Annotated in this window: 55 protein-coding genes and 2 tRNA genes (2 of these 57 cut by a window edge); 14 read left to right on the top strand and 43 right to left on the bottom strand. The window is 61.2% G+C overall.

Going from position 1 to position 56,431, the window contains the following annotated elements; translation table 11 throughout:
• Positions 1-501, bottom strand: the 5' portion of a protein-coding gene (locus I6J28_RS05260; RefSeq protein ID WP_204611208.1) for a YeeE/YedE thiosulfate transporter family protein. 894 nt of this gene lie to the left of the window's left edge; the window shows 501 of its 1,395 coding nt (coding positions 1-501); the start codon lies at positions 499-501; its stop codon lies off the left edge, out of view.
• 275 nt (positions 502-776) lie between these two features.
• On the opposite strand from I6J28_RS05260, the gene I6J28_RS05255 reads away from it, so the two are divergent.
• Together I6J28_RS05255 and I6J28_RS05250 are read left to right on the top strand one after the other, a co-directional pair.
• Positions 777-2,609: a BCCT family transporter gene (locus I6J28_RS05255; RefSeq protein WP_204611411.1), complete on the top strand. Its 1,833-nt coding sequence runs from the start codon at positions 777-779 to the stop codon at positions 2,607-2,609.
• Entirely contained in the window at positions 2,609-2,989 is a 381-nt protein-coding gene (locus I6J28_RS05250; RefSeq protein ID WP_204611207.1) for a hypothetical protein, read from the top strand. The genes I6J28_RS05255 and I6J28_RS05250 overlap by 1 nt, the downstream gene beginning before the upstream one ends.
• 6 nt (positions 2,990-2,995) lie before the next feature.
• On the opposite strand, the gene I6J28_RS05245 is transcribed toward I6J28_RS05250, so the two are convergent.
• The 6 genes from I6J28_RS05245 to I6J28_RS05220 all read right to left on the bottom strand — a co-directional run bounded on the left by I6J28_RS05245 (position 2,996) and on the right by I6J28_RS05220 (position 8,833).
• Positions 2,996-3,649: a response regulator gene (locus I6J28_RS05245; protein WP_005326390.1), complete on the bottom strand. Its 654-nt coding sequence runs from the start codon at positions 3,647-3,649 to the stop codon at positions 2,996-2,998.
• A complete protein-coding gene (locus I6J28_RS05240; protein ID WP_204611205.1) occupies positions 3,646-4,857 on the bottom strand; it encodes a sensor histidine kinase in 1,212 nt (403 codons plus the stop codon). Before I6J28_RS05240 ends, I6J28_RS05245 begins: the two co-directional genes overlap by 4 nt.
• Before the next feature lie 66 nt (positions 4,858-4,923).
• Positions 4,924-5,589, bottom strand: coding sequence for a response regulator (locus tag I6J28_RS05235; RefSeq protein WP_204611204.1), 666 nt, complete (start codon positions 5,587-5,589; stop codon positions 4,924-4,926).
• Positions 5,586-6,197, bottom strand: a complete 612-nt coding sequence (locus I6J28_RS05230) for a hypothetical protein (protein WP_204611203.1) — start codon at positions 6,195-6,197, stop codon at positions 5,586-5,588. Before I6J28_RS05230 ends, I6J28_RS05235 begins: the two co-directional genes overlap by 4 nt.
• Positions 6,194-7,414, bottom strand: a complete 1,221-nt coding sequence (locus I6J28_RS05225; RefSeq protein ID WP_204611202.1) for a sensor histidine kinase — start codon at positions 7,412-7,414, stop codon at positions 6,194-6,196. Before I6J28_RS05225 ends, I6J28_RS05230 begins: the two co-directional genes overlap by 4 nt.
• A 42-nt stretch (positions 7,415-7,456) precedes the next feature.
• Positions 7,457-8,833: a M20 metallopeptidase family protein gene (locus I6J28_RS05220; protein WP_204611201.1), complete on the bottom strand. Its 1,377-nt coding sequence runs from the start codon at positions 8,831-8,833 to the stop codon at positions 7,457-7,459.
• 157 nt (positions 8,834-8,990) lie between these two features.
• On the opposite strand from I6J28_RS05220, the gene I6J28_RS05215 reads away from it, so the two are divergent.
• On the top strand, positions 8,991-9,980 hold the full coding sequence (locus I6J28_RS05215) for an HNH endonuclease signature motif containing protein (RefSeq protein WP_204611200.1): 990 nt from the start codon (positions 8,991-8,993) through the stop codon (positions 9,978-9,980).
• Positions 9,981-10,083: 103 nt separating this feature from the next.
• Here the strand turns inward: I6J28_RS05215 and lepA are convergent, their stop codons facing one another.
• Entirely contained in the window at positions 10,084-11,934 is a 1,851-nt protein-coding gene (lepA, locus tag I6J28_RS05210; protein WP_005324118.1) for a translation elongation factor 4, read from the bottom strand.
• Between the two features lie 18 nt (positions 11,935-11,952).
• Between lepA and I6J28_RS05205 the strand changes: the two genes are divergently transcribed.
• Together I6J28_RS05205 and rpsT are read left to right on the top strand one after the other, a co-directional pair.
• Positions 11,953-12,489 carry a type II toxin-antitoxin system PemK/MazF family toxin gene (locus I6J28_RS05205; protein ID WP_204611198.1) on the top strand — a complete coding sequence of 179 codons (537 nt, stop codon included), beginning with the start codon at positions 11,953-11,955 and terminating at the stop codon, positions 12,487-12,489.
• A 271-nt stretch (positions 12,490-12,760) separates the two neighbouring features.
• On the top strand, positions 12,761-13,024 hold the full coding sequence (gene rpsT / locus I6J28_RS05200; protein ID WP_049378501.1) for a 30S ribosomal protein S20: 264 nt from the start codon (positions 12,761-12,763) through the stop codon (positions 13,022-13,024).
• Between the two features lie 117 nt (positions 13,025-13,141).
• Here rpsT and I6J28_RS05195 read toward each other — a convergent pair whose 3' ends face one another.
• Entirely contained in the window at positions 13,142-13,720 is a 579-nt protein-coding gene (locus tag I6J28_RS05195; RefSeq protein ID WP_204611196.1) for a TetR/AcrR family transcriptional regulator, read from the bottom strand.
• Positions 13,721-14,053: 333 nt separating this feature from the next.
• Between I6J28_RS05195 and I6J28_RS05190 the strand changes: the two genes are divergently transcribed.
• Together I6J28_RS05190 and I6J28_RS05185 are read left to right on the top strand one after the other, a co-directional pair.
• Complete coding sequence (locus I6J28_RS05190; protein ID WP_204611195.1) at positions 14,054-14,896, top strand: DNA adenine methylase; 843 nt, start codon at positions 14,054-14,056, stop codon at positions 14,894-14,896.
• Positions 14,889-16,220, top strand: coding sequence for a type II restriction enzyme (locus tag I6J28_RS05185; RefSeq protein ID WP_204611194.1), 1,332 nt, complete (start codon positions 14,889-14,891; stop codon positions 16,218-16,220). The genes I6J28_RS05190 and I6J28_RS05185 overlap by 8 nt, the downstream gene beginning before the upstream one ends.
• Here I6J28_RS05185 and I6J28_RS05180 read toward each other — a convergent pair.
• The 17 genes from I6J28_RS05180 to I6J28_RS05100 form a co-directional block, all read right to left on the bottom strand.
• The gene (locus I6J28_RS05180; RefSeq protein ID WP_204611193.1) at positions 16,217-16,864 is read right to left on the bottom strand and encodes a LysE family translocator; all 648 of its coding nucleotides are present in this window, start codon (positions 16,862-16,864) and stop codon (positions 16,217-16,219) included. The genes I6J28_RS05185 and I6J28_RS05180 overlap by 4 nt on opposite strands.
• Positions 16,861-17,250 (bottom strand): ankyrin repeat domain-containing protein, encoded by a 390-nt coding sequence (locus I6J28_RS05175; protein ID WP_204611192.1) that lies wholly within the window; start codon positions 17,248-17,250, stop codon positions 16,861-16,863. The genes I6J28_RS05180 and I6J28_RS05175 overlap by 4 nt, the downstream gene beginning before the upstream one ends.
• Positions 17,251-17,260: 10 nt before the next feature.
• Positions 17,261-18,238, bottom strand: coding sequence for a DNA polymerase III subunit delta (gene holA / locus I6J28_RS05170; protein ID WP_204611191.1), 978 nt, complete (start codon positions 18,236-18,238; stop codon positions 17,261-17,263).
• Position 18,239: 1 nt separating this feature from the next.
• Positions 18,240-19,652: a ComEC/Rec2 family competence protein gene (locus tag I6J28_RS05165; RefSeq protein WP_204611189.1), complete on the bottom strand. Its 1,413-nt coding sequence runs from the start codon at positions 19,650-19,652 to the stop codon at positions 18,240-18,242.
• 18 nt (positions 19,653-19,670) lie between these two features.
• Complete coding sequence (locus tag I6J28_RS05160; RefSeq protein ID WP_204611187.1) at positions 19,671-20,369, bottom strand: ComEA family DNA-binding protein; 699 nt, start codon at positions 20,367-20,369, stop codon at positions 19,671-19,673.
• 99 nt (positions 20,370-20,468) lie between these two features.
• Positions 20,469-21,344, bottom strand: coding sequence for a DegV family protein (locus I6J28_RS05155; protein WP_204611185.1), 876 nt, complete (start codon positions 21,342-21,344; stop codon positions 20,469-20,471).
• A complete protein-coding gene (locus I6J28_RS05150; RefSeq protein WP_204611184.1) occupies positions 21,344-22,042 on the bottom strand; it encodes a histidine phosphatase family protein in 699 nt (232 codons plus the stop codon). Before I6J28_RS05150 ends, I6J28_RS05155 begins: the two co-directional genes overlap by 1 nt.
• Before the next feature lie 6 nt (positions 22,043-22,048).
• The gene (gene rsfS / locus I6J28_RS05145) at positions 22,049-22,492 is read right to left on the bottom strand and encodes a ribosome silencing factor (RefSeq protein ID WP_179387589.1); all 444 of its coding nucleotides are present in this window, start codon (positions 22,490-22,492) and stop codon (positions 22,049-22,051) included.
• Between the two features lie 146 nt (positions 22,493-22,638).
• Positions 22,639-23,256 carry a nicotinate-nucleotide adenylyltransferase gene (nadD, locus tag I6J28_RS05140; protein WP_204611183.1) on the bottom strand — a complete coding sequence of 206 codons (618 nt, stop codon included), beginning with the start codon at positions 23,254-23,256 and terminating at the stop codon, positions 22,639-22,641.
• Positions 23,257-23,279: 23 nt separating this feature from the next.
• Entirely contained in the window at positions 23,280-24,548 is a 1,269-nt protein-coding gene (locus tag I6J28_RS05135; RefSeq protein WP_204611182.1) for a glutamate-5-semialdehyde dehydrogenase, read from the bottom strand.
• 97 nt (positions 24,549-24,645) lie between these two features.
• Positions 24,646-25,551: a D-isomer specific 2-hydroxyacid dehydrogenase family protein gene (locus I6J28_RS05130; protein WP_204611181.1), complete on the bottom strand. Its 906-nt coding sequence runs from the start codon at positions 25,549-25,551 to the stop codon at positions 24,646-24,648.
• Positions 25,551-26,480 (bottom strand): D-isomer specific 2-hydroxyacid dehydrogenase family protein, encoded by a 930-nt coding sequence (locus I6J28_RS05125; protein WP_204611180.1) that lies wholly within the window; start codon positions 26,478-26,480, stop codon positions 25,551-25,553. The genes I6J28_RS05130 and I6J28_RS05125 overlap by 1 nt, the downstream gene beginning before the upstream one ends.
• A gap of 33 nt (positions 26,481-26,513) precedes the next feature.
• Positions 26,514-27,746: a glutamate 5-kinase gene (gene proB / locus I6J28_RS05120; RefSeq protein ID WP_204611179.1), complete on the bottom strand. Its 1,233-nt coding sequence runs from the start codon at positions 27,744-27,746 to the stop codon at positions 26,514-26,516.
• Positions 27,747-27,806: 60 nt separating this feature from the next.
• A complete protein-coding gene (obgE, locus tag I6J28_RS05115) occupies positions 27,807-29,339 on the bottom strand; it encodes a GTPase ObgE (RefSeq protein WP_204611177.1) in 1,533 nt (510 codons plus the stop codon).
• Positions 29,340-29,582: 243 nt separating this feature from the next.
• Complete coding sequence (gene rpmA, locus I6J28_RS05110; RefSeq protein ID WP_005324079.1) at positions 29,583-29,861, bottom strand: 50S ribosomal protein L27; 279 nt, start codon at positions 29,859-29,861, stop codon at positions 29,583-29,585.
• A gap of 41 nt (positions 29,862-29,902) precedes the next feature.
• Entirely contained in the window at positions 29,903-30,208 is a 306-nt protein-coding gene (gene rplU / locus I6J28_RS05105; protein ID WP_049377209.1) for a 50S ribosomal protein L21, read from the bottom strand.
• 226 nt (positions 30,209-30,434) lie between these two features.
• Positions 30,435-34,316, bottom strand: a complete 3,882-nt coding sequence (locus tag I6J28_RS05100) for a translation initiation factor IF-2 N-terminal domain-containing protein (RefSeq protein WP_204611175.1) — start codon at positions 34,314-34,316, stop codon at positions 30,435-30,437.
• Between the two features lie 203 nt (positions 34,317-34,519).
• Here I6J28_RS05100 and I6J28_RS05095 point away from each other — a divergent pair, with 203 nt between their 5' ends.
• Positions 34,520-35,287 carry a hypothetical protein gene (locus tag I6J28_RS05095; RefSeq protein WP_204611174.1) on the top strand — a complete coding sequence of 256 codons (768 nt, stop codon included), beginning with the start codon at positions 34,520-34,522 and terminating at the stop codon, positions 35,285-35,287.
• On the opposite strand, the gene arsB is transcribed toward I6J28_RS05095, so the two are convergent.
• The gene (arsB, locus tag I6J28_RS05090; RefSeq protein WP_204611173.1) at positions 35,284-36,348 is read right to left on the bottom strand and encodes an ACR3 family arsenite efflux transporter; all 1,065 of its coding nucleotides are present in this window, start codon (positions 36,346-36,348) and stop codon (positions 35,284-35,286) included. The genes I6J28_RS05095 and arsB overlap by 4 nt on opposite strands.
• Before the next feature lie 108 nt (positions 36,349-36,456).
• Here arsB and I6J28_RS05085 point away from each other — a divergent pair, with 108 nt between their 5' ends.
• Positions 36,457-36,807, top strand: coding sequence for an ArsR/SmtB family transcription factor (locus I6J28_RS05085; protein WP_200435307.1), 351 nt, complete (start codon positions 36,457-36,459; stop codon positions 36,805-36,807).
• A 269-nt stretch (positions 36,808-37,076) separates the two neighbouring features.
• Here the strand turns inward: I6J28_RS05085 and ndk are convergent, their stop codons facing one another.
• The 6 genes from ndk to I6J28_RS05055 all read right to left on the bottom strand — a co-directional run bounded on the left by ndk (position 37,077) and on the right by I6J28_RS05055 (position 43,721).
• Positions 37,077-37,487: a nucleoside-diphosphate kinase gene (gene ndk / locus I6J28_RS05080; protein ID WP_204611172.1), complete on the bottom strand. Its 411-nt coding sequence runs from the start codon at positions 37,485-37,487 to the stop codon at positions 37,077-37,079.
• A 79-nt stretch (positions 37,488-37,566) separates the two neighbouring features.
• Positions 37,567-37,878, bottom strand: a complete 312-nt coding sequence (locus I6J28_RS05075; protein ID WP_204611171.1) for a hypothetical protein — start codon at positions 37,876-37,878, stop codon at positions 37,567-37,569.
• Between the two features lie 47 nt (positions 37,879-37,925).
• Positions 37,926-38,438 carry a DUF4233 domain-containing protein gene (locus I6J28_RS05070; protein ID WP_204611170.1) on the bottom strand — a complete coding sequence of 171 codons (513 nt, stop codon included), beginning with the start codon at positions 38,436-38,438 and terminating at the stop codon, positions 37,926-37,928.
• Complete coding sequence (folC, locus tag I6J28_RS05065; RefSeq protein ID WP_204611168.1) at positions 38,435-39,970, bottom strand: bifunctional tetrahydrofolate synthase/dihydrofolate synthase; 1,536 nt, start codon at positions 39,968-39,970, stop codon at positions 38,435-38,437. The genes I6J28_RS05070 and folC overlap by 4 nt, the downstream gene beginning before the upstream one ends.
• The gene (locus tag I6J28_RS05060) at positions 39,970-42,690 is read right to left on the bottom strand and encodes a valine--tRNA ligase (protein WP_204611166.1); all 2,721 of its coding nucleotides are present in this window, start codon (positions 42,688-42,690) and stop codon (positions 39,970-39,972) included. The genes folC and I6J28_RS05060 overlap by 1 nt, the downstream gene beginning before the upstream one ends.
• Before the next feature lie 80 nt (positions 42,691-42,770).
• Positions 42,771-43,721 carry a malate dehydrogenase gene (locus I6J28_RS05055; protein ID WP_204611164.1) on the bottom strand — a complete coding sequence of 317 codons (951 nt, stop codon included), beginning with the start codon at positions 43,719-43,721 and terminating at the stop codon, positions 42,771-42,773.
• 333 nt (positions 43,722-44,054) lie between these two features.
• Between I6J28_RS05055 and I6J28_RS05050 the strand changes: the two genes are divergently transcribed.
• Entirely contained in the window at positions 44,055-44,819 is a 765-nt protein-coding gene (locus I6J28_RS05050) for a TetR/AcrR family transcriptional regulator (RefSeq protein ID WP_204611162.1), read from the top strand.
• Positions 44,820-44,829: 10 nt separating this feature from the next.
• On the opposite strand, the gene clpX is transcribed toward I6J28_RS05050, so the two are convergent.
• Entirely contained in the window at positions 44,830-46,125 is a 1,296-nt protein-coding gene (clpX, locus tag I6J28_RS05045; protein WP_204611160.1) for an ATP-dependent Clp protease ATP-binding subunit ClpX, read from the bottom strand.
• Between the two features lie 227 nt (positions 46,126-46,352).
• On the opposite strand from clpX, the gene fabG reads away from it, so the two are divergent.
• Positions 46,353-47,120 carry a 3-oxoacyl-ACP reductase FabG gene (gene fabG, locus I6J28_RS05040; protein ID WP_204611158.1) on the top strand — a complete coding sequence of 256 codons (768 nt, stop codon included), beginning with the start codon at positions 46,353-46,355 and terminating at the stop codon, positions 47,118-47,120.
• A gap of 98 nt (positions 47,121-47,218) precedes the next feature.
• Here the strand turns inward: fabG and I6J28_RS05035 are convergent, their stop codons facing one another.
• The 9 genes from I6J28_RS05035 to I6J28_RS04995 form a co-directional block, all read right to left on the bottom strand.
• A complete protein-coding gene (locus I6J28_RS05035) occupies positions 47,219-47,473 on the bottom strand; it encodes a hypothetical protein (RefSeq protein ID WP_204611156.1) in 255 nt (84 codons plus the stop codon).
• 163 nt (positions 47,474-47,636) lie between these two features.
• Positions 47,637-47,927: a hypothetical protein gene (locus I6J28_RS05030; protein WP_005324056.1), complete on the bottom strand. Its 291-nt coding sequence runs from the start codon at positions 47,925-47,927 to the stop codon at positions 47,637-47,639.
• A 3-nt stretch (positions 47,928-47,930) separates the two neighbouring features.
• The gene (locus I6J28_RS05025; protein WP_204611154.1) at positions 47,931-49,229 is read right to left on the bottom strand and encodes an inorganic phosphate transporter; all 1,299 of its coding nucleotides are present in this window, start codon (positions 49,227-49,229) and stop codon (positions 47,931-47,933) included.
• Positions 49,230-49,548: 319 nt separating this feature from the next.
• Entirely contained in the window at positions 49,549-51,051 is a 1,503-nt protein-coding gene (locus tag I6J28_RS05020; protein ID WP_204611152.1) for a peptide MFS transporter, read from the bottom strand.
• A gap of 237 nt (positions 51,052-51,288) precedes the next feature.
• Positions 51,289-51,912 (bottom strand): ATP-dependent Clp protease proteolytic subunit, encoded by a 624-nt coding sequence (locus I6J28_RS05015; protein ID WP_005324052.1) that lies wholly within the window; start codon positions 51,910-51,912, stop codon positions 51,289-51,291.
• Positions 51,913-51,932: 20 nt separating this feature from the next.
• On the bottom strand, positions 51,933-52,544 hold the full coding sequence (locus I6J28_RS05010) for an ATP-dependent Clp protease proteolytic subunit (protein ID WP_204611150.1): 612 nt from the start codon (positions 52,542-52,544) through the stop codon (positions 51,933-51,935).
• 189 nt (positions 52,545-52,733) lie between these two features.
• Positions 52,734-54,089, bottom strand: a complete 1,356-nt coding sequence (gene tig, locus I6J28_RS05005) for a trigger factor (protein ID WP_204611148.1) — start codon at positions 54,087-54,089, stop codon at positions 52,734-52,736.
• Between the two features lie 90 nt (positions 54,090-54,179).
• Positions 54,180-54,253, bottom strand: a tRNA-Pro gene (locus I6J28_RS05000).
• A gap of 134 nt (positions 54,254-54,387) precedes the next feature.
• On the bottom strand, positions 54,388-55,212 hold the full coding sequence (locus tag I6J28_RS04995) for a DUF1542 domain-containing protein (RefSeq protein ID WP_204611145.1): 825 nt from the start codon (positions 55,210-55,212) through the stop codon (positions 54,388-54,390).
• Positions 55,213-55,333: 121 nt separating this feature from the next.
• Here I6J28_RS04995 and I6J28_RS04990 point away from each other — a divergent pair.
• The 3 genes from I6J28_RS04990 to I6J28_RS04980 form a co-directional block, all read left to right on the top strand.
• A tRNA-Gly gene (locus I6J28_RS04990) sits at positions 55,334-55,408 on the top strand.
• Between the two features lie 118 nt (positions 55,409-55,526).
• A complete protein-coding gene (locus I6J28_RS04985) occupies positions 55,527-56,219 on the top strand; it encodes a nitroreductase (protein ID WP_204611143.1) in 693 nt (230 codons plus the stop codon).
• A gap of 68 nt (positions 56,220-56,287) precedes the next feature.
• Positions 56,288-56,431: the start of a hypothetical protein gene (locus I6J28_RS04980; protein WP_204611142.1), read on the top strand. The gene runs 489 nt beyond the window's last position; 144 of the gene's 633 nt are visible here — the first part of the coding sequence; its start codon is at positions 56,288-56,290; the stop codon falls past the right edge of the window.

Below are 56,431 nucleotides of genomic sequence, written 5' to 3'. Positions count from 1 at the left end.
GTGGCGCCACAGCAGGAAGGTCACGACCCACAGGACTGCAACCAAGATCCACGGCGAGATATGCAGCGCGCCGTGGATGGTGGTGACCGGGAGGCTCCACTGCTTGAACCAGTCATTGGCGCCGGACAGCGGGCCGGACTTCATGGCCGCGGCCGAAAGCCCGTAAAACAGCAGCGCAATCCACGAGCCGACCAGGCCCTCTGCCGAGCGGTACCACGTGCCGGACGCGCAACCGCCGGACAAGATGATGCCGAGGCCAAAGATGAAGCCGCCCACGATGACGGCTACCGGCTTGAAATCGCTAATCTCCGGCGAAAGCACGCCCATGCCTGTCAACAGAGTCAGGCCAAAGGCATGCACCGAAATCAAAATGAGCAGGGCGGTAAAGCCGCGCCACGTTTTATTGAGGAAAATATCGCGCAGCATGCCGGTTACGCAGAAGCGCCCGCGCTGCAGCACGGCACCGAAGACGATGCCGGTGAGAAGTCCGGTAATAATCACTATTTCTCCTTGCATCGAGTTAAGGGCTTCAGCCTACGACACCTAAGACAGAATTGTCTATGTCCACTGCACAACCCTGTTTCATAGTGTGTCATTTATGCACTACATTTGCGGTTTTTGCAGCGGTGCAGGACAATAAGAGAACCGTCTAGTAAGGCAGGGACAAACCTCTGCCGTGTAAGGAACTCGTGAACTCCTCTCGATCCGCCCGCGCGTATAAACGTTCCCTTGAACCAAGTGACAAGGGCAGCGCCGTGGGCTTGTACCCCCATAACATGCACCCAGGGCTTGTGCCCGGCATCAGCGTCGAAGACCAGCGCAATAAGTTTGGCCTGGATAAGCCGCTGTTTTTCATCACCGCCATCCTCATCGTTGCCTTCATTATCTGGGGCGTCCTCATGCCCGATAGCGTGGCCAGCGCCTCCTCCTCCGCCTTTGGCTGGGCCATTACCAACGCCGGCTGGCTGCTCAATATCACCATGATGCTGGCCATTGTCACCATGGCCTATATCGGCTGCTCCCGGTTGGGTCGCATCAAGCTCGGCACCGATGACGAGGAGCCCGAGTTCAGCTACTTCAGCTGGGTAGCCATGATGTTCGGCGCCGGCATCGGCGTGGGCATCTTCTTCTATGGCCCGTCCGAGCCGCTCTCGCACTACCTCACCCCGCCGCCGCACACGGTGGAGGGCAATACCGTCGAGGCCCTGCACCAAGCCATGGCCCAGGCCCACTACCACTGGGGTATATCCCCGTGGGCGGCCTACGCGCTGGTCGGCGCGGCGATTGCCTATTCCTCCTACCGCCGCGGGCGCGTGCCCTTGGTCTCTTCCATCTTCAAGCCGCTTTTCGGCTCCCGCGATACGGATGGGCCGGTGGGCAAGCTTATCGACGTCCTCGCGCTCATCGCCACCCTCTTCGGCACCGCCGCCACCCTGGGCCTATCCGCCATCCAGATCGGCGAAGGCGTCACCATCATCCGCGGTGCGGGCTCCATGACTAATACCGCGCTTATCGTCATTATTGCGGTTCTAGGCTGCGCGTTTATCCTTTCTGCGGTCTCCGGCGTGGCGCGCGGCGTGCGCTACCTATCCAATATCAATATCTCGCTGACGCTGGGGCTGGTGGTCTTCGTCTTCCTTGTCGGCCCAACTCTGCTCCTGCTCAACCTCATCCCGGCCGGCATTGTCACCTACATCGATCAGCTCTTGCCGATGATGGCCAAGGGATTGTCCTGGGGCGATGAGACCATCGAGTTCCAGTCCTACTGGACCGCCTTCTACTGGGCCTGGTGGATTGCCTGGACGCCGTTCGTCGGCCTCTTTGTCGCCCGCATCTCCCGCGGTCGCACCATCCGGGAATTTACCGCCGTCACGGTATTCGCACCTACCACCATCCTCATCCTCGCCTTTACCATCTTTGGCGGCACCGCGATTTCCTTTAACCGCGAAGGCATCGCCGGCTTCGACGGCGAATCCTCTAATGAGCAGGTGCTCTTCGCCATGTTCCAGGACCTGCCTTTGGGCTCCATCACGCCCTATATCCTGCTGGTGGTCTTGGCGGTCTTCTTCGTCACCTCGGCGGATTCGGCCTCCGTGGTGATGGGAACGATGTCCTCCAAGGGTGATCCCACCCCGAATAAACTCGTGGTCATCTTCTGGGGCGTGTGCATGATGGGCATTGCCATCGTCATGCTGCTGACCGGCGGCGAAGACGTGCTAACCGGCCTGCAGAACCTCACCATCCTCGCCGCTCTTCCCTTCTGTGTGGTCCTTTTGGTCATGATGGTGGCCTTCATTCGCGACCTGCGCTCGGACCCGATGTTTATCCGCCGCACCTACGCCCGCACGGCGATGGATAACGCGGTCATGCGCGGCATCGAAGAGCATGGCGATGACTTCGAGTTCACCGTTCAGCACGCCGAAGGCGACCGCGGCGCCGGCCACGACTTCGATTCCTCCGCCGAGCGCTATACCGAGTGGTACCAGCGCACCGATGAGGAAGGAGAAAACGTCGAATACGACTTCGATACCGGCGTCTGGTCCGACGGCTACGACCCCAAACACGATAAGAACCACCCTGACTTTGAGGGTGAAAAGAAGGAGAAATAATGGGCATCCCAGACGACGTTGTCCTCGATGGCTATACCCTCATCGAGCAACACGCAATCGACCACGAGTTCCTGCTGCGCGGCTCTCCGCTCGGCACCGAAACTCCCTTCCTCTTCGCCCTGACCATTGCGGGCGTCCTGCTGGTTGCGGCAAGCTTCTTCCTGCGCGGTGGCGCGCGGGTGACAGCCGGCCTGGTGGGTGCGATCCTGGCGCTTTCCAAGCTGTGGTGGATGCCCTTCGCGCTATGGCAGCAGTTCGATGACGGCCAAGTATTCGGCTACACGCTCAAGTACTTCCCGCAGTACTGGCCGGTGGCGTCCCTTATCGTCGGCGTCATCGCGCTGGTGGGACTGGCCTCCGCCATTTTCCGCCGGCCCTAGCCACGCCTAACCGCCGAGCACCGCAATCGCGATGTGCACCCGGTTGGTGCCATCGATTTTGGCCAGGATGTGTTTCATGTGCGTCTTGACCGTGGTCAGGGAAATGAATAGCTGCTCGGCAATCTCGGCGTTGCTTAGCCCCTGGGCCACCAGCTGGGCGATTTCATTCTCGCGCTCGCTCAGCTCGGCCAGCCCGCTGGGTTGAATCATCTCTTGTTCCGGCTGCGGCGGCGTGGCCGCCAGCCCCACCAGGTTTTCTAGCACCTTCGGGCTGAGCTGTTGCTGGCCTTGGGCCGCCGCTCTTACCGACGCCACCAGCGCCTCCGGCGCCGTCGTCTTCAACAAAAAGCCCACCGCCCCAGCGCGCAGGGCGTGCAGGATGAACTCATCGGTATCAAAGGCAGTGAGCATCACCACCGGGATATCGCGCGCGCCGGCGAGCGAGTGCAGCTGCGCCGTCGCCTCGATGCCGTCCATGACCGGCATGCGAATATCCATCAGCACCACGTCCGGCTCCTCGGCCAGGATGAGCTCAACGCCCTCCTTGCCGTTTCCGGCCTCGCCGATAACGCTGATGCCCGGCGCGCCTTCCAAGATCATGCGCAGGCCGTGGCGCAGCAGCGGCTCATCATCGACAAGCACCACCCGAATTTCACTCACTTTTCTTCCTTCCTCGGCAGGCGCAGAGTCCACGAGAACCTATCTTCCTCATCGTTTACCTGTAGCGATCCGCCCACCACACTAGCGCGCTCGCGCATGCCGACGATCCCGTACCCACCACTGTTCCCACTCCCCTTCTTCCCGGCTAGGGCGACGGGGTTGGACATGGTGATTAAGAGGGCGTCGGCAAGCGCGGCGATGGTGATGGTCACCGGTTCGCCCGGTGCGTGCTTGCGGGCGTTGGTTAGGCCCTCCTGGACCGCGCGGTTGAGCGCGTGGCCGGCCATGGTGCTCAGCTCTTCCAGCGATTGCGGCCCCGCGCCCGCCTGGTAGCACACTTCTACGTCCATGCCCGCCTGGCGGGAACGCTCCACCAGCGATTCCACGCCCTCGCGCGGATCAATACGTCCCTCGCTGCGCAGCGAGTGCAGCGCCTCACGCAGATCCCCCACGGCGGCCTCGGCTTCATCGCGAATCGTGCGCGCGGATTGCCGCGTCTCTTCCGGATCTAGGTCTTTGCGGTAGGCCAACCCACCGGCATAGACCGCGATCATGCTCAGCCGATGCGAGAGCGTATCGTGCATATCCCGCGCGATCCGGTCGCGCTCTTCCTGCCGCGCAAAATTCTCCCGCGTGGCCATTTCCTCGTGCGTGAGCTCCGCCTGCGCCTTCAGCGCAATCGTGCGCTCTTTTTGGTTCGAGCGAACCAACCCGACGACTAGTACCACTACTGCTGGGAGAATGATGGCAATGAAAAATCCCAGCTTCCCGGGAGCACTAAGCCCTTCGCTTCGAGACAAATCGACGGTGACCAACTCCGAGGCCACCATGGCCGCACATACCGTCGCCATCCACAACCGGCTGCGGCGCGAGGCCGCCGAAAACGCCGCCATCATTACCGAAGGCCGGAACTCGGCAATCGAAACCGTCGCCGAAATAATGGTTGCAGCTACCAACGCACTGCGCGGGCCGGGCTGTGCACTGCGCGGGTCACGCTCCCGCGCAGCATGCCGGAGAGCAAAAGGCAATAAGATCCACGTGCCGATCATCGCCGCGGAAAAAATAAACAGCCGTCCGGACGAGCCATCGGTCTCGCTGAACCGGACGGAAAAGACGAGAAAATCTCCTATCACTGCCACCGCGGCGATGACAAGCTTTTGCCACAGCGGGCGCTTAAGCATCTCGTCGGATTTTCGGAATAACTTCATAACGCGCACCAGTCTAAGCCGACCCGCCGCCAGCGCGGTATCCCCCGCAGGGAGGATTCTCCGTCCTCAGCCACGCGCCTCTAAGACCATAATGGCGATGTGCACGCGGCTCGTGCCGCCGATCTTTTTCAAAATGTGCTGCATATGAGACTTCACCGTGGCCATGGACACCACCAGTTGGTCGGCGATGTCTTGATTATTCAAGCCCTGGGCCACCAGCTCGGCGATTTCCCGCTCGCGGGAGCTAAGCCTACCTAGGTGGTTGCGGGCGGTGCGGGTGTGGTGCGAATGGGCGTCGGAAAGCGCGGGGCTTTGCATGCCCACCAGCTTGTCGACGACCTGCGGGCTCAACAACGGCTGCCCCGCCGCAGCCGCGCGCACGGCCGCCATGAGCGATTCCGGCGGTGTCGACTTCAGCAGGAACCCGGCCGCCCCGGCGCGCAGGGCCCGCAGGATGAAGGAATCGGTATCGAAGGCCGTAAGCATGATGATCGGCACTGCGTGGACGGACAGAATCTTCTCCACGGCCGCGATGCCATCCATGACCGGCATGCGAATATCCATCAGCACCACATCGGGCTGCACGTCGAGCACGGTAGCCACCGCGTCTCGGCCATTGCTCGCCTCGGCCACGACCTCGATATCGGGCGCGTTAGATAGCAGCAGGCGCAGGCCGCTGCGGACTAGAGCCTCGTCATCAACGAGCACTACGCGCAGGGCATCGGCCATCATGTATCCTTTCCCACTGGTTGATTCCACCGCGCCCGCCAGAACTTCGACGCAACGGGCGTATACGCCACTGTAAGTGCCACGAAAATCACCAATGCTACCGGCACTATATTGGCGTGGCCCGCCACTACGCCGTTGAGGAATGAGGGCACGAGAAAATCATTTAACTTTTCGAAAAATTTGGGGAAAAATTCGATGACTAGTGTGGCCGCAATGAATGTCAGCGCAGTCTGCAGGAGCAACGTCCACAGACTTATCCGGTGCAGCCGCTTATCGATGTCCGGCTTCCCCACCGCCGCAAACATCACCCTCGCGCCTTGCCCGCGAAACTCCGGCACGATGTAACCGCAACGCTCCACCAGCTCAATGCGGTCTGCGTCTTCGGGCGCATTATCGTCGCTTTGCCCGCGCAGGAATTCCACGCTATAGGCCGAGTCATCAGTATCGGTGTAGCTGAGCTTGCGCGAAGTTCCGTCAACGGTGGAGGTAAAAAGACTGCGCTTAAAGTCTAAGTACTTTCCCGTCCACCCCTCACTGGCCGTGGTTTCTTCTAGGTCAATGCGCATGAGCCCGTAATCGGGATGGCGCAGTTGCCAGCTCATTTCGTTCATTGCGTGGCCTCCTGGCGCGCTAGCGGTAAACGGATACTCCATCCAAATTCCTCGCTTTCTTCGCCGACGTGGACATTCATGCGCCCGCCGGATAGCTCCACGCGCTCGCGCAGGCCCACCAGCCCATAGCCGCCGGCGCTACTGCCCGCGTGATCGTCGGCCTTAGCCGCCGGGAGCGGGTTGCGCATCTCGATGCCCACCTCACCGGCCACCTCGTGCACCGTAATGCTCACCGGCTGGCCAGCGGCGTGCTTACGCGCATTGGTCAGGCCTTCCTGTACTGCGCGGTGCACGGCGTGCTGCGCCATCGTGGATAGCCCAGTAAAAACATCCGGGCTGGCACCGTCCGCGTAGGTCACGGTCACCTCGGCTCCGGCCTCACGCGCGGCCGCGACTAGCTCTTCTAAGGTGGTGCGCGGATCCTCGGAAAGGTCTTCGCGCAAGGCGCTTAAGACGGTGCGCAAATCTTCTACCGCGTTCTGGGCTTCCGTGCGGATGGTGCGCGCTGCGTCTGTGAACTCGTCGGGCACGCCCTCGCGCGGATAGCTCAGCGCACCCGCATGGATGGCCACCAGGCTCAAGCGGTGCGAGAGCGAATCGTGCATGTCCCGCGCGATATTCTCGCGCTCCTCTTGCCGCGCGCGTTCTACCCTGGCGCGCATCTCTTCGCGATTCATCCGGGCTTGTTGCTCCACCCGCCACCGCTTTTCGCGCAGATTGCCACGCTTTTGGCCTACCAATAACCCCGCGACCATCACAACAACAACGAAGATGGCACCAACCCATCCGATATCGTCCCAGGCCATATAGGGGTTAAAGCTAGTTTCAACCGCAAACGCCACCACGAAGCACGCCACTGCGGCCACCGAACGCAAGGTCGATCGGCGCGAGACCATGGAAATAAAAGCCACAACTCCACTAGCCGCACCAAAATAGGAGCTCGACCCCAGGAGCACGATGCAACCGGCGATGAAGCTACGGGTGGAGCCGGCATAGTCGACGTCGGAAAGCTCGCGCGGCTGGTGCTCTAAGGCAAAGGGCAGGGCAATAATAGTCACCACGCCCACCGCAAAGCCGGTGCAGATATAGGGCCCGTACTCCTCAAACGACGGCGAGTATTCCTCAATATCGAAGCTCATCAACGCCACGCCGATGAGCCAATTCGCCACTGCACAAGCGGCAACAATTCCCGCCGTGCTCCACTTCGTTCTGATCATGGCCTAAAGCTTAAGCCCATGTCCATAATCCCTAGGGATGAATTATTTTTGCACCCCGGCCGCATCGCGCATGGCCTTCGTCTGCGCGGACGGATGCTCGTTCTCGGTAGCGAGGCGCTCAAACGCCACGGCCGCCAGCGCGGCGGCCTGCATGCCGAGTACGGAATCATCAAAGCGCATCATTGGCGAGTGATTCCACTCGCGCTGATTTTCGGGCTTTTCCGGATTGGCCGTGCCCATCCACATAAAAGTGCCCGGCACCTGGGAGAGGACGTAGCCGAAGTCCTCGGAGGCCATCATCGGGGCGTCGAAAGGCTGGACATTCTCCGCGCCAAACATCTGGCCCCACAAGGTGGCGGCGAACTGGTTCTCGCGCGCATTCGTCTTGGTGGTCGGGTACAAAATCTCAAAATCCACCTGTGCGGTGCAGCGGTGCGAGGCAGCGACGGAGCTGGAGACCTCCGTAATCATCTGGCGCACGGCGTCGATCTTCTCATCGCGCAGCACGCGGACTGTCGCGCCCAAGGCCGCGCGCTCCGGGATGGCGTTATACGCGCCGTCGCCCGCCCACAGGTTGGTCACGGTAATCACGATGGGCTCCAGCGCATCAAAACGGCGGGTCAGCGCCGTCTGCAGCGACATCTGAATCTCCGCCAGCGCCGCTACCGGGTCGATGGCATCGTGCGGGCGGGAGCCGTGCCCGCCCTTGCCCAGCACCGTGATGGTCAAGTTGGAGGAGCTTGCCATCATCGGGCCTGGCACATAGTGAAAGGTGCCGCGGTCTTGGGGGCCGACGTGCAGGCCGTAGGCGGCAATGGGGCGTCGGCCAGCGGCGTCGAGCACGCCCTCCTCAATCATCGGCAGCGCGCCGCCCGGGCCTTCCTCGCCGGGCTGGAACATGAAGGTGACATCGCCGTGCAGCTCCTCGCGGTGCTCGCACAGAATCCGCGCCGCGCCCACGAGGCCGGCCGTGTGCAAGTCATGGCCGCAGGCGTGCATATAGCCATTCGTCGACGCGAACGGGCTGCCGGTCTGCTCGCGCACCTCCAAGGCGTCCATGTCCGCGCGCAAAAGCACCGACACCGGCCGCTCGCCGCGCTGGCCGCCGCGCAGCACGGCCACCACCGAGCTCAAATCCTGGCCCACGTGAATCTCCAGCGGCAGGCCCTCCAGCGCTTCTAGGACCTTCTTCTGCGTGCGCGGCAGGTCCAGGCCGATTTCCGGGTTGCGGTGCAGGTCGCGGCGGAAGTTCTGCAGCTCCTCGACCATGCCCTCGCCCATTTCCTGGAAAACCTCGGTGGCTACCCGCTCACCAATGCGCGCCCGCGTCACCGGCAGGGGCGGCAGCTGCTGGGCCTGGCGCGGGGCAGCCAGGCGGCCAGGGTTGGTGGGGCGAATACGCTTGGTCGGGTCAGTCATGGGGAGCTCCTTTTCTCGCTTTCGCATTCGAGGGTACCGCAGGTTATCCACAGGCCGCCCGGCGGGTTCGGGGTTGGTGTGACGGGTGGGGCGAGTTATCCACAGGCGGGCGCGCGTGAGCTACCGCGGGCTTGCGGGGTGTCTTAGGCTCACCGGCATGACCCGCTTGCAGGACTACGCCCGCCAACTTACCTCGCCGATGGAGCTTCTCGGCGAGGTCTCTGGCGCGCGCGAGGCCGACCTGCGCCGGCTGGGGCTTCCCCGGCAGGAGGCCCGGAGCCTGCTTGCGCTTGCCGACGTCTACTTTGGCCCCACCCCCTTCACCCGCCGGCAGCGCTCGTGCCGGGCAACCAAGCATTGCTTGGCGACGTTGAAGATCATCGAAAAGTACGTCTCGCGCACGAAATCCAAGCGGGATGCGTGGGCGCTGCGCGCTGAACTATGCGCGACCGACCAGGACGTGGAGCGGCTCGCGCGCACGCGGTTGAAGGAGCTTTATCCGCCGCGGCAGCCGGAGAAAGGCGTGCGGATGACGCGGCGCAAGGGTGGCCCGTCGACGCTATCGATTACCGGCGATTCCGATTTCATTGCTGACCTGCACGCCAGCATCAACGAGGAGATGCCGCTTGATTCCGTGGAGCATATCTTCTTCCGCGGCGGGGCTGCGGCGCGGCCTGCCGCGACGACGAATATCATCATCCAGCTCGATGAATTGGATGAAATCTTAAGCGGCGGAGGTGAGGAAATCACGCTGCGGTTAACCAATGGTGCCGAAATAAGCGGCGCGAAGCTGGTGGAAAAGCGCTTGGCCGAATGCGGGCTCGTCACCCTCGTCCATCCTTATGAGGGAGCGGTGAACCTGTATCGCACCTCGCGGCATGCCTCGGATAAGCAGCGGCTGATGGCGGGCGCGGAAAATCCCACCTGCCCGTGGGCCGAGTGCAACTATCCGGCGGATAAGTGTCAGATCCACCACCTGCAGGCGTGGAAGCACGGCGGGGAGACCAATATGGCGAATCTCAGCGTGGCGTGCCCGTATCACAACGGCGTCAACGACGACGATCCGCACGCGCCGCCGGTGCGCGGCAGGCTTGAGCGGCGGCAGGGCCGAATAGTCTGGGTCCCGCCCTGGGCCGGATCGACCTAGTTACACGCCTTGAACACTCAGGTCGTCCGCTCAGGCCGTCCGCTCAACCTGGCCTCGCAACCACGGCATGGCTGCGAGGTGGGTTCGGCGTGCGTGGGGTGGATTAATCGTCGGCGTCGGTAGACAGCGCGGCCACGAAGGCTTCCTGCGGCACCGAGACGGAGCCCAGCGTCTTCATGCGCTTCTTACCGGCCTTCTGCTTTTCCAGCAGCTTGCGCTTACGGGAGATATCGCCGCCGTAGCACTTGGCCAGCACGTCCTTGCGCATAGCGCGGATGTTTTCGCGGGCGATGATCTTCGAGCCGATGGCCGCCTGGACGGGCACCTCGAACTGCTGGCGCGGGATGAGTTCCTTGAGCTTTTTGGTCATCTTATTGCCGTACCACTGGGCGGAATCGCGGTGGACGATGGCAGAGAAGGCATCGACTGGGTCGCCATTGAGCAAGATGTCGACCTTTACCAGGTCCGCGAGCTGCTCGCCGGCCTCCTCATAGTTCAGCGAAGCGTAGCCCTTGGTGCGGGACTTGAGCATATCGAAGAAATCAAAGATGATTTCGCCGAGCGGCATGGTGTAGCGCAGCTCCACGCGGTCCTCGGAAAGGTAGTCCATGCCGCCCATCTGGCCGCGCTTGGACTGGCAGAGTTCCATGGTGGGGCCGACGAACTGCTCAGGCACGATGACGGTCATCTTCACCACGGGCTCATAGACCTCGTTGAGCTTTCCTTCCGGCCAGTCAGACGGGTTGTGGACCCACTTTTCCTCGCCGTCTTCGGCCACCACGCGGTAGGTTACCGATGGCGCGGTGGAAATCAGGTCGAGGCCGAACTCGCGCTCCAAGCGGTCGCGGGTAATTTCCATATGCAACAAACCCAAGAAGCCGCAGCGGAAACCAAAGCCGAGGGCGACGGAGGTTTCGGGCTCGAAGGTTAAGGAGGCGTCGTTAAGCTGCAGCTTTTCCAACGCATCGCGCAGGTCCGGGAAGTCGGCCTGGGAAATGGGGAAAAGGCCGGAGTAGACCATCGGGTCCGGGTCCTTGTATCCCTTAAGTGGGGTTTCGGCGCCGCCGTTGGACCAGGTGACGGTATCGCCCACCTTGGTCTCGCGGACGTCCTTTACGCCGGTAATGAGGTAGCCCACCTCGCCAGGACCCAAGCCCTCACACTTTTGCATCGTGGGCGAAACGATGCCGATTTCCAGCAGCTCATGGTTGGCGTTGGTCGACATCATGGTGACCTTCTGGCGCGGGGTGAGCTTGCCGTCCACCATGCGGATATAGGTCACCACGCCGCGGTAGGTGTCATAGACGGAGTCAAAAATCATGGCGCGGGCCGGCGCATCGGCGTCGAATTCAGAAGATGGCGGCGGGACTAGCTCGCAGACCTTGTCCAGCAGCTCGACGACGCCCTCGCCGGTCTTGCCCGACACGCGCAGCACCTCTTCCGGCTCGCAGCCGATGATATTGGCGATTTCCAGCGCGTATTTTTCCGGGTCGGCGGCCGGCAGGTCGATTTTATTGAGGACCGGGATGATTTCCAGGTCGTTTTCCATCGCCAGGTAGAGGTTGGCGAGGGTTTGGGCTTCGATGCCCTGGGCGGCGTCGACAAGCAGGATAGCGCCCTCACACGCCTCGAGCGCGCGGGAGACCTCGTAGGTAAAGTCCACGTGGCCGGGGGTGTCGATCATCTGCATGACAATCTGCTCCCCCTGCGCGGTGCCGGACTGGGGCACCCACGGCAGGCGCACGTTCTGCGCCTTAATGGTAATGCCGCGCTCGCGCTCGATGTCCATATTATCGAGGAACTGGTCACGCATATCGCGCTCCGCAACCACCTTGGATAGCTGCAGGATGCGGTCCGCCAGCGTCGACTTGCCGTGGTCGATGTGAGCAATAATGCAGAAGTTTCGGATTCGGGCGGGATCCGTAAACGTCGTGGCCGCAAAGTTTTCAGACATACGTCTACAATAGTCGACATGAAAAGCGCCATGCTCACCCGTCTGCGCCAAGCGCTGGGAATCAGCGAGCGCGAGCCAATAGACACCGGCCTGAGCCGCATTAATTCCCGGTTGGGGCTGGATAGGTCGGATGAGTTCCACGGGCCGCGCAAGGCCGCCGATATCCAGGTAGAGGCCACTGCCTCCCACCCCCGGTCCATATTTTTCACCCCCGATATGGACGGCCAGGCCGACTCCGGCGAGGTGGTCTGGGTGTGGGTACCGGCCGAAGGTAAGCAGGCACCACCGCGCGAGCGCGCCATTTTGGTCGTCGGCCGCACCCGCACCACGGTAATGGGCTTGCTTATCTCCCCCAACCCAAAGCATGCGCTTGACGACGCCTGGCTGGAAATCGGTTCCGGCGAATGGGACGAATCCGGGTGCGATTGCTGGGTGCGCCTCGACCGCCTGCTCGAGGTATCCGAGGAGCAGGTGCGCCGGCAAGGCACGCTTTTTCCGGAACGCAGATTCGAACGAATCGCGAATAGGTTGCGGGCGCGCTACCACTGGGCCTAGCCGCCGCGCGGCCGGTGGCTAGGGAGCCAGCGGGCCGGGAGCCAGAGACCTGGGAGACGGCTGTCGCGGGGAGGGTTTTGGCAGGTCGGGTTCGGTACTGCTATTGTGTGTTGGTTACTTACTTGCCGGGCGCGCTGGTCGGGGCGGGCAGGACCTTGGGTTCGCTCTTCGAATACCAGCGCCGAGCGCACCAGTAATTACTGGCCGCGGGAGTAGTCCGAGTAGGTCGGTTTCTACGTCAATCACTTTCGATTACTAAGAGGTATTTTTCATGGCAAATATCAAGTCCAAGCAGAAGCGCGTTATCACCAACGAGAAGGCACGTCGCCGCAACAAGGGCGTTCGCTCCGCCGTCCGTACCGAGATCCGCAAGTTCCGCGAGACCGTTGCCGCTGGCGACAAGGCTGCTGCTGAGAAGCAGCTGCGCGTGGCATCCCGCGCCTTGGACAAGTCCGTGTCCAAGGGTGTCTTCCACCGCAACACCGCAGCCAACAAGAAGTCCGGCATGGCTTCCGCGTTCAACAAGATGGACTAAGAGCCATTGCACAGATTATCCCCCGGTCGCGCTCTACGGAGCGCGCCGGGGGATTTTCTTAGCTTATTTTGGCCGGCGGAACCGGCAGGTAGGGCCGGTAAGACTTAGGCGGGGCGCTTAGGCCAGTTCATCGTTGAAGTAGTCTTCGAAGATGGCGCCGGCGTTGTGGAAGGCGTCGGCAAGCGAAGTGCCGCCACGGGTTTCCACGAAGGTCTCAAAGGCGGTCAGGAACTGGGTGTGGATGATGTTGACGGTCGGCGTAAGACGCGGATCGGAGGACTTCCAACCTTCGCGAGCCTGCACCGCCTGGCGGACGCGCTGAATGATGCGGCTATTGCGCTGGCAGTACAGGGCGCGCAGCTTCGTATCCTTAGCCAACGCCTGGGCCGTGAGCTGGGAAATTTCGGGGAAGAACTCATCGCCTACGGCACGATTGAATACGGTCATGGCCATGATTTTGGAATCTTCGCGCAGGCTTCCGGTGGGCAATCCCGCGGCGAAATTTTGGAATTGGTTCTCCACTTCCTCCGACATTTCGGAGCCTAAAACTGCCGATTCTTTGTCTTTTATGTAATTAAAAAGCGTACGGCGGGAAACGCCCACTTTGTGAGCGAGCTCCTCCATGGTGAACCCGTCATAACCATTCTCGATGACGAGGTTGAGCGCAGCGACTCGGATTTTTGATATACGCGGCATGAATGCCCCTTTCTGTCCCGACGCTCTTCAAGCTTCAGTATCTTTTCTTTCTCCCTAAGAAATTGTGAGGAAATTCTATTTTGCCTACAAGCTAAGGGATTTTGAGGCGATTTTATTACCTTATATTCGGTCAGAGAAACTGCCATGCACACCAGGGGAATTCCCCGCCGACACGGCTGCGCATTTTCGCCCGTCATGGCACCATTAGGCGAAACTGTGACGTTGGACAACCAAGATGGCGCCGCCGCGCGGCCACGCATCCGATTTACCCGCTCGCACGTTCGAAAACCCGATGGTGCTCGTGTCCGGTGGGACGGCTAAGATGAGTCAACGATGAAAAACGTTAAGCCACTGGTGAAATGGGCGGGCGGGAAGCGCCAGCTCTTGCCGCATATCCACGCCGCCCTGCCGGCGGAGACCCCGCGGCGTTTTTATGAACCCTTCATCGGTGGCGGCGCGGTGCTTTTCTCTCTCGAACCGGCCAGCGCACGGGTCAACGACCTCAATAGTGAGCTCATCAACCTCTATGAGGTGGTGCGCGGCGGCGTCGATGAGCTCATTGAGGAGCTCGCGGGCTACCCCAATGAGGCGGAGTTTTTCTATGCGCTGCGCGCAGTGGACCGGGATGCCCACAAGTTTGCCGCCCTCTCCCCCGTCGAGCGCGCGGCACGAACGTTGTATCTCAATCGCACCTGCTATAACGGCCTGTACCGCGTGAACGCGGCCGGTCAATTTAATGCCCCGTTTGGGCGTTATAAGAATCCCACCATCTGCGATGAAGACACGCTGCGCGCGGTGCACCGCTATTTTGCGGATAATGATGTGGTCTTCTCGCAGGGTGATTTCGCCGCGGCGGTAGCACAGGCGCGCGAGGGGGACTTTGTGTACTTCGACCCGCCCTATGACCCGGTGAATGTGACGAGCTCGTTTACCGGCTACCAGAAGGGCGGCTTTGACCGTGCGGAACAAGAGCGTCTCAAAGAGGTCTGCGATGACTTGGATAGGCGCGGGGTGAAGTTCCTGTTGTCTAATTCGGCCACCGAGTTCATCCGCGAGCTCTATGCGGACTATGAAGTAGGCATCGTGGGGGCAACGCGGGCGATTAACTCCGTTGGCTCGAAGCGGGGCAAGGTTGACGAGGTCCTGGTGCGCAACTACGAGGTCCGCGGTGACTAGCGGGCCGGAAGCGCAGGAGCTGCGGGCGCGCTTTGGTGTGCCGGAGTCGGAGAAACTCGGCGTCAATGACTGGGGATGGCTGCGCATCCTGGCGGCGGGATACGACGCGGAGCTGGAGCGGCGCGGGTATTTCTATATCGGCGCGCGGGAGCTAGAACGGCTCTCGGGCCGGCAGCCGCGGCTGATGGCCAAGCATGATTTTTCTACGTCGCGGCCGTGGATCTTTCAGCGTCTCCAGCTGGGAATCGTACCGGTCAGCCGCAGCGAATACCTGGTAGGGCGATTCAACCTCTACGAACGGTTTCCAGAAACGCAGCGCGGCGAGGTACGCACGCTGGAGCTGCCGGCGGGGCTCGACACCCTCTCGTTGGAGGGGGTGAGCTCGGAGGCGGTGGCGTTAAATGGGGCGTCGGCAAGCGGGATGCTAGAGGACTTCCTGGGGTGCGGGCCATTGCAGGCGACGGTGGCCGGGCGCATGTCCACGCGCGGGCTTAAGGTGCGGCTGCCGGACTTGGGCGTGGATGTGGCGGTGGACCGCGCGCAGATGGAGATCGACGGCGGCTTTGAATCGCTCGAGCACCTGGTGCTGGTGGAGGCGAAGAACCACCTTTCGGATGATTTCAATATCCGGCAGCTATATTTTCCGTATCGCCGGTTCCAGCAGCGCCTGGCCAAGGATGTGGTGCCGGTTTACCTGGTGTATTCCAATGGTATTTTCCACCTATACCGCTATGAGTTTCGGGACCCGGCGGATTTTCGCAGCATTGCGCTGGTTGATAGCGCCCGCTACGCGCTGTCCGCCTCGCACCTGGACGCGCAGGCGGCGCTCGATATTGTGCGGGCGGTAGAGCCCGAACCCGAGCCGGCCGTGCCCTTCCCGCAGGCTAATAGCTTCGAGCGGGTGGTCAACTTGCTCGAGCTCATAGCGCTGCAGCCGCTCAGCAAGGCGGAGATTACCCAGCGCTATGATTTCGACCCGCGGCAGGCGGATTATTATGCCAATGCCGCGCGCTACCTGGGCCTGGCGGAGCCGGTAGAGGACACGTGGGAGCCGACGGAGCACGGGCGGCGGGTTATCGAGCAACCGCAGCGTGACGCCCGGAATGCGGCGCTCATACGAGCGCTGGCGGCGCGGCGGGTTTTCCGCGAAGTCCTAGAGCTCAGCCTGGCCCGCGGCGCGGTGGCTAGCACCGCAGAGATTTGTGCGGCCATGGAGGGGCTGGGCCTGAGCTTGGCGACGTCCCGGCGGCGCGCCTCCACCGTCGCCCGCTGGACCCAGTGGGTGCTGGACACGGTGGCCGAGGGCACGCCGCGCCTGTTTTAAGCCAGCAGGTTCTGCCCGCCGGAGATGATGAGGACGATACCGGCGATGATAAAGAAGAGGCCAGAGCCGATGTCGATCCACGGGCCGGCGGCGATGAGCTTGCGGCGCACGGCATTGGTGGAAATTACCGTGGCGACGACGAGGAAGAAGAGGAAGGCCGACAGCGAGAGCGAAAGTGTCAGCGCAATGGCCAACCAGATGGGTGGGCTAGCCGGAAGCAGCGGGGCGATCATCGCGGCGAGGAAGAGCACGATTTTCGGGTTGGACATATTCGTGGCCAGGCCGACCTTGAAGGCGGTGCGCAGGCGGCCGAGCTGGGCGGCGGCGTCTTCCAGATCCACGGGCGGGTTGGCGCGCTGGGCGATGCCGCTGCGCAGCGCGCGGGTTCCCATAAACACTAAGAAGCAGCCGCCGATGGCTTGGACCGCGCCGAGGATCTCTGGAAAGGCGGTCAGCAGCGCGGCGGCGCCAAAGACGGTGGCGGCGCACCAAAAGAGCACGCCGATCTGGATGCCGGCGGCCGCGGCGATGGCGTGGCGGCGCGAGCGGGTGGCGTAGCGGGTCACCAAAATGATGTCCGGCCCCGGCGAGGCGACGCCCACCAGGTTCATCAGCAAGAGGGTGAAAAAGGATGTCCAGGTCACTCCCCCGCCTCGCTTTCAAGGCGCGAGATAAGGTCCTCGCGACCAAACAGGCGGGCCGAATCCAGTGCGGAGGGCTGGCCGGCGGTGGGGTCGGCGTGGGCGGCAAGGAGGGCGTCGATAACCGCGTCTTCCTTCTTGAAGATGGCACCGGCCAGCGGGGACTGGCCGCGGTCATTGAGTAGGTTGACGTCTGCGCCGGCGCGGGCAAGTGCGGTAACCAGCTCGGCGTGGCTGTGATAGGCGGCGAGCATGATAAAGGACTGGCCTTCGTGGTTGACGAGGTCGATATTCACGCCGTGGTCGATATAGGCGAGGAGGTCCAGGTTGCCCTCGCGCGCCATGTCAAAGAGTCGACCGGCGAATTCTTGCACTTGCGTTTCAGACATGGTTTCTAGCTTATCGCGCCAGTTCCGCGACGCGTTTGACGGCCGCCTCAAGGGCGAATTCGGGCTCACCGCCTTGGCCTTTGACGGCGGCATCGAGCTCGGAGACGAGGATGACGGCCTTGGTGACATTATCGGCGGACCAGCGGCGGGCCACGGGCTGGGTCATTTTGACCACGTAGGGTGCCAGGCCAGTTTGGCTCGCCAGCGAGTACTGGTCCCCGCGCGCGGAGTAGAGGCGGGCGACAGCGCCGACCTTATTGGCCAGCGCGGCGGCAATCGCCACGGGGCTCGCGCCCAGCTGGAGGGCGCGGCGGCAGGTGGATACGGCGGCTTCGACGCGGCCGGCGACGGCGGCGTCGGCAATGTCCCAATTGGCCACCTCGGCCACGCCGACGTAGTAGTTTTGCACCGCCTCGCGGGTGACATTGCCGCCGGTATCGGAGACCAGCTGGGAGATGGCCGAAGCCAGCTCGCGCAGGTCAGAGCCCACTCCCTCAAGCACGGCGTGGATAACGTCCGGGGTGGGTCGCACGCCGTGGCTGGAAAATTCGCGGGTGGCCCACTGGCCCAGCTCATTGGGGTAGAGCGAAAAGACCTCGTGGACCTCCGCAATCTTGCGCAGCTTGGCCACGAGCTCGGGCTGCTTCTTCTTTTTCTTCAGCGTCTTGGCCGTCACGGAGTAGATGATGACCATGGTCATGCCCGGCGCGGGGTTGGCACAGGCGCGCAGGAGGATATCGACTACTTCTTTGCCGGCACGCTCGCAGTCGCTGATGACGATTACGCGGTTATCGCCAAAGAGCGACGGGCTGGTGGCCTCGAGGAGCTCTCCCTCAGAGACCTCGGAGGCCTTGAGCTTGGTCAGCTCGGGCCGGGTGCCGGAAGATCCGCTCTCCTCGGCCGCGGCGCGCTGGATGTGCAGGCGGGCGCGTTCGGTGAGGAATTCATCGTCGCCGAGGATGAGGTGTACTGGAGGCATGCCCGCCATTCTAGCCTGCGGCCAGGCCGAGCCAGGCGATGCCCGCCAGCGTCAGCGCCAAGGTGAGCCACGGGCGGTGATAGAGGAGGCCGGCAATGATCCAGGCGTAGGCAAGCAGCGTAAAAAGCGGGTTAGCAGGAATGGTGACCACGGGCAGGTGGGCCACGCCGTGGGCGACGGTATTAATCCACCACGAGAAGGGCTCAATGAGGCGCAGCAAGCCGGCGCCCAGCACGTCGAGCGGGCCGAGCTGGGCAAAGATGGCGGCGATAAGCCCCACGATGGTAATCGGCACGGTGGCGGGCTCGACAAGGATATTGGCCAGCACGGAGACCACGGAGACCTCGCCGGACATGAGTGCCACCAGCGGCAGGGTGACGATATCGGCGGCGATGGCCACGGCAACCGCGCGCAGGAAGATGGCGGGCCAGCCGGTCACGGCCAAGTGCTTATAGATGAGCGGGCTCAGCGCCACGATGCCGAGCGTCGCCGCACAGGATAGGGCGAAGCCGAAGTGCACGGCGAGGTCGGAATCCACAAAGAGCAGCGCGATGATGCCGAGGCTGAGCGCATGGATGGGCTCCATGCGCGTGGAATTGAGCACGGCGAGCAGCCCCACTACCCCAGCGACGGCCGCGCGCTGAACGGAAGGTTCGAAGCCCACAAGCAGAACATAGGTGGCAAGGGCGCACAGGGAGGCGGCCACGCGGGCGCGGGGCCCGAGCGCGAAGGCGGCGCAGACCACGGCCGCGGCGGAGCAGACGATGGCCACATTGGCGCCGGATACAGCACTCAAGTGTGAGAGCCCGGTGGCGATATACAGGTCGCGCTCGGCGGTATCTTGCAGCGCGGTATCGCCGAGCACCATGCCGGGGATAAGGCCCTGGCTGGAAGGACCGACGGTATCGAGTACCAGTGCGCGGAAATTCTCGGCCACCTCGGCCGCCCAGCCGGCCAGGCCTTCGGGCTCAGCGGTTACCTGCACGTCGGCGGCATTGGCGCTGAGCTTTCCGACACCCGCCCTATCCGACTCCCCTACCCTCACCCTGGCCGTAAGCTCGGCGCCAGCGGCCGCTGGGACTGGTTCTGGGCTAAAGACCGGCAGCTGGGTCGGGTATCCCGGAACCTTGAGCTTGAGCAGCCAGCCGCCCGTGCTGGTCTGCGTCGGTGCAGTGACAAGGCGCCCGGTGACTTCTGTGCCGAGGTCGAAAGCGGCAGCACGAGCCTGGCGCACCGCGGCGACGAGCGCCGCACCCCCAGCGACTGCACCGCAAAAGAGCGCTTGGCCCCATTGACGGGCAAGGAGGCACAGCGCGACGATGACCGCGATGAGTGCGATGGCCCAGCCGCGGCCGGCGAGCAGCACGGCGATGACGGACAGCCAAGCGGTGGCCGCGCCGGGGACGAGCCGCAGTTCTCGCATCGCACGCTCGAGTACGGGTTATAGCTGGATTTGATCTTTGAGCTGTGCCAGCTTCGCCGGCCCGATGCCTGAGACCTCGAGGAGCTCGTCCACGTCCTTGAAACCGCCGTGCTCCTCGCGGTAGGCCACGATGGCCTGCGCGGTCACCTCGCCGACGCCCTTGAGTTCGGTGAGCTCCTCGGCGGTGGCGCTATTAAGGCTCACGCCGCTGCCGCTAGCGCTGCCGCCAGGGCTGCTGGAGTTGTCGCCGGCGGGGGCGGGTTCGCCGGGTGCGGGAGCTGGGGCGGCGCCGGAGGGCAGGATGTGGAGCTGTTGGCCGTCGGAAAGCCGCTGCGCATGGTTGAGCGCCATGGTCTCGGCGCCGGGTAGCGGCTGGGCGGCATCGAGGGCATCGGCCACACGCGCGCCGGGCTCGAGTGTTTTCAGGCCGGGCTCTGCAACTTCGCCGATGACCGAGACGATGATCTCGCTAGGTTCTTCGCTGGGGGCCGCGCCTGGGCTCATTGCCGCAGGCTCGGGCATGCCGGAGGCGTCATCGGAGCGCGCATTAATGCCGAGCCAGACCACCACGCCGATAACGAGAATGACCGCCACGGCACAGGCCTGCCAGGGGCTGATGCGCAGCCGCGGGCGCGGGTAATCGACGGCAAGAAGTTCTTCCTCGCCGGTGGGTTGGGTAAATTCGCGGAGTCGTTCGCTGATCTTGGGTGCCGCCATGGCGCTGAGGCTAAGCGCGGGCGCACACCAGTGAAAGGTCGAGCGGAGGTGGGCTGTGGATAACTTGTTGTGGGCGTCAACGAACCCGGCGCGGTGGGCCTAGTTATCCACAGAACGGCGCGGCGAGAAGGCGCGGGGTCGACCACGTGTGTGAGGATGTGCTGGTTCGGCGGGAGGCTCGGAGCTAAACACAGCGGAGACGCCGATGGCGGAGGGGCCGGCGTGGACAGAGAGGACGTCGTTAAGCGGAGTGCAGATAAAGGACGAACCCTGCGGCAGCGCCGCTTCAAGGAGCGCCTCCAGCTTGGCAGCCGCGTCTTCGGCTTGGTTGTGCTGGATGGCAACGAAGGCCGGCTCGCCGTCCGCGCGGGAGGCGATGAGGTCCACCAGCTTGGTAAAAGCCTTGGTCTGGGTGCGGGTCTTGCCCACCAGCTCCAGCTTGCCCCGGGTAATCGACATAATCGGCTTGGTGGCCAACAGCGCCGTAGACAGCACGGCCGTGGCCGGGGAAAGGCGGCCAGAGCGGCGCAGGTCCTCCGTGGAATGCAGGTAGACCCAGGTAGCCGCGCGCTTGAGGGTATCGATGGCCGCGGCATAGCACTCGTCCAAGCTGGCGCCGCGGGAGGCGAGCTTGGCGGCGGACATGGCGGCCGCGCCCATGGCCATACCGGCCGAACCGGAGTCAATTACCCGCACCGTGTGCGGAAAGACGCCGGAGGCGGATACCGCGGCGGAATAGGTGGAAGATAGCTCTTTGGACAGGTGAATGGCCACCACGCCATCATCCTGGGCACGCTCCATTTCGCGGCCGTAGGCGGCGGCCAACTCCAGCGCGCTCAACCCCGAGGTGGAGCGCTCCAGGCCATCCTTGCCGTGGCTTTCCATAAGGTGCAGGTCAATGACGGTGATGGATAGCTGCTCCGCCAGCTCCGGCGGCAGGCCCGCGGAGGAGTCCGTAATGACGCGGACCGTCACTAGATATCCGCCCCGCCGTCCCCGGTGACCTCGCCGCCCATATTCCAGCCGTCGAAATACCACTGGGCGCTGCCCACATTATCTGGGGTGAACTCCAGGGAGGATAGCGGCGTTTCCGGGTTAAAGTCCGGGCGGGCGGTCAGCTGCGACCAGTGGGTATTCTTCAGTCCGGAGAGGATGCCGTACTGCGCGTGGTCAAGGCCCAGCAGGTGGCAGGTCAGCGCCGAGATGGCACCCCCATGGGCCACGATGAGGACGGGGCCCTGATCCCAGCCGGCGAAGTCTGCCATGAGCTCATCGACGACGGGCCGGGCACGCTCGGCCACATCCACGCGGGATTCGCCCTCCGGCGGGGCCCAAGTGGGATCGTGGCGCCAGATGGCGCGCGCGCCTGGGAACTCTGCATCTACTTCGGCGGAGGTTCTGCCCTGCCACTGTCCTAGGTGTGTCTCGCGCAGGCGGGCATCCGTGGTGAAATCCATGCCGAGGGCCTCGGCGACCACGCGCGCGGTTTCGCGCGCGCGGATGAGGTCAGAGGCGACGATTTTAGACACGCCCTGATCCTGCAGCAGGCGCGCGGCGGCGCGGGCCTGCTCATAGCCTAGCTCGGACAGCTCAGTGTCCAGGTGGCCCTGCATACGGCCGGTGGCGTTATAGGCAGTTTGTCCGTGGCGGATCAGGATCAGGCGACGGCTCATGCGGGTTTAAAGCTCCTCGTCCTCACCAGGGACCTTATCGGCCAGCGGGAGCTCATCAATGGAATCGACCTCGCGCGGGTTGACGCCATTGGTCCATTCACCGGGGCGCTCTGGGGCCTCGATGCCCTCAATCTCTAGTGCCGGGCAATCGTGGTACAGGCGGTCCAGGCCATAGAACTCGCGCTGGTCATTGCGCTGAACGTGGACAACGATATTGCCATAATCCAGCAGCACCCAGCGGTTTTCGCGGTTGCCCTCACGGCGCTGTGGCTCGAAGCCCTGCTTAGTCATTTCGTCTTCGACTTCATCCACGATGGAGCCAACCTGGCGCTCGTTGTCTGCAGAAGCGAGTACGAAGACCTCGGTGATAGCGAGGACATCGGAGACATCAATGGCCGCGATATTGGTGGCCAGCTTTTCTTGCGCGGCGTGGGCCGCGGTTTCTGCCATGCGGCGGGCAAGATCAGAAGTAGACAATGTGTAAAAATTCCCTTTTCGCGTCTGAGTATATTCGGTATGAACTATCTCTATTGAGAGTCTATTCTTGCACGTTTAGCAGGCCCGTGCCCAAAATCTGGGGAAGGCCGCGGAAGTTTCTATAGGGGCTTATCTGGGTTAGGCCCATAGAGATTGTTCTTGGTGATGTACTGCACCACCCCATCCGGAACGAGGTACCACACGGGTTGCCCCTGCCCGGCGCGTTCGCGGCACGCCGTGGAGGAAATGGCCATGGCGGGGATATCGATAAGATCGATAGCCTCTTGCGCATCGGCAGGTAGCATATCTGCGCTCAATTCATAGCCGGGGCGGGTCACGCCCACAAAGTGCGCCATCTCCAGCATCTCTTCCCAGTTATGCCAGCTCATGATGGAGGCCAGCGAATCGGCACCGGTAATGAAATAAAACTCCGCATCTGGGAAGAGTTCACGCAGGTCGCGCAGCGTATCGATTGTATAGGTGGGCCCCTCGCGGTCAATGTCTACGCGCGAGACGGTAAATCTCGGATTGGAGGCCGTGGCCACCATCGTCATCAAGTAGCGGTGCTCGGCCGCAGTGACGTCGCGGTGGGACTTTTGCCACGGCTGGCCGGTGGGAACAAAGATGACGGTATCGAGGGCAAAGCGGTGTGCGGCCTCACTGGCCGCTACCAAGTGGCCGTTGTGGATGGGATCAAAGGTGCCACCCATGATGCCGATGCGCTGTGGGCTAGTCATGGGTGGTGATTATAGCCGCACCACTAGGGGCGGGTCTGTCCGGTACCCTGCAGGATCCACTTAGAAGAGGTGAGCTCCGGCAGCGCCATCGGGCCGCGGGCGTGCAGCTTCTGGGTGGAAATGCCGATTTCGGCGCCCATGCCGTAGACCTCGCCATCGGTGAAAGCGGTAGAGGCGTTGAGCATGACCGCGGCGGCATCTACCTCGTTGCCGAACTTCACTAGGACGTCGGCATCCTGCGCGGCGATGGCCTCGGTGTGGCCAGTGGTGAACTCGGCGATGTGGACAATGGCACCGTCGACGCCGTCGACCACCTTGGCGCAGATATCCATGGACAGCGACTCCTCGCGCCAGTCCTCATCGGTGGCCTGCACGGCATCCTTGACGCCGAAGGCTTCGAGCTCGGCGACGTCGCCGTGGATGGTCACGCCCACCTCCTGCAGTGCGGTGATGATGCGCAGCTTGGCGGAGTCGTCCAAGGCGGCGTCGATAAGCACGCACTCCGTAGAGTTGCATACGGAGGTGCGACGGGTCTTGCCGTTGATGACCATGTCGATGGCCTTGTCCAAGTCAGCTGAGGCGTCCACGTAGAAATGGCAGTTGCCGGTGCCGGTCTCAATGGCCGGGACGGTAGCGCCGGTGACCACGGCTTCAATGAGCTTCGCACCGCCGCGCGGGATAACAAGGTCCACTAGGCCGCGAGCGGTGATGAGGTCCTGGACGGAATCGTGGGTCTCGCACGGCAGAAGCTGCACGCCCTCGCGCGGAAGGTCAAACTCGGCGAGGGTATCCTGCAGGATTTTTACCAGCTTGGTATTGGAATTGCGGGCAGATTTAGAGCCGCGTAAAAGCGGCACGTTGCCGGACTTGATCGCCAACCCAAAGGCGTCCACCGTGACGTTCGGGCGGGCCTCATAGACCATGCCCATCACACCGAGCGGGACGCGCACCTGCTTCATCTGGATGCCATTGTCCATGGTGCGGCCCTGCAGGATCTCCCCTACTGGGTCCTGCAGACTGGCAACCTGGCGCAGGCCGCCAGCGATGCCCTCCACGCGAGCGGCGTCGAGGGACAGGCGGTCAATAAGGGACTCGGACATGCCGCGCTCGCGGCCAGCTTCGATATCTTGCTTATTAGCGGCGAGGATATCCTCGGTGTGGGCAATGAGGTTTTCGGCTGCGCGCTGCAAGATTTCATTCTTGCGCGGCGTGGATAGCTGCGCCACGACGGGCGCAACATCCTTGGCAGCACGGGCTTTGGACAGAACTTCTTCGCGTTCAGTGTTGCTCATGCCATACCAGCCTAACGAAAGGCCACGCGCATTTCAGCGACCTCAGCCGCGGTGGGGTTGAGCTAGCCATCGTCAACGCGGTTACCGGGGCTATCCATCAGTAGCCGGCTTCAGTATCTACTTCCGTGGGGATTGCCTCACCGGCGGCAAAGCGCTCCATGACCTTTGCTGCATGCGCACCGATGCGGTGGCGCACCGAATACGGTGGATTGGCAAGGTGCGGGGTAATGACCACGTTGGGCATCTCCCATAGCGGGTGGCCATCAGGCAACGGTTCTGGATTGGTGACGTCGAGGCCGGCGCCGGCGATCTGGCCGGAGCGGAGAGCGTCAACAAGGGCCTCGGTATCCACCAGTGGCCCACGGCCGACGTTAATAATCACGGCGTGGTTAGGCATGGCGCGGAAAGCGGCGGCGTCGAAAAGCTGGTAGGTCTGGTCCGTGAGCGGCGCCAGCGCAACGAAATAATCGGCAGCCGGCCACACGCGCTCGATATCGGAAGTGGCATAGGTTTCATCGGCGCCTTCAACCGGGTTACCGGAGCGATTGACCGCTATGATGCGTGGGCCAAAGCCCTCCAGCATGCGGATAAGCCGCTTGCCGATGCCCCCGGCACCCACCACCGCCACCGTCTTATCCTCAAAAAGGAAGCTGGTGTGGTCCTCGACCTCATCGCGGTTATCCCAGCTCGTCCCCACGCGCTTATGCGCATGCAATTGGGCGAGCAGGAGCGCAATGGTGGACTCGGCCACGGTGGCATCATACAGTCCTGCCGCGTTGGACCAGCGGGCGGAGGTATTTCGCATGACCTCGAGCAGATGGTCTACCCCGGCAAAAGGAACCTGCACCAAGCCCACGCTCGGCGGCAGGGGTTGTGGGAAGTCATCCGGACCGCCGTTGAAGATGAGCACCTCGGCCTCCTCCAGCGGGGCACGCTCGTGGCCGGCAGCATCGAGGGCCTGCAGGGTTTCCTCCCACGGGGTGGGCAGCATTGCGTACTTCATTAGTAGCCAGCCTCCGCATCCACGCGGGTGGGCATGGCCTCTCCCCTCTCCCACGCCGCGGCATTGGCGTTGAAGATAGCGCCCAGGTGGTACTGCGCCACGTGCGCAGAGGCGGCCATGTGCGGGGTCATGGTGCAATTGGGCAGGTCATAAAGCGGATGGCCATCGGGCAGCGGCTCGGGATCCATAACCTCCAAGCCGGCGCCGGCGATGTCGCCGCAGCGCAAGGCCTCCACAAGGTCATCAGTGACCACGGTGCTGCCGCGGCCGACATTGATAAAGATGGCGGAGGGTTTCATGGCGCGGAAGGTGGCGGCATTGATAAGCCCCTCGGTGTCCTTGGTGGCCGGCAGGATGCAGAAAATGAAATCCGCCTCGCCCCACACGTGCTGGGCTTTATCCATGGGCACGACCTCATCGGCGCCTTCCACCGCGCGGCCGGAGCGATTGACCGCAGTAATGTGCACGCCAAAGGGTTGCAGGAGCTTAATGAGCTGCTTGCCGATGCCCCCAGCACCAAAGATCGCTACCCTCTTCGGCCCTTGCTGGTCATAGAGCCAGGCCTGGGACTCGTCCAGCTCCTTGGCCACCGACCAGGTAGCGGCTTGGGCGAAAGCCTTATGGTGGTGCGCCTGGGAAAGGGCCAGCCCGAGTGCGGATTCGGCCACTGGCTGGGCAAAGGCGCCGGCGGAGTTGCACCATGGCACGCCGTCTGGGGTAATGACCCCTGCATCGATGAGCTGATTGACGCCGGTATAACAATGCTGCACCCAGCCGATATTCGCCGGCATCTCCGGGATGCGGCGCGGGTTGGGCGCATTATTGATATAGACCTCGGCGTCCTCGATGCTGCTCACGCGTTGGTGCCCGGCAGCCTCGATGTCTTCTACCATCGGCTGCCAGGTTTCCGGTCCCATGAAATACTTCATGCCCCAACCATACGGGGAATCTCGGACTCGGGTTTAGATGCGGGAGGCGAAGTTGGAGAGGTAGTCCGCGTGGACGACGGAACGGCGCTGCTCCTCGGGCAGGTCTTCCATCTTCTTGCCCTTGATGGCGTGGAGCTCCTCGGAGTCGAAGCGGACCTCGCCGCGGCCGATGACCTCACCGTTCGGGCCCAAGATGTCGATGATTTCTCCCTTATTGAACTCGCCCTGCACGTCAGTAATGCCGACAGCGAGCAGCGAGGTGCCGCCCTTGGTGACGGCCTCCTTGGCGCCCTCGTCGAGGCGGACGGCTCCGCCGGTATCGGCGCAGTAGAGCGCCCAGAACTTCCAGGCGGACAGCTGGCGTTCCTCGCGGGTGTGGAAGACGGTGCCCACGGAGGCGTCGGCAAGCGCGGGGCCAATATTATCCGTGGAGGTCAGCAGCACTGGAATGCCGCCGCGGGTAGCCAGGCGGGCCGCGGAGACCTTGGTGGCCATGCCGCCGGTGCCGACCTTGCCGCCATCGCCAGCCACAACGCCCTTCAGATCCTTGCCGGTGCGCACCTCATCGATGAACTTGGCATCCGGCTCGGCCGGGTTCTTATCGTAAAGGCCATCCACGTCAGAGAAGAGGAAGAGCGCGTCAGCGCCCACCAGGTTGGCCACCAGCGCGGAGAGGCGGTCGTTATCGCCAAAGTGCATCTCGGACGTCGCCACCGCATCGTTCTCGTTCACGATCGGGATGGTGCGCAACTGGCGCAGGCGGTCGATGGTGCGCTGCGCATTGCGGGCACGGTCGCGGTGGCCGGTATCGGACGCGGTCAGAAGGACCTGGCCGATGGTGCGCTTATAGCGCGCAAAGGACTGGCCCCACACATAGGCCAAGTGCACCTGGCCGACGGACGCGGATGCCTGCTTGGTAGCCAAATCGGTGGGGCGCTGGTGCAGGCCGAGCGGGCCCATACCGGCGGCAACCGCACCGGAGGAGACGATGATGACATCGGAGCGGCCCATACGCGCATGGACGGCATCGACGATGTGATCAATCTTTTCCTGGGAGACACGGAAGTTCTCATCCGTGAGAGAAGAGGAACCAATCTTTACCACGACGCGCTTAGCCTGAGCGATTTCGTGGCGGAGATCCGACTCAAACCCTGAAGCAGTGGGGTTTTCAACGCGAGGTTCCGGGAAAGGGGTATCAGCGGTAGGACCGGCAAAAGGTTCTACCGGAAGCGGAAGGATGGGTTCTTTCTGTTCATCAGAAGACATGCCAACCGAGTTTACAAAGCCCACCCTCCAGCACACCCCAAGAATAGGGGGATCTGGAAACTAGCCCTGCCACCTATCGCGGTTAGCGCCCTCGCGGGTGACCTCTTCATCATTGCCATAATCGTACTCATCAATAAGGCCACGGCGCGCCTGCGAGGCACGCTTGCGCTCGGCGGCGGAAACGCGGCCGGTGCCCTTCAGGCGGGCGTCCTCGCCACGGCTTGCCATCGTCGGATCACCGCCGGTCATCGGCTCCCACTCGAAGGTAATGCCGCCGATAGTCACCGGGCAGCCTTCCACAGCACCCTGCTCGCGCAGCTCATCCTCCACACCGGCCTTGGCCAAGCGGTCCGCCAAGAAGCCCACTGCCTCATCATTTTCAAAGTCAGTCTGGGTAATCCAGCGATCAATCTTCTTGCCCTCAACAATGAAGCCACCCTCGACCTCAGGATCGGCCTTCACGGTGAAATCAGCAAACGCGCCGGTATGTTTCTTATGGCCCTGCGCCTTGGGATGGATAACGGTGTGGTTCTTATCCTTCTTTGGCAACGGCTGGGCCTTACGGTGCTCAGTAACCATATCCATGAGCCGGAACTTCAGCGGATCCAGCCCCTTGCGAGCGACGGCCGAAATAATAAAGACAGGCCAGCCAAACTTCTCTTCCAGATCATCCTTGACAAATTCCGCCAGCTCTTCGGCCTCAGGCACATCTGCCTTATTCAAGATGATGACGCGCGGGCGCTCACGCAGATCCCCTAAACCAGTATCTTCCTGCAAAGCCTCCTGGTACTTAGCCAATTCATTTTCCATCGCCTCAATATCAGAGACCGGATCACGGCCGGGCTCAATGGTGGCAGTATCAACTACGTGTGCCAGGACCGCCGTACGCTCAATGTGGCGCAAGAAATCCAGGCCTAGGCCCTTGCCATCGGCCGCACCTGGGATAAGTCCCGGTACGTCCGCGATGGTAAAGGAGCTATCTCCCATATCCACCACGCCGAGGTTCGGCTGCAGCGTGGTAAAGGGATAATCACCAATTTTTGGCTTCGCGGCCGATAACACCGAGATGAGCGAGGACTTGCCTGCCGACGGAAAGCCCACTAGCCCTACATCCGCCATGGACTTCAGCTCCAGAATGAGATCATGGGCTTGGCCCGGCTCCCCCTGGAGGGCAAAGCCCGGTGCCTTACGATTCTTCGAGGCCAATGCGGCATTGCCCAAACCACCAAAGCCGCCTTCTGCGGCCACGAACCGTGTTCCCGGAACAGTAAGGTCCGCCAAGGTTTCGCCCTTTTCGGTGCGCACCACCGTGCCCGCTGGGACCTCCAAAATCAGGTCTTCACCGCGAGCACCATTGCGCATATCGCCGGCGCCATTGCCGCCGCGCTGCGCCTTAATATGCGGGCGGTAATGGAAATCCATAAGCGTATGGATTTGTTCAGAAACCTCGAGGATGATGTCGCCACCGTGGCCACCATTGCCGCCATCTGGGCCGCCCAAAGGCTTAAACTTCTCGCGGTGGACAGACACACAGCCGTGTCCACCATCGCCTGCTTGCAGGTGCAGGACAACGCGGTCAATAAAACGTGCCATGGTCAAACCCTCCGTTAGTTAAATCTTTGTCCCCGCCAGTGTAATGCGTGTCTTGGGCTGGACTCCAACCGCAGCTGACAGAGACGGCCTACCTCGTGGGCCATCCCATCGGTTGTGTACGCTAGCGTGGTGTATCTATTACCCGGGTGGAGCCTCGTTTCGGTATCCACAAAACCAGAAAATCCTCGAGCCACCCTCACACTACTGTGGGGCAGGCTCGAGGATTAACCTCATCGGCCTTAGTTAGGCAGTTGCCTCTGCAGCAACCTCTTCAGCCGGAACGATGTTGACCATACGACGGCCACGCTTGATACCGAACTCAACGGAGCCAGCTGCAAGCGCGAACAGGGTATCGTCGCCGCCGCGGCCTACGTTCTCACCTGGGTGGAACTTGGTACCGCGCTGACGCACGATGATCTCGCCGGCATTAACCTGCTGACCACCGAAGCGCTTGACACCGAGACGCTTGGACTCGGAATCGCGACCGTTGCTGGAGCTGGAAGCACCCTTCTTGTGTGCCATGTGGTTTCCCTCCTTTAGGGATAATTACAGCCGGTTAAGGCTTACTTGATACCGGTGATCTTCAAGGTGGTCACAGGCTGACGGTGGCCCAGACGCCTCTTGTAACCAGTCTTATTCTTGTACTTCAGGATATCGACCTTCGGGCCCTTACCCTGCTCAACGATTTCTGCGGAGACAGAAACCTTCTCCAAGTCGGAAGCCTTGGACTTAACATCGGCGCCATCGACGAGCAGAACCGGGGTGAGAGCTACGGCAGAGCCTGGCTCACCCTCGATCTTCTCGACCTTGACGAGGTCACCTTCAGCAACCTTGTACTGCTTGCCGCCGGTCTTGACGATCGCGTACATAGAGGGTTACCCCTTATCTAAACTCGCTCGGAAGCAACCGGGGAGGCCACGTTCCGAATGGACACTTACATATTGCGTTTAGTTCCCGCGCGAACATGCCCGCACAGCTCACTTAGTGAGTGTCGGACTGATCCAGCGCCGTGAGTACTAAACAGCGACTGTCAAAGACTACCCCGTAGCGGGCACAAAATACAAACCACGCTTTTTGTGCCCGCGTGGCGTAGCCCTAAGACGTGCTTCGCCGTGCTACGCGGCGTCGGCCGCGCCCAGACTTAGCGCGCGACATTTCCTTGTGCGCACCGCTCGCGGAAGACTGCTTCTGGGCCGGATTATCCTGCGCCTTTGGGGCCTTGGCGCTTGCCGACGTCCCCTTCTTGCGCACCGCCCTCTTCTTTCCGCGGCGCAGCACCTTGGTATCGCCCGTGGCCGCACGCTGGCCAGCACCGGAACGATCCGACGAGCCATCCTGCTGCGTCGAACGGCCCGGGGCGGTCTTCGCTACCTTCGGATTCTCTGCTACCGCCTTTTTAGGAGCGGCCTGGCGCACGGCACGGCGACGCCCACGGCCCTTGCCACCGGCGCGCCCCGCACGCGCGGTGCCAGCGGCCTTTTCATGGCGCTGCTCGGCGGACCCGCCCGCCTGCTTGTGCTCGTGCTCCTGCGCCTTTTCCTTGACCTCGTGCGGCACGCGCGAGGTGGTCCGACGCTTGGCCTGCTGGGTGCGCACCGCACGACGGCGGCCACGCCCGCGAGCCTTGCGCTCTTCGCGCGAGCTCTTCTCTCCGCGCTGGGCTTCAGCCCCGCTAGCGTTACCGCCGGTGTCGGCGGAGTCCTGATCACCGGAGACCGCGAAGTCCTGCGGCTGCGGGCGCCTATCGGAGCGCGAATTGCCGCGGGTGCGGCGCTTGCGGCGCGGGGAAGCCTCAAACTCGGCTACTGCCTCGTCATAGGTCTTTCCAGTTGCTTTCTCCGGAGCGGATTTCTTTTCCGGTGCCTTCTGCTCGCCGCCTGCAGCCGCGCGCGTGGCTTTAGACCGGCGCGTCGCCCGGCGCGGCTTCTTGCCACGCTTGGAGCCGGCCCCAGCACCAGGGTGTGCCTGAGCAACGGCGCCCGAGTCCGCGTCCGTATCCGCTTCGGGGACGTAGGAATTAAATTCCTGCACCTCATCGCTCTCGGCAGCATTATCCGCCGCGGCATACGCGATGGCCTCGATATCAGACACTTCAGTCTGAGTCTGCTTGCGAACGCGGCGGCGACCGCGTCTACGCCCGCGCTCCTTACTGCGGTCGTGGTCTCCGTTGTGCTCTTCCGATTCGGCCTGCGACTGAGCCGGACCTCGCTCGTCCACAACGACGTTTGCTACGAGGTCTTCCAACGACGTCTTGGCAGAATCCCGTGCGGCCTCATCATTCTCGGTACCGTAGACCGGTGCTTGGGTTTTCTTGAAGCGCTTGGGCTTGGAGGAGCTTTCGGGGGCGTCGTCAAGCTCGTGCTTCTGCATCGCCACCGCAGTCGGGTGCTGCTGCGGATCGTGGTGGTGCTTCTTGTGCGCCTTGGACTTGCGGCCAGAATGCTTGGAGCGCTGATCGTCCTCGGCCTCGTCCACCGGATACTGGTGAATGATAATGCCGCGACCGTTGCAGCACTCGCACTCGGTGGAGAAGGTCTCCACCAGGCCGGTGCCCAGGCGCTTGCGGGTCATCTGCACCAGACCCAGCGAGGTGACCTCGGAGACCTGGTGGCGGGTGCGATCGCGGCCCAAGGCTTCCTTCAGGCGGCGCAGCACCAGATCCTGGTTTTCTGGCAGGACCATATCGATAAAGTCCACGACGATCATGCCGCCGAGATCGCGCAGGCGCATCTGGCGCACGATTTCTTCGGCCGCCTCGAGGTTATTGCGGGTAACGGTTTCTTCCAGATTGCCGCCGGAACCGGTGAACTTGCCGGTATTGACATCGATGACGGTCATGGCCTCGGTGCGGTCGATGACCAACGTGCCGCCGGAAGGCAACCATACCTTGCGCGAGAGCGCCTTATGCAGCTGCTCATCAATGCGGTAAGCCTCGAAGGCATCCTGCCCGCCGTGGTCCTTGGCGCGGTAGCGCACCACACGGTCCGCAAGGTCCGGCGCCATGGAATCTACATAGGCGCGGACGGTATTGAAGGAACGCTTGCCATCGACGATGAGCTCGGTGAAGTCCTCGTTGAAGAGATCGCGCACCACCTTGATGAGCATATTGGGCTCTTCATACATGGTCACCGGCTTAGCGCCCTTGGAGGACTTTTCCTTCTTAGCGTGTGCCACGATGTCCTCCCACCGGCTGTGCAGGCGGTTGACGTCGGTGGCGATTGCCTCTTCTGGGACGTTTTCGGCGGCGGTGCGGATAATCGCGCCGCCATCGCCTGGAACCACGCGGCCGAGGATATCCTTTAAGCGCTTGCGCTCCGGAGCGGGCAGCTTGCGGGAAATGCCGGCGCTGCGCCCACCTGGTACGTAGACCAGGTAGCGACCAGCAAGGGAAATCTGAGTGGTAAGCCGCGCGCCCTTGTGACCGATGGGATCCTTGGCCACCTGCACCAGCACCTGGTCACCAGACTTCAGGGCGTTTTCTACCTTGCGGGCGCGCCCGTGCAGCTTGGTCTTGCGCCAGTCGATTTCACCAGCGTAGAGCACGCCGTTTCGGCCCTGTCCGATATCCACGAAGGCCGCCTCCATGGACGGCAGCACGTTTTGGACGCGGCCCAAGTAGATATTGCCAATGAGCGAGGCCTGGGACTCGGTGGTCACGAAGTGCTCGACCAACAAGTCATCTTCTAACACGCCCACCTGGGTGATGATGCCGGCTCCGTCCTCGCGCTCCTTATCGCGCACCACCATGGTGCGCTCCACGGCTTCGCGGCGGGCAAGGAACTCCGCTTGGGAGACGATGTGCTGGCGGGTGCGGCCCTTTTCGCGCAGCTCGGCACGACGGCGCTTTTGAGCCTCGATGCGCGTGGAGCCACGGATGGCCTTCGGCTCTTCAATGTGCTCGGGCTCGCCTGCCTGCTCTTCGCGCTTTGCACCGGCGCCGCGTCCACGGGATGCGCCACGGCGCCCACGGCGGCGGCCCTCAGACTTTCCGGAACCGCGGTCGGAGCCGGAGCCGGAGTGCTCGCGGCTATCTTCGGCGGAATCGGCAGCGCCCTCATCGTCGTCGCGTGCGGAGTCGTCTGCAGAGAAGTCCTCCTCCGCTGCATCTACAGCCGGTGCGAATGCCCCTGCCTCGTCCTGCTGCGGGGCCATGAAGATAGGCGCAAAGTCATAGTGGTCGGAGTCTTCCTCGGACTCGGCGCGCGGGACGATGTGCGGGGCGTAGTAGTCATCCTCGAAATCTTCACCGGCTTCAGCCAACACCTCGTGCAGCTTCGCTGCATCAACCGTTCCGGTATCAAGCGCGCTAGCCGGTGCTTCGTCCGCCTCATCCGTGGCTTCTGCCGCTTCGGGTTCCGCCGCTTCCGCGTCCTCAGGCCCCTCGGCCGCTGCGCCAGTTTCGGCTGCGGCCTGGGCAAGCGATGCCTCTACCTTGTCTTCGATCTGGGAAATCTCATTGTCCACGTTCTTGCGCACGCGGTGGCGCAGGTGTTCTTCATCTTCCGCGGACTGCTCCCCCTCCCCTGGCTCGGCGGCATCGGCCGGCTCTTCGGGTTCCACGGCAGCGGACTTACGGGTGGCCTTGCGGGCGCGCTTGGTGCGCTTCTTAGCCGGCTTCTTTTCCTTATCCTCGTCCGCGTTCTCTTCCGATTGTGCGGCGGCCTCGCCCTTGGCCTCTTCAGCCGGTGCTTGAGTGGAAGCTTCGGGGGAGGTTGCGGGGGCGTCGGCAACCGCGGCGGCGTTCGCTACGGTATCCAGCACCTGGCCTGCTTCCTCGCGGGAAAGGGAGCTTTGCGCGCTCTTTTTCAGGCCCATGTCTTTGAGCTGTGCCACCAGCTCGCGCGAGGAAAGCCCCAGCTGCTTGGCCAGGGAATACACGCGGGTCTTGTCCTTTAGTTGGCTACGGTCCAGGTTCTGGGCCAAAGACGCCGCTGCCTTGAGGCTTTCAGTTGTTTCTTGAGAGTTCTGTGCCACCATGTTCGGGCTTACTCCTGTACATCGTCTGTATTTGGCGCGGCCTCGGGCGCAGGCACGGCCGAAGACCGTACCGCCGCCGCACGAGGCATAGTGCGCGCTAAAAAAGTTTGTGGGATATGAAGTTATGCCGCGTCTCGTACGCGCTATCCCCCATTGTGTCACAGAACCGCGGGCAAGCTGGCAGGCGGTGTTATGTTGGCGGGGTGGCAGAACTAACACGAATCCCCGCCCGCGAACTGGCGCAGCATCGGCAGCGCAATGAAGTCCCGGTGCGCTCGGCGCTCTACTTTGGCGTGCCGACCGGCTTTGCCATTGGCTTCGCCAACACAGGCGTGGATTATATGTTGATGGGAGCCGGTGTTTTTGCCGTCTTTGCGGTGCTGGGGTTGGTGCACCTCATCCGCAATTACCCGCGCGGCATCAACGCTGCGCAAGAGGAGTTCCGCGATGGCGACTATCCCACGATTGCCTATATCGCGCCGTTTATCCCGATCGCTGCGCCGTTGGTCATGGCTCCACTGAGCGCGGCCGACCTTCTTCCAGAGATTGAGCTGGCACCGCCCGTTGCCGGGATGCTGTCCGGGGCATGGTGGGCCTTTGGCTTGCCGCTGGGTATATGGGGCATGTTTTCCCAGTCCTTCCGCATCGGCCGGCGCCGCATTAAGAAGATCCTGCAAAAGGACCCGCTCGACGGGGTTACGGAGGCTCGCTTGCAGCTTTCCGACGCCCACTCGGACATCCTCACCGCCCTCGTCGCCGCCGGCGCGGTGCAGGGAAACACGATTAATTCCACTGCCCTCTCGAGGTTCATGCGGGTAGACCTCGACCCTCTATGCGAGCACCTCGATGCTTTGGCAAAGGCGGACCTGGTGAAGCTGAGCCGAATGGGCCTGCGCACCGCGCCCGCAAAGTGGACCATCACCATCACGCCGACTGGGGTGCGCTGTTTGTATCAAGTGGGCCGGCGTTAATTTGGCAAGCTTTTGTCTCCAGGGAAAAGCTTCGGCCCTATCCAGAGCATCACATACACAAGTCCCACGAGCACCGGAATCTCAATAAGCGGCCCGATGGTACCGGCGAGAGCCTGTGCCGACGCCGCCCCAAAAGTGCCAATGGAAACCGCGATGGCTAGTTCGAAATTATTACCAGCTGCGGTAAACGCAACGGAAGCGGATTGCGCGTAGTTCATTTCCACGAGCTTTGCCACACCCAAAGCTAGGAAAAACATTCCAACAAAGTAGATGACCAACGGAATCGCAACCTTGATCACCGCCGTGGGCTGCGCTACCAACTGTTCTCCCTGCAGGGAGAATAGCAACACAATGGTATAGAGCAAGCCGATCATCGCCAAGGGAGAAACAGCCGGAAGGAAGCGGTTTTCAAACCATTCGCGGCCTTTGACTTTCTCACCCCAGACCCGTGAGAGCACACCAAGCAGCAGGGGGACTCCCAAAAATACGAGAACCGCGGTGACGATAGACCAGAAAGAGAAATCAGCAGAGGTGGTATCTAGCCCCAACCACCCTGGCAAAATCTGCAAATAGAACCATCCCAGCACACCGAACATGGCTACCTGGAATACAGAGTTTATGGCGACAAGAACGGCGGTGGCCTCCCGATCGGCGCAGGAGAGATCGGACCATACTAGGACCATTGCGATACAACGGGCTAGCCCAACGATAATCAGGCCGGTTCGCAGCTCTGGCTGATCGGCAAGAAATATCCACGCCAGGGTGAACATCAATGCAGGCCCCACCAGCCAATTCAACACAATCGATACCACCATCAACCGGCCATCGGCAGCAATATCTCGGGTCTTTTCATAGCGGACTTTAGCCAAGGGCGGATACATCATAACTAGCAGGCCCAGCGCGATTGGAAGAGAAATGCCGCCAACCTCTAGAGCAGACAGTGCTTCTCCAATGCCTGGCAGGAAGTGTCCGATCAATAGCCCCACAGCCATGGCCATGATGATCCAAACGGGAAGGAATCTATCGAGAAATGACAACTTTGGGCGTTGCGTAACGGCCATGGCTCTCCTTGTGCGACGAGGAATTCAACTTTCGAGCAGTACTTTAATCACCCATATTGATACTCGTCAATATAACGGAGTGGGAGGAAGGCTCCTTATACTGTATGCATGGACTCCTCCCCTAGCAATGCCGATAACACCCCGGATGCACAGTGCTGCTCCCTGAGCAGTGGCCCGCTCAGCCAGGGCGACTCCCTCCGCTTTTCCCAGCAATTTAAAGTACTTGCTGACCCAGCCCGCCTGCGCCTGCTATCCATATTGTGCGACGAGGGCTGCGGCCCGATGAGTGTTACGGAGTTGACCGCGCTTTCCGGCCTTAGCCAACCGACGGTATCTCATCACCTCGGCAAGTTGAGGGAATCCGGTCTTTTAATCAAGCAACAATCGGGCCGTACCGTTACCCATCGAGTGCAAAAGGAAGCCTTCCGCACACTGCGCCAGTTACTCTCCTTCGATTAGGAGAACTCCAGTCCTAGTCTGCGAAGTGAATGACCTCGCGTGCAATACCCTCAGCAATGATCTGCCGCGTTAAGCACCTTCAACCTCCGGAACAAAACCCTGCTCAATTTCTGCCTCTTTACGTATTTGCGGCTTTGCCGCTTCAATACTTATTCAGGGTAGGGCTGGATACTCGGTATGCGGCTCTCCGCTTGGGCTTATGGGTCAAGCAATAAATAAAGCCCGAGCCTACAGGCTCGGGCTGAACGATGCGCTAAGTGCGCAGACGTTTAAAGGTTCGGGAACCAGATAGCGATCTCGCGCTCTGCAGACTCAGGGGAGTCGGAGCCGTGCACGATGTTCTCGCCAACGGTCAGAGCGAAGTCGCCGCGGATGCTGCCCGGGGTAGCCTTGGAAACTGGGTCGGTGCCACCGGCCAGCTGGCGCCAAGCCTCGATGGCGCGCTCGCCCTCGACAACACCAGCGATAAGCGGTGCGGAGGTGATGAACTCGACGAGGTCACCAAAGAATGGCTTATCCTTGTGCTCCTCGTAGTGCTTCTCCGCGGTCTCGCGGTCAGCAACGCGCAGATCGAGTTCGGCCAGCTTCAGGCCCTTGCGCTCGATGCGGGAGATGATTTCGCCTACGTGGCCGTTCTTTACGCCGTCCGGCTTGATGAGAATCAGTGTACGTTCAGTCATGCCCCACACTGTACCGAAACCGCACGCATGCGTCGCGCGCTGGGGTATTCCTTTGGGGTAAAAGTATGGGGGCCCAGGGCTATGCGAGTTGTTTAACTATCTCTTCGGCACGCTCCTGCGAGGTGCCCCGAAACCACAGGCGCACTTGGCCTACTGCGGCGCCAAACTGGCCATTGGCCAGCAGGCGTTGCAGCTCAGCGCGCTGTTCCTTGTCCAAATCCTCGAAGGTGGCTTCTTTGGCCGGTTCGAAGTTGCTCCGCAGGGCCAAAACCAGAAAAACGCCGCCAATGATGAGGGCAACTAGCGGTAGCCACGGCGTTCCCGTAGCGGCGCGGGCTACCACCGCGGCGATGCAAGCGAGTGCGGCAAGGACGAGATAGAGAGTGCGCATGGGCGCTAGTCTATCGCGTCTGCCCCACCCGCCGGAGGTATCGAGACTTATTTCTCGTTGAGGTGCTGCGTGGTGAGGTATCCGCGCTTCATGCGGGCGATGAGGTTGCTGCGCAGGTAGACGGCCAGCAGCCACTCCATGCCAAAGATGATGAAGATGGCGGCCACGGCCCAGTGGACCATAAAGCCCACAATGACGCACAACAGCTGTGCCCACACAATGACGGACAGCGCCCACTTCTTATTCATGAATGCGATCATCACGAGGTGGAATACCACTGCGGCGATGACAAAGCCGTAGTTAAAGGGGGTCCACAAGGTGCCGTCATAGAGCTTGTACAGCATCGGCAGTGCGAAGGATAAGGCGAGCGCCTCCATGGTCAGGGAGCTGGCAATGACCATCCCGTTGAAGCTTTTGAGCGGGTCCTTGACTGGGGCTTGGCCCATGCCGAGGGGGCCGATCTCGCTTTCCGGGATCTGTTCTTCGCGGCCACGGCCCCGGGTGCGGCGGGGCGGGCGAGGCTGGTGCTCTCCGCGCGGGTGGTGAGTATCGCGGCTCATGCAGGTTCCTTTCCAAACATCGCGCGGGCATCACCAGCGGTGACGACCGAGCCGGTGATGATGATGCCGGAGCCGGACTGGACCTCGGCCTCCTCGGCAAGCTCCACGGCCTGGGCATAGGCGCCCGGCAGGTTATCGGCTACGTACAATCGCTCCTCGCCAAAGATATCGCGGGCGGTCTCTGCCAAGTCGTAGGCATCGAGCGCGCGCGGCGAGGAGTTTTGGGTGATGACTACCTCGGTGAGGTAAGGCTCGAGTGCGGTGAGGATGCCGGTGGCGTCCTTATCCGCGAAAATCGAGAGCACACCGATGAGGCGGGCGAAGTCGAAATCGCGGTCCAGCGCAGCACCGAGGGCCTTGGCGCCGTGGGGGTTATGGGCGGCGTCAATAAACGTCGTTGGTGAGGTACGCACGCGCTCCAGGCGGCCGGGTGAAATCGCTTGGGCAAAACCATTGCGCACGGTCGCAACATCCAGCGGGTGGCCGGCCGAGGCGCCGAAGAACGCCTCCACCGCAGCAAGAGCCACGGCGGAATTCTTGGCTTGGTGCTCGCCGTGCAGGGGCAGGAAAATATCCTCGTACAGGCCGCCAAGGCCCTGGATGTTGACCTGCTGACCACCGACGGCGATGCGGGACTCGAGGGCAGCAAATTCGGAGCCGGAGCGGGCGACGCCCGCCTCCACGTCCACGGCCTGCTGCAGGATAACCCGCATTGCCTCAGGGTCCTGTTCCGCGATAACCACGATGTTTTCATTGGGCGTCAGCGGATCATCGGCATCCTCGCGCGGCTTGATAATGCCGGCCTTTTCACCGGCGATCTCTGCGAGGGTATCGCCCAGGTAATCCGTGTGGTCCAGGCCCACCGGGGTAATGACGGAGACATCCGCATTGACCACGTTGGTGGCATCCCACCGGCCGCCGAGGCCGACTTCGACGACGGCGACGTCCACGGGAGCGTCGGCAAACGCGGCATAGGACAAGCCGACAAGGACCTCGAACTTGGACATGGGAACGTCCGACTGGGCATCGACCATCTCCACAAAAGGCTTGATCTCGTGCCAGATGCGCACATAATCGCGCGGGTGGATAGGCTGGCCATCGATGCCGATGCGCTCCGTGACGCGCTGCAGGTGCGGGCTGGTGACAAGGCCGACGCGGCGGTGGAAGGCGCGCAGGAGCGAATCCACCATGCGTGCGGTAGAGGACTTGCCGTTGGTGCCGGCAATGTGGATGACATCGAAAGAACGCTCAGGGTGGCCAAGCAGATCCATGAGCATCTCGATGCGGTCGAGGGAAGGCTCAATCTTGGTTTCCGGCCAGCGCTCATTGAGCTCTTCTTCTACCTCCGCTAGGGCGCGCAGCTCTTCGGCCGACACCTCTTGCGGTGCGGCCTCGTTGTACTCGTCCTCGCTGCCCATGCCCAAGTTGAGCGTCAGGCCGGACTCGGTGATTTCCACCGGGCCACCGTCGGTGCCTTCTTTGAGGGCATCGACGATTTCGAAGTCCTCAGTCTCCTTGTCCTTGTCCGCCACTACTTCAGGCCCTCCAAACGGCTGGTGATGCGCTCGACCTCTTCGCGGGCGACCTGCTGGCGCTCCTTGATCTTATTGACCACTTCTTCCGGCGCCTTGGACAAGAAGTTCTCGTTGCCCAGCTTCTTGCCGGTCTGCTCCAGTTCCTTATTGGCCTTGGCCAGGTCCTTCTCCAGGCGCTTGCGCTCGGCTTCTACATCCACCGCGCCGTGGGTATCCAGGGTGACCTCCACGGTGGCCTGGGAAAGGCGCACCTCGATGGAGGCGGAAGGATCGAAATCCTCGCCTGGGGCGGTGGTATTGGCCAGGTTGCGCACCAGTTCCTCTTGGCCGGCGAGATCCGCTGCGGCGAAGTCGAGGCGGCCCGGCACCTTCTGGGAAGGCTTTACGCCCTGGTCGGAGCGGAAGCGGCGCAGCTCGGTGATGAGCTTATCGGCGTCCTCGATGCGGCGGGCGGCTACCTCATCCTTGGTAGCGCCACCATTGGTATCGGCAACGGTAGGCCACGGCGCAACGACGATGGACTCGCCGCCGGTCAGCGCCTTCCACAGCACCTCGGTAACGAATGGCATGGTCGGGTGCAGCAGGCGCAGGACGACGTCGAGCACGCGGCCCAACACGATCTGGGTATTGCGGCCCTGCTCGCTTACACCATCGCGCGGGATCTGGGTCTTGGCAATCTCCAGGTACCAGTCACACAGCTCGTCCCAGGTGAAGTGGTAGAGCAGCTCGTTGGCCTTAGCAAACTGGTAGTCATCCAGGTAGGCATCCACCTTGGCGCGGACTTCTTCGGCGCGGTCGAGGATCCACCGGTCGGCGTCGCTAAGCTCCGTGCGGTTCGGCAGCGTGGCCACTCCAGCGCCGTTCATGAGCGCGAACTTGGTGGCGTTAAAGAGCTTGGTGGCAAAGTTGCGGGCAGCCGCGGCGGCGTCGGAGCCAAGCGGCAGGTCCACGCCGGGGTTGGCGCCGCGGGCAAGGGTAAAGCGCAGCGCATCCGCACCGTAATCGCGCACCCAATCCATCGGGTCAATGCCGTTGCCCAAGGACTTGGACATCTTGCGGCCCTGCTCATCGCGGACCAGGCCGTGCAGGTACAGATCCTTGAACGGAACCTGCGGGCGGCCATCGGTGCCCTCACCCAAAAGCTCCGGGGTGTGGCTGCCGGCAAAGGTGCCAAACATCATCATGCGGGCCACCCAGAAGAACAAAATGTCGTAGGCGGTGACCAGCACGTTGGTGGGATAGAACTTCTCCAGATCTGGGGTCTTTTCTGGCCAGCCCAGGGTGGAAAATGGCCACAGCGCGGAGGAGAACCAGGTATCCAGCACGTCCGGATCCTGCTCGTATCCTGCCGGTGGCTCCTCGTCTGGGCCGACACAGACGATGTCTCGCTGGCCGTCCTCGCCTTCTGGCCCGTACCAGATAGGAATGCGGTGGCCCCACCACAACTGGCGGGAGATGCACCAATCGTGCATGTCATCGACCCACTCGAAGTAGCGCGGCTCGAGCGACTGCGGGTGCAAGGTGGTATCGCCCTCGCGCACGGCGTCGCCAGAGGCCTTGGCCATCTTGGCCACGTCCACGAACCACTGCAGGGACAGGCGCGGCTCGATGGGCTCGCCGGAGCGCTCCGAGTGGCCCACGGAGTGGACGTATGGGCGGATTTCCTTAACAATGCGGCCCTGCTCGCGCAGCGCTTCCCGGATCTCCACGCGTGCTTCCTCGCGGGTCAGGCCGTCGAAGCGGGTACCGGTATTGGCAATGTGGCCGGTGGTATCGATGACCGTGGGCATATCCAAGTCATGGCGGGTGCCCATCGCGTAGTCATTCGGGTCGTGCGCCGGGGTGATCTTCACCGCGCCGGTACCGAATTCCATGTCCACGTAATCATCGGCGATGATCTTGAGCGTCAGGTCATCGCGGAACGGGTGCGACAGCTCCTTGCCCACCAAGTCGGCATAGCGCTCATCGTCGGGGTGGACGGCAATGGCGACGTCACCCAGCATGGTCTCCACACGGGTGGTGGCCACGATGAGGTGCGGTTCATCGTCATTGAGCGAGCCATAGCGGATGGACACCAGCTCGCCCTCGACGTCCTTGTACACCACCTCGATATCGGAGACGGCGGTCTCAAGCACCGGCGACCAGTTCACCAGGCGGTTGGCCTGGTAGATCATGCCCTCATCGTAGAGGTTCTTAAAGATGGTCTGGACGGCGCGGGAGAGGCCATCATCCAAGGTGAACCGCTCGCGGGACCAGTCCACGGAGTCACCGATGGCGCGCATCTGGTTCTGGATGGTGCCGCCGTACTGCTCCTTCCACTCCCAGACCTTGCCAATGAATTCTTCGCGCTCATAGTCCCAGCGCTTTTTGCCCTCGGTCTCCTTGAGCTTGGCCTCGACCTTGGTCTGGGTGGCAATGCCGGCGTGATCGGCACCGGGCAGCCACAGGGTGGCGTAGCCCTGCATGCGCTTGCGGCGGATAATGGAATCAATCAGCGTGTGGTCCAGGGCGTGGCCCATGTGCAGCTGGCCGGTCACATTTGGCGGCGGCAGCACGATGGAATAAGGCTCGGCCTCCGAATTCGCATCCGGGGTGAAGTAGCCCTTTTCTACCCAGCCCTCATAGAGGTCCTTCTCTACGGCCTGCGGCTCCCACGACTTGGGCAGCGCATCGGCGCGGTTGGTACCAACTAATTGCTCATTATTTTGCTCAGTCACCTGGCCGATTCTACCTTGCACGTCAACCGGCTCAGCCAGGCAGGGTGCGCACCGAGTATGAGGTGCGCACCAAGCGGGTTTTAGAGCAGGTCCGCCACGGCCTTGCGCTCCTCGCGCAGCTCGGCCACAGAGGCCTCGATGCGCTCTTTTTGGAACTCGCTAAGCTCCAGTCCCTGCACGATCTCCCACTGGCCGTTGCGGCTGACCGTGGGGAATCCGCAAATAAGGCCCTTGTCGACGCCGTAGGATCCGTCCGATGGCACCGCCGCGGTGCGCCAGTCCTCGGTGCCATGAATCCAGTCATGCATGTGGTCCACGGCTGCCGACGCCGCCGAAGCGGCCGAGGAGCTGCCGCGTACCTCAATAATCTCCGCACCGCGCTTGGCCACCTTGGGGACCATTTCCTCGCGGTACCAGTCCTGGTCCACCTCAGCGTTGGAGTAGGTGATATCCGGGAACTGGCTGGCGGAGTGGTTGCCCCAGACCGCCACTTTGGTGAAATCGGTGGTGGACTTGCCCGTCTTTAGCGCGAGCTGGCTCAGGGTGCGGTTGTGGTCCAGGCGCATGAGGGCAGTGAACTGGGAATCATCCAAATCGGGAGCATTATTCGCCGCGATGAGGGCATTGGTATTAGCCGGGTTGCCCACCACGAGCACACGGACATCGCGCGCGGCGTAGTCATTGATGGCCTTGCCTTGCTTGGTGAAGATGGCGCCATTAGCCTCCAGCAGGTCGGCGCGCTCCATTCCCTTACTGCGCGGGCGAGCGCCGACAAGGAAGGCGGCCGAGGTGTTTTCAAAGGCTTCCTTAAGACCATCAGTAACCGTAATGGAGTTAACCAACGGCAGGGCGGAGTCGTTGAGCTCCATGGCTACGCCTTGGGCCTTATCCACCGCAGCGGGAATTTCCAGCAATGCTAGGTCTACCGGGGTGTCTTTTCCGTACACATCGCCGGCAGCGATGCGCCACAGCAGCGAATACGCGATGTTGCCGGCGGCGCCGGTGACAGTGATCTTGACGGGCTGAGTCATGATGTAAAAGCCTCCTCAATCAGGGCTGCGACAATGTAATTCATCCCCGAGCTTAGCCCCACCGCCAGCCTCCGCGCTGTGAATCTGGCCCCCTCTTTTGGAGGGAAAATCTAGGGCACTTGCGTTAAATTACCCCCATTCACCTCCAAATTAGCGCCCCCAATGGGCCAGATACTCCCGCACGGGGTGATTAATCGGGCATGATAGGAAAAGGAAATGCGGGACACTCCCCCACGCTGCACACCCAGAATGCAGAGGGATTGCCAACTCCCGCACTATTAGACATCAGTTCACCGCGCCACCGCCGCGCCGCAAGGATTAAGGACTTACGCAATGAGCACTGAGAATACTGACCCACTGCAGGCTGCAGACCAGGCGGATTCTCCTCACGCTGCCCACGCGGAATCCGTCAGCATTGACTCCGTGGTGGACGTTGCGATCAAGCAGTTCTCCCGTTTTGGCTTTACAGAAACCAAGCTAGAGACCATCGCCCAAGAATCCGGCATGTCCAAGCGCATGATTCACTACCACTTTGGTGATAAGAAGGGCTTGTACCTGCGTGCGCTGAGCACCGCCGCGCAGCGCCTTAATCCACCTGAGGATGCCCTGGAAATCGATACCGCAGTTCCGGTCGAAGGCGTGCGCAAGTTGGTGGATTGGCTCTTCCGCGAGCGCGTAGCCAACCCGGAGGCCATTCGCATGCTGGTATGGGAAACTAACCAGCAGATTGTGGACCCGGCACAGCAGGCTATTGCCGACGTCGCCGGGGTGGCCCTCCACCTTGACCGCTTGCTGCTCTTGGGCCAAGACGCCGGCGCCTTCCGCCCGGGCATTTCCGCCAATGACATCTTCACCTTGATTTCCTCGTTGACGGTCTACCGCGTGACCAATCAGGTGATGGTGGAAAACATGCTGGGCGTGAACTTCAATACCCAAGAAAATATCGACGGCATGCATAGGCTCACCGTCGATGCTGTACTGGCGTTTTTGACCGCCAATATTCCGGACTCAGGCCACGAGTCCTACCTCACCTCGTCCTCGTTCGATACCAAGGAAGGCGACGAGGCCTCCCCGCAGGATATCTACAACGAGGAGTAATAGCGCCGGCTTAAGCGGATTCCTTTGCCTCATCCTTATAGCTAAACTGCGGCTCCGCTCCCTCGGTCACGCACTCCGACGTGATGTGTACCGTGGCAATATCCTCGCGGTCTGGCAGGTCGTACATGACTGGGACCAAAAGCTCTTCCATGATGGCGCGCAGGCCACGCGCACCCGTCTTGCGCTCCAAGGCGAGCTCCGCGATGGCATCCAATGCCGCTGGCTCGATGTCCAATTCGCAGTCATCCATCTCAAAGAGGCGGCTGTACTGCTTAACCAGGGAGTTCTTGGGCTCGGTGAGCACCTTGACCAAAGATTCACGGTCCAGGTTATCCACCGTGGCCACGACCGGCAGGCGGCCGATGAACTCTGGAATAAGACCGAACTTCACTAGGTCCTCAGGCCGTACCTGGGAGAAGAGATCGACCTTTTCGCGCTCGTCCTTGGTATCCAGGTTGGCTCCAAAACCCACGCCCTTCTTGCCCACGCGATCCGCAATGACCTGATCCAGGCCCGCGAATGCGCCGGCCACGATGAACAAAATATTGGAGGTATCCAGCTGGATAAACTCCTGATTCGGGTGCTTGCGGCCGCCTTGCGGCGGGATGGCCGCCACGGTGCCTTCCAGGATCTTCAGCAGCGCCTGCTGCACGCCCTCACCGGAGACGTCGCGGGTAATGGACGGGTTCTCCGACTTACGGGAAATCTTGTCCACCTCATCGACGTAGATGATGCCGCGCTGGGCACGCTCCACGTCAAAGTCCGCGGCCTGCAGCAGCTTCAGGAGGATATTTTCCACGTCTTCGCCTACGTAGCCGGCCTCGGTGAGGCTGGTGGCATCGGCAATGGCAAAGGGGACATCGAGAAGCCGGGCCAAGGTCTGCGCCAGGTAGGTCTTACCGGAACCGGTGGGGCCCAGCATCAAGATATTGGACTTAGAGATCTCCACCTCATCGCCCTCGGCCTTCTTGCGGCGGGCCTCCAACGCGGCCGACTCTTCGGCCTTGATGCGCTTGTAGTGGTTATAGACCGCCACAGACAGCACACGCTTGGCCTTGTCTTGGCCAATGACATATTTGTCTAGGAAGGCGGAAATCTGCGAGGGTCGAGGCAGGCGCACCTCTGCATCAGAGGATTCTTGCGCCTGCTCTTGGCCCAGTTCCTCTTCGATGATCTCATTGCATAGCTCGATGCACTCGTCGCAGATGTAGACACCGCCGCCGGCGATGAGCTTTTTCACCTGCTTCTGACTCTTGCCACAAAAGGAACACTTGAGCAGGTCAGCGCTTTCTTGCATACGTGCCATTAAGTTCTTTCACACTCGCTTTTCGTACCGCTATCCACAGTTGGAAGGATGATTCTACCCTTCCGAGCGGCTTAATCTTCATCTGTTTCTACCTTAGTAAATCAACCCGACAGGCCCTTCATTCATTCCCTCCCGCGTGGCGAATTTCCCAGGCCTTTCCTGCTCTTGCGGCCTAAACTAGAAGGTGAAATCACCCTCATCCCACCCCTTTTAGGAACAGGAGCATCATGTTCGATCTCACAGGCCGGGTAGCCGTTGTCACCGGCGGCGCCTCCGGCATTGGCCGCGGCATTGTCGCCGCGCTGCGAGAGGCCGGCGCCACCGTTGTCATCGCCGATATCGACTTAGACCACGCCACCGCGACCGCTGAGGAGTTGGGTGCCAGCGCTATTCACGTGGACGTCACCGACCGCGCTTCGGTTAAGGACATGTACCGCCAGGTCGCTGCCGAGTACGGCGGCTTCGACATTGTGTGCTCCAATGCCGGCGTCTTTCCAAACTGCCCGCTGGCAGAGATGACCGATGAGCAGTGGGAAGCGATGTTTGCCATCAACACCCACGGCACCTTCAAGGTGGTCCAGGAGGCGCTCCCCTACCTCAAGCAACGCCGCTATGGACGCATCGTTATTACAACGTCTATCACCGGCTCGCACACGGGCTTTCCCGGTTGGGCCCACTACGGCGCTTCCAAAGCCGCGCAACAAGGCTTTATGCGTTCGGCCGCGCTGGAGGTTGCCCGCGATGGCATCACCATCAACGGCGTCCTCCCAGGCAATATCCTCACCGAGGGCCTCGAGGCCCGGGGCCAGGAGTACCTCGATCAAATGACGCGGTCGGTACCGCTGCACCGCCTGGGCACCCCGCGCGATATTGGCACTGCAGCAGCCTTCCTAGCTTCGGAAGAGGCAGGCTACATCACCGGCCAAACACTAATCATCGATGGCGGCCAGCTTCTGCCCGAGACCCCTGAGGCCATCCTGCCGCCACGCGATTAGCCGCGCTTGCCGACGCCCCGTGTACCCCACGCAGCACAAAGCCCCCTGCTACACAATGTGTGGCAAGGGACCTCGTGGGGATTTCATTCAGTTGCTGCTTACTGCAGCCAGTCGAAGTCGAGCAGGAAAAGTTCTGCATCGAGCATCTCGTGTTCATCCGGAGCATGACCCGTGACGGTTTCTAGCGCCTCTGCAACGTCCTTAGTTGTAGCAGGGGTCTTATCAGCGTCAAGCAGGGATTCTGCCACCAAAGCGCGAACCGGGGCACCCGATACAGTGTCCAGGCCGGTACCAGTGGTGGAGCCCTTGAACGCATCAGCGATGCCGTCCATCAAAGTACGCATCTTGTTCATTTCTCACACCTCCATGTGGCTTTCTCTCTGATTGATAGAGAAGAATATACGCGGCACACTTCCACTAAGCAACCCCTAGGTCGCTTAAAGTTAACCTTTTGTTAACTTTGGAAAAGTGTGCCGCACATCACACGGAAGGTTTGCCCTCGGGCAAGAGGATTTTCTATAGGTCACCGAACGGCGTAAAGCCGAAGTAGTGGTCCAGCGTATCGCGAGCAATCCACATGATGGCCACGAGAATGACTACGGCCAACACCGCATAGACGGTCCAGCCCAGCACCTTCATCTGCGTGCTTGCCGGAGTATCGCCCACGACAACGCCGTTGTCGTCTCGAATTGGGTCACCGGTCATGCACCGCATGCCCAGAGAGAACAGGAGCGGAATGCCAGCGCCGAAGACCAGCGCCAAGCCTGCAACGTGAATGAGGGACTGGAAGATTTCTGCAGCAGTCATGGTTTAGCGCTCCTCTTGAGCAGTAGACGGCGCGGAGACATCCTCCGCCTTGGTTGCGGATACTGGTGCGGCGTCGGCAGCAACTGGCTCCTTGCGGTCAGAGCCCGCACCCATGGAGGAATCCACCGACTCGGAGTTTGGATCCCAGTCGTTGTTGACATTGGAAGCATCCACCGGGTTCATGCGGGAGCGAACCACGATGAGTGCGACCATTGCCAGCAGCAAGACGAAGTCCACGATGGCGCCGGTTGCTACGTTGGTAAAGGAGGAGACGCCGTGTGCCAACCACCAGGTAGCAAAGCCGACGAACGCGGCGCACGGCAGGGTAATAAGCCACGCGGACACCATGCGCATGGCCACACCCCAGCGAACCTCGGCGCCGCGGCGCCCCAGGCCGGTACCCAGGATGGAACCGGTGGACACGTGGGTGGTGGACAGCGCCATACCACCGGTAGCAGAGGTCAAGATGATCGCTGCAGAAGTAGCTTCAGCAGCCATACCCTGCGGGGACTCAATCTCCACCAGACCCTTGCCCAGGGTACGGATAACGCGCCAGCCGCCGGACAGAGTGCCGGCCGCGATGGCCACAGCACAAGAAACGATAACCCAGGTTGGAATGCGGGCGTCGGCAACCGCATGCCCAGAGGCAACTAGCGCCAGGAAGATAACGCCCATGGTCTTCTGCGCATCGCCGGCGCCGTGCGCCAGGGACACGAGGCAGGCGGTGACGATCTGACCGTGGCGGAAGTGCTCGTTCTTCGCCTTATTCGGGATGGTGTTGGTTACCCAGTAGATAAGGAACGTGGCACACGCCGAAACCAGCGCCGCGATAATAGGCGAGGCAACGGCCGGGATAATAATCTTGCCGGCAATGGAGGACCACTCCACGCCAGTCGAGCCCATCGCAGCGAAGGCGGCACCGATGAGGCCACCGAACAAGGCGTGGGAGGAACTGGACGGCATACCCAGCAACCAGGTGAACAGGTTCCAGATGATGCCGCCGATAAGGCCGGTGAAGACGACCATCAAAAGCGCCTGGCCATCGGTGTCAGCGGCGGCGCCAGACAGGTCGTAGGAATCAAGGTTAACAATGCCCTTTGCCACGGTCGCAGCAACGTTGACCGAAAGGAAAGCACCGACAAGGTTGAGGACTGCGGAGATTGCCACCGCAGTAAAAGGCTTCAAAGCACCGGTGGCAATGGAAGTAGCCATCGCGTTGGCAGTGTCATGAAATCCGTTCGTAAAGTCAAAGGCAAGGGCGGTTACCACCACAATGCCGAGGATAATCAGAGTCGCTGTCACAGCGTTGGCCCCTTGGAAAGAAAACAGATGAACACGGTACGCATCTACGGCGCCTTCACGCGTCGCGGACGAAATGCAGATTACTCCTGCGCCTATCCACAGACAATTGATTTTCTTTAATGTTTTCTTTGGTTAACCTTTAGTTAACCTACTGGGGCGTGTAATCAGCTCTCTCACTTTTCCTAATGAGAGGTTATCCGCAGCTAATGCGTTTATATTCCCCCGCCTCCCCCCACTTAACCTGAGTGATAAAAACCACTAAGGGAGGTATGCCAACATCAAGCCAACATACCTCCCATTTAAGGGTGTTTTACCGAACCTAGCGGAAGGTGGAGAACTTCTTTACCACCCAACGGCTTAGGACAAGCAGGATCGCACCCAGCACGATGGATACAACACCAAGAGAGATAAAGAAGGTATTCTCCGCGCCTGCATCATCCGGGTTATAGAAGCTAGCCAAGGAGCCGGCCAGTGAGGTACCCATGGCCACCGCCATCATCCATACCGCCATCATGCGGGACGGGAATGCCACCGGCGCCACCTTGGTGGCAAGCGCGTTGCCTACCGGCGAGAGGAGAAGCTCCGCCATAGTGAACAGGAACAGAATGAGGATGATGACATACATCGGCGTGGAGTTCGCCGCCGCACCTGAGTACGGCAGGAAGAAGAACAAGGAAATGCCGATGACGATATTGGCTACACCGAACTTTACTGGGGTGGACCACTGCCTATTCCCTAGCTTCGTCCACATCGTTGCGAAGATAGCGGAGAAAATAACAATAAAGATCGGGTTAATGGACTGAACCAGTGATGGCGGAATTTCCCAACCAAACATGTGGCGATCCAAGCGCACATCCGCATAAATCGTCATTACGGTGAACTGCTGCTGGAAGATACCGAAGAACAAAACACCGGAAATAAACATCGGAATAAAGCCCAACAGACGGTTCTTTTCCTCGCGGGTCACCAACTTCGAGGTATACATCTGCGCCCATAGATAGATTGCTGCAACCAGAGCAACCGCGGTGACGATATTGGACAGCCAATCAACCTGAATAGCGCCGGTAGCCAATGCCACCACCATAATCACAATGATGGCTGCGACTACAACCCCGCCCATGAGCAGTTGCTTCGAGCTAGCCGGGTTTGGAACCTCATGCCCTGCATCCTTGATGGTGGTCTTGCGCATCAGGGAATACTGAATCAGGCCGAGCGCCATACCAATTGCCGCGATACCGAAGCCCCAGTGGAAGCCCTTCCAACCCCACAACGCAGTAGTAATCAGCGGCCCGAAGAGGCCACCGATATTGACGCCCATATAGAAGATGGAGAAACCACCATCGCGGCGCGGGTCATCGCGGGAGTACATGGAGCCAAGCACAACCTGCGCGGTGGTCTTAACGCCACCAGAACCAATCGCAATGAGGACAAGGCCAATGGCCAAACCAGTCACCGCGGGGATAAACGCCAGCGCGAGGTGGCCGGCCATAACCAGAACGGCCGAATAGAACAGAGTGCGCTCTGCACCCAAGACACGGTCAGCAACGAGGGAAGCCAACAAGCAGGCCATGTACACCAAGCCGCCATAGGCACCCACGATGGATGTCGCGTCCGCACGGTCCAGGCCAAGACCGCCATCGGTAGTGGCGTAATACATGTACAGCAAGACAAGTGCCTGCATGCCGTAGAAGCTGAAGCGCTCCCACATTTCCACGCCAAAGAGGTTGGCCAAACCCCAAGGGTGACCAAAGAATGTACGCTCGCCGCTCTGCGGCGTGGGCGCAGCAGCCTGGGCCGCCGCCTCAGATGTGTGTTTCTCCATGAAAACATCTGACCACTTGGAGGCCTAAATCACAACTCGGCCATTATAAGTTTAGTGTCGCACGATAGAAATAAACCTAACGACCTGCAGATATTGCGCAGAGAGCATTACCCCATTCGGGTGCAGCAAGAATTAGCAGGACACTCCCCCTTCCCTGCCCCACAATGCTGAAAGCCCCTGCCCCACAACCGAAATTCGGCTGTGCGGCAGGGGCTACCTGGAAGAAGTTATTCCAAATTAAGCGTTGAGCTTGCGGTAATCAAAGACCGTATCGATGATGCCGTATTCAACGGCTTCCTGAGCGGTCAGGATCTTATCGCGGTCCGTATCAATGCGAATCTGCTCAGCGGTACGACCAGTGTGCTCAGACAAGGTGGTTTCCATCAGCTTGCGCATGCGCTCAATCTCGGCGGCCTGGATCTCCAGGTCAGAAACCTGACCCTGAGTGCCCTGAGTTGCCGGCTGGTGAATAAGCACACGGGAGTTTGGCAGCGCAGCACGCTTACCCGGTGCACCCGCAGCCAAGAGCACAGCGGCGGCGGAAGCAGCCTGACCCAGGCACACGGTCTGCACGTCGGGACGCACGTAGCGCATGGTGTCATAGATAGCCATCAGCGCGGTGAAGGAACCACCAGGCGAGTTGATGTACATGGTGATATCGCGGTCCGGATCCTGGCTTTCCAGGACCAGCAGCTGGGCCATGATGTCATTAGCGGAAGTGTCATCCACCTGGGTCCCCAGGAAGATAATGCGCTCTTCAAAAAGCTTGGAGTACGGGTTGGTTTCCTTAGTGCCCTGTGCGGACTGCTCAATGAAGGACGGCAGAACGTAGCGGGAACTTGGCATCTGGGACTGATTCATAGTGATTTTCTCCTTATTCCCTAGTTGCTCAGCGGGCCGTTGACGGACTCAATGACGTGGTCAACAATGCCGTAGTCCTTGGCCTGCTGTGCGGTCATCCAACGGTCACGGTCGGAGTCCTTGGTGATCTGCTCAAAGGTCTGGCCGGTGTGCTCAGCAATGAGCTCGGCCATCTCGCGCTTGGTCTGAGCAAATTGCTCAGCCTGGATGGCGATATCCGCAGCGGTACCGCCAACACCGGCGGAAGGCTGGTGCATCATGATGCGTGCGTGCGGCAGCGCGTAGCGCTTGCCCTTAGTGCCGCCAGAAAGCAGGAACTGGCCCATGGAAGCAGCCAGGCCCATACCGTAGGTGGCGATATCGCACGGCGAGTACTTCATGGTGTCATAGATGGCCATGCCGGCCGTGACGGAGCCACCCGGGGAGTTGATGTAAAGCGAGATATCGCGCGTGGGATCCTCTGCGGACAGCAGCAAGATCTGTGCGCACAGCTTATTGGCAATCTCGTCGTCTACCTGGGTGCCCAAAAAGATAATGCGCTCATGCAAGAGGCGCTCATAAACGCTATCTCCCAAGCTCAGGCCGGAACCCGAGGGGTTGTTCATCTGAAGCTGGTCAGGTTTCTTAGACATTCGAAAAGTCTCCTTGAGGACGGTTAATCTCTAATGCCACCACACTACTTAATGTGACGGCCCTTGTGGGCACTGTTCGCTATCAGCGTTTGGCCCACATTCGTGGTCATTTCTTTCCCGCCACGCATGGCAAAAGCCCAGTCCATTAACCACTGTGTGGCCATCGGGCTGGGCTTTTAAAGGGAAGGATTACTCCGCGTCAGTTGCGTCGTTTTCTTCCTCTTCGATTTCACCGAAGTACTGGTCAACGTCCACGTCGTTGCCCTCTTCATCCTTGACGGTGGTGCGGCAGATAGCGGCAGCCAGTGCCTTGCCACGGCGCACGTCAGAGAAGAGGTTAGCGATCTGGCCGTTGGACTGCAGCTGCTGGATGAACTGGTTCGGGTCCATGCCGTAGGACTGAGCAGTGAACAGGATGTGGTCGGTCAGCTCCTGCTGGGAAACTTCCGGCTCTTCCTTCTCTGCTACAGCGTCGAGGAACAGCTGGGTGCGGACGGACTCTTCTGCCTGCTCGCGAGTCTGCTTATCAAACTCCTCGCGAGAGGTGCCCTGCGCCTCAAGCAGCTGAGCCAGTGCCTTCTCGTCGTGAGCCAGCTGGCCCAGGATCTGGTGCAGCTGGGAGTGAGCCTGCTCGTCAACTACGGACTGCGGCAGCTCGAATTCAACCTCGGACAGTGCGGACTTCAGAACCTCATCGCGGATCTGTGCAGCCTGCTCAGCCTTCTTGGTCTCCTCCACCTGGGTCTTGGTGGATTCACGCAGCTCGTCCATCGTGTCGAACTCAGAAGCCATCTGAGCGAACTCATCGTCCATAGCCGGCAGCTTGCGCTCCTTGGACTGCTGGACGTGGACCTTGATGGTGGCCTCTTCATCCTTGTGCTCACCGGACTGGATGGTGGAGGTGAACTCGTTATCCTCACCGGTCTTCATGCCGCGCAGGGCGGTATCCAGACCCTTGATGAGGTCATCGTCACCGATGCGGTAGGAAAGACCCTCGGTGGAAGCGTCTTCGATCTTCTCGCCATCAATCTCTGCGGTAATGTCGATGATGGCGTAGTCGCCGGTCTTCATCTTGCGCTTGGTGTCCTTGAGCTCACCGAAGCGCTCTGCCAGTTCCTCCAGAGCCTTGTCGACGTCCTCTTCGTCAGCCTTCAGGGCTGGGACGGTAACGGAGATCTTGGAGAAGTCCGGGATCTCGAACTCAGGGCGGATATCAACCTCGGCGGTGAACTCCACGAAGTCCTTGTCCTCGATCTTGGAAATGTCAACGTCCGGCTGGCCGATGACCTTCAGATCGTTTTCCTTGACTGCCTGCTCGTAGCGGGAAGGCAGCATGTCGTTGACAACCTGCTCCAGGATGGGGCCGCGGCCGAAGCGTGCGTCAATAAGCTGGCGCGGTGCCTTGCCCTTACGGAAACCTGGAATAGAAACCTGCTGCGCGATTGCCGCGTAAGCTTGATCGATTTCCTGGTCCAGCTCCGCAAACGGAACGTTGACGGTGAGCTTAACGCGGGTATCGCTCAGCTTGTCTACGGTGGTCTTCACGAGTGAATCTCCCTGGCTTCATTGTTTTACGTACATAAACTTAAAGGGGGTCCGGAAATCCTTATTAGGGCATTTCCAGACCCCCATACGTCGGGGCGACAGGATTTGAACCTGCGACCCCCTGCTCCCAAAGCAGGTGCGCTACCAAACTGCGCCACGCCCCGTATGTAGGCCACCAAGTTGCCTTGGCTGCGTTGCATACCTGAGACAGTGTACCGTGTCCGTTTTAAATCTCCTAAACGGACCCCCACTTAATGGAATCAACGCAGCACAGAGGCCACTTTTGACAGTCTAGCGGCTAGAAATCGAAATCAAACATTCCGTCAAAGAATCCGCCGCCATCGCCATCGCCAAGGCCATCAAACAGGCCGCCGCCGTCATCGCCGCCGCCCATGTCACCGGCGTCGCCAGCATCGCCAGCGTCACCGCCCATGTCGCCGGCATCGCCCATGCCATCACCGCCACCCCAGTCGCCGCTTTCAGCAGCGGCCGCGGAATAGCCAATGCCAGACATACCGGAGAACAGGGCATTAAACATCATGGAGTAGCCAACCATCCACACGCCGGTCTGCAATGCATCAGCCCACCACGGACGCGAGTACCACCCTGCCGGAACTGGGCGCCCTGCGACGGTTCCGCCTGGGTAGTAGTTCGGGGTATCCGCGGAAGCATACGGCGAGGCAGTAATCTGCTGGCCATTCGCTTCCACCGTGCGCTTTTCCGTCACCTTGCCGGCGGCGCGCTGCCCCTCGAGCGGCGGCAGCTCGGGACCCGGATTCATGCCCATGATCTCGCGCGCGGCATTCACATAATGCATGCCTTCCAAAGCGGACTCACGCGCTAGGTTCGCCTGCTTTGCGGTGGTGGCGCGCGAAATCGCCGAGTTAGCTGCCGTGAAACGCTCGGACGCATCGGCCATTGCCTGCTGGGAGGCAGAATCTGTGCCAGAAATCTGCATTACCTGTCCGCCTAGGCGTTCAATCCACCGGCGAGCGTCAGCTTGTGCATCGGCCAATTGCTGTGCTTCTCGTTCCTCGCGGCGCTTTTGGGAGTTGTGCGAAGACATAAACCACGCGCCTCCGCCGACTGCCAGCACAAGGAGCAAAATTCCCACTACGATCATCGCTTTCTATTGGTAGGGCCATTCCTCTTATAACAACGGCTCAAGCGCCACCCTAGTTCCCTATTTTCATTTTTGCCCCCGCGTGCGCTAAAGTATGGCGCAGCGTTCAATAGCGCGCTGTGGGAATGTCGTATAGTGGCTAATACCTCAGCCTTCCAAGCTGAAGACGCGGGTTCGATTCCCGTCATTCCCTCCATTTTTCGCCCATCGTTCAGATGGGCGATTTTTCGTTTTACCTACCCCAGACCCGCTCACCCGCGCTGGCAACGCTTGGTTTAAGGCAGGCACATGCGGTGATGTGTAGTGTGGCGCGCATGACTTCATCCAATAAGTATTCCGAATTCATCCGCAGTCGCCATTCTCCTCGCGCGTTCCTGCCGGAGCCCATGCCGGTAGAAGACATCAAGCAGGTCTTGGAGGACGCACAATCCGCACCGTCTAACTCCAATACCCAGCCGTGGAACGTGCACGTAGTGGGCGGAGAAGAGCTCAAGGAGCTCAGCGCTGCGCTGATTAAGGAATTCGATACCAACGGCCTTAGCCCAGACTTCACCACCGATTATGGTGAGGGCATCCATCCCCAGCGTTCCCAGGAACTGGCCGCCAAAATGTACGGTCTGCTTGGCATTAAGCGCGAGGATAAAGAAGGCCGCATGGAGTTCATCCGGGAAAACCTGCGGTTCTTTGGCGCGCCCCATGCGGTGCTGCTTTTTATCCCGCCGATGGGAGACCGCATCCGCGCCGCCTTTGACCAGGGAACTTACACCGAAAACTTCCTGCTTTCCCTCGAGGCACATGGTTATCACGGCATTCCACAGGGCATGATTTCCCTGATTGCGCCAACCGCACGTGAATTCCTCGGCGTGGACGAGGACTACAAGCTGGTCACCGCCATTACCTTTGGTACGGCCGATGAATCTAGCCCAGTCTTTAACACAGCTCCAGGCCGCGCGCCGCTCTCAGAGACCGTAACGGTGCACGGCATCGAGGGTCTTGAGCTCAACTAGAACCACGGCGGTGATTTCTGTGGGCAAAGTTGGCCGAAGGGGGCGTCGGCAAGCCTAGAATTGAGTCCATGGATATCACTCTTGCGACCTTTGACCATGCGCCGGAGACCGCACTGCGCGGCGTTCGTTTTAATAACACGTGGGTGCCTTCGGAAACCTATGCGGACTCCCGCCGCGGCACCCTGACCGGCCAGTACCCGCAGCGCCAGGCC

The sequence above is a fragment of the Corynebacterium tuberculostearicum genome, assembly GCF_016894265.1.
Lineage (GTDB): Bacteria > Actinomycetota > Actinomycetes > Mycobacteriales > Mycobacteriaceae > Corynebacterium > Corynebacterium tuberculostearicum_D.
The sequence above is the reverse complement of the archived record's forward strand: the minus strand, read 5'-3'. Positions and strand labels throughout refer to the sequence as shown.

Bases quoted from the DNA above. Each gene is read 5' to 3' on its own strand.
- I6J28_RS05255 (WP_204611411.1), top strand. From the start codon at position 777: ATGCACCCAGGGCTTGTGCCCGGCATCAGCGTCGAAGACCAGCGCAAT.
- I6J28_RS05250 (WP_204611207.1), top strand. From the start codon at position 2,609: ATGGGCATCCCAGACGACGTTGTCCTCGATGGCTATACCCTCATCGAG.
- I6J28_RS05240 (WP_204611205.1), bottom strand. From the start codon at position 4,857: ATGAAGTTATTCCGAAAATCCGACGAGATGCTTAAGCGCCCGCTGTGG.
- I6J28_RS05235 (WP_204611204.1), bottom strand. From the start codon at position 5,589: ATGATGGCCGATGCCCTGCGCGTAGTGCTCGTTGATGACGAGGCTCTA.
- I6J28_RS05230 (WP_204611203.1), bottom strand. From the start codon at position 6,197: ATGAACGAAATGAGCTGGCAACTGCGCCATCCCGATTACGGGCTCATG.
- I6J28_RS05225 (WP_204611202.1), bottom strand. From the start codon at position 7,414: ATGATCAGAACGAAGTGGAGCACGGCGGGAATTGTTGCCGCTTGTGCA.
- I6J28_RS05220 (WP_204611201.1), bottom strand. From the start codon at position 8,833: ATGACTGACCCGACCAAGCGTATTCGCCCCACCAACCCTGGCCGCCTG.
- I6J28_RS05215 (WP_204611200.1), top strand. From the start codon at position 8,991: ATGACCCGCTTGCAGGACTACGCCCGCCAACTTACCTCGCCGATGGAG.
- lepA (WP_005324118.1), bottom strand. From the start codon at position 11,934: ATGTCTGAAAACTTTGCGGCCACGACGTTTACGGATCCCGCCCGAATC.
- I6J28_RS05205 (WP_204611198.1), top strand. From the start codon at position 11,953: ATGAAAAGCGCCATGCTCACCCGTCTGCGCCAAGCGCTGGGAATCAGC.
- rpsT (WP_049378501.1), top strand. From the start codon at position 12,761: ATGGCAAATATCAAGTCCAAGCAGAAGCGCGTTATCACCAACGAGAAG.
- I6J28_RS05195 (WP_204611196.1), bottom strand. From the start codon at position 13,720: ATGCCGCGTATATCAAAAATCCGAGTCGCTGCGCTCAACCTCGTCATC.
- I6J28_RS05190 (WP_204611195.1), top strand. From the start codon at position 14,054: ATGAAAAACGTTAAGCCACTGGTGAAATGGGCGGGCGGGAAGCGCCAG.
- I6J28_RS05175 (WP_204611192.1), bottom strand. From the start codon at position 17,250: ATGTCTGAAACGCAAGTGCAAGAATTCGCCGGTCGACTCTTTGACATG.
- holA (WP_204611191.1), bottom strand. From the start codon at position 18,238: ATGGCGGGCATGCCTCCAGTACACCTCATCCTCGGCGACGATGAATTC.
- I6J28_RS05165 (WP_204611189.1), bottom strand. From the start codon at position 19,652: ATGCGAGAACTGCGGCTCGTCCCCGGCGCGGCCACCGCTTGGCTGTCC.
- I6J28_RS05160 (WP_204611187.1), bottom strand. From the start codon at position 20,369: ATGGCGGCACCCAAGATCAGCGAACGACTCCGCGAATTTACCCAACCC.
- I6J28_RS05150 (WP_204611184.1), bottom strand. From the start codon at position 22,042: ATGAGCCGTCGCCTGATCCTGATCCGCCACGGACAAACTGCCTATAAC.
- rsfS (WP_179387589.1), bottom strand. From the start codon at position 22,492: ATGGCAGAAACCGCGGCCCACGCCGCGCAAGAAAAGCTGGCCACCAAT.
- nadD (WP_204611183.1), bottom strand. From the start codon at position 23,256: ATGACTAGCCCACAGCGCATCGGCATCATGGGTGGCACCTTTGATCCC.
- I6J28_RS05135 (WP_204611182.1), bottom strand. From the start codon at position 24,548: ATGAGCAACACTGAACGCGAAGAAGTTCTGTCCAAAGCCCGTGCTGCC.
- I6J28_RS05130 (WP_204611181.1), bottom strand. From the start codon at position 25,551: ATGAAGTACGCAATGCTGCCCACCCCGTGGGAGGAAACCCTGCAGGCC.
- I6J28_RS05125 (WP_204611180.1), bottom strand. From the start codon at position 26,480: ATGAAGTATTTCATGGGACCGGAAACCTGGCAGCCGATGGTAGAAGAC.
- proB (WP_204611179.1), bottom strand. From the start codon at position 27,746: ATGTCTTCTGATGAACAGAAAGAACCCATCCTTCCGCTTCCGGTAGAA.
- obgE (WP_204611177.1), bottom strand. From the start codon at position 29,339: ATGGCACGTTTTATTGACCGCGTTGTCCTGCACCTGCAAGCAGGCGAT.
- rpmA (WP_005324079.1), bottom strand. From the start codon at position 29,861: ATGGCACACAAGAAGGGTGCTTCCAGCTCCAGCAACGGTCGCGATTCC.
- rplU (WP_049377209.1), bottom strand. From the start codon at position 30,208: ATGTACGCGATCGTCAAGACCGGCGGCAAGCAGTACAAGGTTGCTGAA.
- I6J28_RS05100 (WP_204611175.1), bottom strand. From the start codon at position 34,316: ATGGTGGCACAGAACTCTCAAGAAACAACTGAAAGCCTCAAGGCAGCG.
- arsB (WP_204611173.1), bottom strand. From the start codon at position 36,348: ATGGCCGTTACGCAACGCCCAAAGTTGTCATTTCTCGATAGATTCCTT.
- I6J28_RS05085 (WP_200435307.1), top strand. From the start codon at position 36,457: ATGGACTCCTCCCCTAGCAATGCCGATAACACCCCGGATGCACAGTGC.
- ndk (WP_204611172.1), bottom strand. From the start codon at position 37,487: ATGACTGAACGTACACTGATTCTCATCAAGCCGGACGGCGTAAAGAAC.
- I6J28_RS05075 (WP_204611171.1), bottom strand. From the start codon at position 37,878: ATGCGCACTCTCTATCTCGTCCTTGCCGCACTCGCTTGCATCGCCGCG.
- I6J28_RS05070 (WP_204611170.1), bottom strand. From the start codon at position 38,438: ATGAGCCGCGATACTCACCACCCGCGCGGAGAGCACCAGCCTCGCCCG.
- I6J28_RS05055 (WP_204611164.1), bottom strand. From the start codon at position 43,721: ATGACTCAGCCCGTCAAGATCACTGTCACCGGCGCCGCCGGCAACATC.
- I6J28_RS05050 (WP_204611162.1), top strand. From the start codon at position 44,055: ATGAGCACTGAGAATACTGACCCACTGCAGGCTGCAGACCAGGCGGAT.
- clpX (WP_204611160.1), bottom strand. From the start codon at position 46,125: ATGGCACGTATGCAAGAAAGCGCTGACCTGCTCAAGTGTTCCTTTTGT.
- fabG (WP_204611158.1), top strand. From the start codon at position 46,353: ATGTTCGATCTCACAGGCCGGGTAGCCGTTGTCACCGGCGGCGCCTCC.
- I6J28_RS05035 (WP_204611156.1), bottom strand. From the start codon at position 47,473: ATGAACAAGATGCGTACTTTGATGGACGGCATCGCTGATGCGTTCAAG.
- I6J28_RS05030 (WP_005324056.1), bottom strand. From the start codon at position 47,927: ATGACTGCTGCAGAAATCTTCCAGTCCCTCATTCACGTTGCAGGCTTG.
- I6J28_RS05020 (WP_204611152.1), bottom strand. From the start codon at position 51,051: ATGGAGAAACACACATCTGAGGCGGCGGCCCAGGCTGCTGCGCCCACG.
- I6J28_RS05015 (WP_005324052.1), bottom strand. From the start codon at position 51,912: ATGAATCAGTCCCAGATGCCAAGTTCCCGCTACGTTCTGCCGTCCTTC.
- I6J28_RS05010 (WP_204611150.1), bottom strand. From the start codon at position 52,544: ATGTCTAAGAAACCTGACCAGCTTCAGATGAACAACCCCTCGGGTTCC.
- I6J28_RS04995 (WP_204611145.1), bottom strand. From the start codon at position 55,212: ATGATCGTAGTGGGAATTTTGCTCCTTGTGCTGGCAGTCGGCGGAGGC.
- I6J28_RS04985 (WP_204611143.1), top strand. From the start codon at position 55,527: ATGACTTCATCCAATAAGTATTCCGAATTCATCCGCAGTCGCCATTCT.